General features: G+C 58.7%; 51 protein-coding genes. 41 read left to right on the top strand and 10 right to left on the bottom strand.

All coding sequences use genetic code 11. The features are described 5' to 3' along the window. Positions 1-431 precede the first annotated feature (431 nt). Positions 432-674, bottom strand: coding sequence for a DinI-like family protein (locus FCN80_RS20305; protein WP_136992164.1), 243 nt, complete (start codon positions 672-674; stop codon positions 432-434). A 4-nt stretch (positions 675-678) separates the two neighbouring features. Next, the gene (locus FCN80_RS20300; protein ID WP_136992162.1) at positions 679-948 is read right to left on the bottom strand and encodes a hypothetical protein; all 270 of its coding nucleotides are present in this window, start codon (positions 946-948) and stop codon (positions 679-681) included. Between the two features lie 404 nt (positions 949-1,352). Between FCN80_RS20300 and FCN80_RS20295 the strand changes: the two genes are divergently transcribed. Both FCN80_RS20295 and FCN80_RS20290 read left to right on the top strand, forming a co-directional pair. After that, a complete protein-coding gene (locus FCN80_RS20295; RefSeq protein ID WP_136992160.1) occupies positions 1,353-1,646 on the top strand; it encodes a type II toxin-antitoxin system TacA family antitoxin in 294 nt (97 codons plus the stop codon). Then, positions 1,628-2,131, top strand: coding sequence for a GNAT family N-acetyltransferase (locus FCN80_RS20290; RefSeq protein WP_230492813.1), 504 nt, complete (start codon positions 1,628-1,630; stop codon positions 2,129-2,131). Before FCN80_RS20295 ends, FCN80_RS20290 begins: the two co-directional genes overlap by 19 nt. Positions 2,132-2,289: 158 nt before the next feature. On the opposite strand, the gene FCN80_RS20285 is transcribed toward FCN80_RS20290, so the two are convergent. Together FCN80_RS20285 and FCN80_RS20275 are read right to left on the bottom strand one after the other, a co-directional pair. Continuing rightward, on the bottom strand, positions 2,290-3,552 hold the full coding sequence (locus FCN80_RS20285; protein WP_230492812.1) for a DUF3800 domain-containing protein: 1,263 nt from the start codon (positions 3,550-3,552) through the stop codon (positions 2,290-2,292). Positions 3,553-4,125: 573 nt separating this feature from the next. Beyond that, positions 4,126-5,028 (bottom strand): formate/nitrite transporter family protein, encoded by a 903-nt coding sequence (locus FCN80_RS20275; protein ID WP_136992159.1) that lies wholly within the window; start codon positions 5,026-5,028, stop codon positions 4,126-4,128. Between the two features lie 334 nt (positions 5,029-5,362). Between FCN80_RS20275 and ccmA the strand changes: the two genes are divergently transcribed. The 12 genes from ccmA to sixA all read left to right on the top strand — a co-directional run bounded on the left by ccmA (position 5,363) and on the right by sixA (position 15,015). Then, the gene (gene ccmA, locus FCN80_RS20270) at positions 5,363-6,004 is read left to right on the top strand and encodes a cytochrome c biogenesis heme-transporting ATPase CcmA (protein WP_136992157.1); all 642 of its coding nucleotides are present in this window, start codon (positions 5,363-5,365) and stop codon (positions 6,002-6,004) included. Then, entirely contained in the window at positions 5,992-6,651 is a 660-nt protein-coding gene (gene ccmB, locus FCN80_RS20265; protein ID WP_136992156.1) for a heme exporter protein CcmB, read from the top strand. The genes ccmA and ccmB overlap by 13 nt, the downstream gene beginning before the upstream one ends. A 40-nt stretch (positions 6,652-6,691) precedes the next feature. Further along, positions 6,692-7,429 carry a heme ABC transporter permease gene (locus tag FCN80_RS20260; protein ID WP_136992154.1) on the top strand — a complete coding sequence of 246 codons (738 nt, stop codon included), beginning with the start codon at positions 6,692-6,694 and terminating at the stop codon, positions 7,427-7,429. After that, a complete protein-coding gene (gene ccmD, locus FCN80_RS20255) occupies positions 7,426-7,671 on the top strand; it encodes a heme exporter protein CcmD (protein WP_136992152.1) in 246 nt (81 codons plus the stop codon). Before FCN80_RS20260 ends, ccmD begins: the two co-directional genes overlap by 4 nt. After that, positions 7,668-8,258, top strand: coding sequence for a cytochrome c maturation protein CcmE (gene ccmE, locus FCN80_RS20250; RefSeq protein WP_136992150.1), 591 nt, complete (start codon positions 7,668-7,670; stop codon positions 8,256-8,258). The genes ccmD and ccmE overlap by 4 nt, the downstream gene beginning before the upstream one ends. Beyond that, a complete protein-coding gene (locus FCN80_RS20245) occupies positions 8,255-10,219 on the top strand; it encodes a heme lyase CcmF/NrfE family subunit (protein ID WP_136992148.1) in 1,965 nt (654 codons plus the stop codon). Before ccmE ends, FCN80_RS20245 begins: the two co-directional genes overlap by 4 nt. Then, positions 10,216-10,791 carry a DsbE family thiol:disulfide interchange protein gene (locus tag FCN80_RS20240; protein ID WP_136992147.1) on the top strand — a complete coding sequence of 192 codons (576 nt, stop codon included), beginning with the start codon at positions 10,216-10,218 and terminating at the stop codon, positions 10,789-10,791. Before FCN80_RS20245 ends, FCN80_RS20240 begins: the two co-directional genes overlap by 4 nt. Next, entirely contained in the window at positions 10,788-11,258 is a 471-nt protein-coding gene (locus FCN80_RS20235) for a cytochrome c-type biogenesis protein (protein ID WP_230492811.1), read from the top strand. Before FCN80_RS20240 ends, FCN80_RS20235 begins: the two co-directional genes overlap by 4 nt. Continuing rightward, on the top strand, positions 11,255-12,469 hold the full coding sequence (gene ccmI / locus FCN80_RS20230) for a c-type cytochrome biogenesis protein CcmI (protein ID WP_136992145.1): 1,215 nt from the start codon (positions 11,255-11,257) through the stop codon (positions 12,467-12,469). Before FCN80_RS20235 ends, ccmI begins: the two co-directional genes overlap by 4 nt. 30 nt (positions 12,470-12,499) lie before the next feature. Next, entirely contained in the window at positions 12,500-13,264 is a 765-nt protein-coding gene (mlaA, locus tag FCN80_RS20225; protein ID WP_230492810.1) for a phospholipid-binding lipoprotein MlaA, read from the top strand. 399 nt (positions 13,265-13,663) lie between these two features. Beyond that, complete coding sequence (locus tag FCN80_RS20220; RefSeq protein ID WP_136992143.1) at positions 13,664-13,960, top strand: YfcZ/YiiS family protein; 297 nt, start codon at positions 13,664-13,666, stop codon at positions 13,958-13,960. A 578-nt stretch (positions 13,961-14,538) separates the two neighbouring features. Further along, entirely contained in the window at positions 14,539-15,015 is a 477-nt protein-coding gene (sixA, locus tag FCN80_RS20215) for a phosphohistidine phosphatase SixA (protein ID WP_136992141.1), read from the top strand. A 49-nt stretch (positions 15,016-15,064) separates the two neighbouring features. Here sixA and smrB read toward each other — a convergent pair whose 3' ends face one another. Continuing rightward, positions 15,065-15,595 carry an endonuclease SmrB gene (gene smrB / locus FCN80_RS20210; protein ID WP_136992139.1) on the bottom strand — a complete coding sequence of 177 codons (531 nt, stop codon included), beginning with the start codon at positions 15,593-15,595 and terminating at the stop codon, positions 15,065-15,067. 169 nt (positions 15,596-15,764) lie between these two features. Here smrB and prmB point away from each other — a divergent pair, with 169 nt between their 5' ends. The 7 genes from prmB to FCN80_RS20175 all read left to right on the top strand — a co-directional run bounded on the left by prmB (position 15,765) and on the right by FCN80_RS20175 (position 23,017). Continuing rightward, positions 15,765-16,697, top strand: a complete 933-nt coding sequence (gene prmB / locus FCN80_RS20205) for a 50S ribosomal protein L3 N(5)-glutamine methyltransferase (RefSeq protein ID WP_136992137.1) — start codon at positions 15,765-15,767, stop codon at positions 16,695-16,697. A 106-nt stretch (positions 16,698-16,803) separates the two neighbouring features. Next, complete coding sequence (gene aroC / locus FCN80_RS20200; protein WP_136992136.1) at positions 16,804-17,889, top strand: chorismate synthase; 1,086 nt, start codon at positions 16,804-16,806, stop codon at positions 17,887-17,889. 1 nt (position 17,890) lies between these two features. Continuing rightward, positions 17,891-18,721, top strand: a complete 831-nt coding sequence (gene mepA / locus FCN80_RS20195) for a penicillin-insensitive murein endopeptidase (RefSeq protein WP_136992134.1) — start codon at positions 17,891-17,893, stop codon at positions 18,719-18,721. 109 nt (positions 18,722-18,830) lie between these two features. After that, a complete protein-coding gene (locus FCN80_RS20190) occupies positions 18,831-19,631 on the top strand; it encodes a sulfite exporter TauE/SafE family protein (protein ID WP_136992132.1) in 801 nt (266 codons plus the stop codon). Between the two features lie 15 nt (positions 19,632-19,646). After that, positions 19,647-20,237: an elongation factor P hydroxylase gene (locus tag FCN80_RS20185; RefSeq protein WP_136992131.1), complete on the top strand. Its 591-nt coding sequence runs from the start codon at positions 19,647-19,649 to the stop codon at positions 20,235-20,237. After that, on the top strand, positions 20,237-20,536 hold the full coding sequence (locus tag FCN80_RS20180; RefSeq protein ID WP_136992167.1) for a YfcL family protein: 300 nt from the start codon (positions 20,237-20,239) through the stop codon (positions 20,534-20,536). Before FCN80_RS20185 ends, FCN80_RS20180 begins: the two co-directional genes overlap by 1 nt. Before the next feature lie 414 nt (positions 20,537-20,950). Next, positions 20,951-23,017, top strand: a complete 2,067-nt coding sequence (locus tag FCN80_RS20175; protein ID WP_136992129.1) for a TonB-dependent copper receptor — start codon at positions 20,951-20,953, stop codon at positions 23,015-23,017. 10 nt (positions 23,018-23,027) lie between these two features. On the opposite strand, the gene mnmC is transcribed toward FCN80_RS20175, so the two are convergent. Further along, complete coding sequence (gene mnmC, locus FCN80_RS20170; protein WP_136992127.1) at positions 23,028-25,052, bottom strand: bifunctional tRNA (5-methylaminomethyl-2-thiouridine)(34)-methyltransferase MnmC2/FAD-dependent 5-carboxymethylaminomethyl-2-thiouridine(34) oxidoreductase MnmC1; 2,025 nt, start codon at positions 25,050-25,052, stop codon at positions 23,028-23,030. 155 nt (positions 25,053-25,207) lie between these two features. Here mnmC and fabB point away from each other — a divergent pair, with 155 nt between their 5' ends. Next, the gene (fabB, locus tag FCN80_RS20165; RefSeq protein ID WP_136992125.1) at positions 25,208-26,419 is read left to right on the top strand and encodes a beta-ketoacyl-ACP synthase I; all 1,212 of its coding nucleotides are present in this window, start codon (positions 25,208-25,210) and stop codon (positions 26,417-26,419) included. 230 nt (positions 26,420-26,649) lie between these two features. Next, on the top strand, positions 26,650-27,843 hold the full coding sequence (locus FCN80_RS20160; RefSeq protein WP_136992123.1) for an MFS transporter: 1,194 nt from the start codon (positions 26,650-26,652) through the stop codon (positions 27,841-27,843). Between the two features lie 13 nt (positions 27,844-27,856). Here the strand turns inward: FCN80_RS20160 and flk are convergent, their stop codons facing one another. Further along, complete coding sequence (gene flk / locus FCN80_RS20155) at positions 27,857-28,891, bottom strand: flagella biosynthesis regulator Flk (protein ID WP_136992121.1); 1,035 nt, start codon at positions 28,889-28,891, stop codon at positions 27,857-27,859. A 304-nt stretch (positions 28,892-29,195) separates the two neighbouring features. On the opposite strand from flk, the gene pdxB reads away from it, so the two are divergent. The 14 genes from pdxB (at position 29,196) to hisP (ending at position 42,420) form a co-directional block, all read left to right on the top strand. Continuing rightward, positions 29,196-30,353, top strand: a complete 1,158-nt coding sequence (pdxB, locus tag FCN80_RS20150; protein ID WP_136992119.1) for a 4-phosphoerythronate dehydrogenase PdxB — start codon at positions 29,196-29,198, stop codon at positions 30,351-30,353. Beyond that, complete coding sequence (locus FCN80_RS20145) at positions 30,346-31,356, top strand: aspartate-semialdehyde dehydrogenase (RefSeq protein ID WP_136992117.1); 1,011 nt, start codon at positions 30,346-30,348, stop codon at positions 31,354-31,356. The genes pdxB and FCN80_RS20145 overlap by 8 nt, the downstream gene beginning before the upstream one ends. After that, positions 31,356-32,177 carry a tRNA pseudouridine(38-40) synthase TruA gene (truA, locus tag FCN80_RS20140; protein WP_170975468.1) on the top strand — a complete coding sequence of 274 codons (822 nt, stop codon included), beginning with the start codon at positions 31,356-31,358 and terminating at the stop codon, positions 32,175-32,177. The genes FCN80_RS20145 and truA overlap by 1 nt, the downstream gene beginning before the upstream one ends. 42 nt (positions 32,178-32,219) lie before the next feature. Further along, positions 32,220-32,873 (top strand): DedA family protein, encoded by a 654-nt coding sequence (locus FCN80_RS20135; RefSeq protein WP_136992116.1) that lies wholly within the window; start codon positions 32,220-32,222, stop codon positions 32,871-32,873. A gap of 208 nt (positions 32,874-33,081) precedes the next feature. Continuing rightward, positions 33,082-34,005 carry an acetyl-CoA carboxylase, carboxyltransferase subunit beta gene (gene accD, locus FCN80_RS20130; protein ID WP_136992114.1) on the top strand — a complete coding sequence of 308 codons (924 nt, stop codon included), beginning with the start codon at positions 33,082-33,084 and terminating at the stop codon, positions 34,003-34,005. 119 nt (positions 34,006-34,124) lie between these two features. After that, positions 34,125-35,393 carry a bifunctional tetrahydrofolate synthase/dihydrofolate synthase gene (gene folC / locus FCN80_RS20125; protein WP_136992112.1) on the top strand — a complete coding sequence of 423 codons (1,269 nt, stop codon included), beginning with the start codon at positions 34,125-34,127 and terminating at the stop codon, positions 35,391-35,393. Next, positions 35,383-36,147, top strand: a complete 765-nt coding sequence (dedD, locus tag FCN80_RS20120) for a cell division protein DedD (protein ID WP_136992110.1) — start codon at positions 35,383-35,385, stop codon at positions 36,145-36,147. The genes folC and dedD overlap by 11 nt, the downstream gene beginning before the upstream one ends. Positions 36,148-36,308: 161 nt before the next feature. Next, complete coding sequence (gene cvpA, locus FCN80_RS20115) at positions 36,309-36,797, top strand: colicin V production protein (RefSeq protein WP_136992108.1); 489 nt, start codon at positions 36,309-36,311, stop codon at positions 36,795-36,797. Between the two features lie 33 nt (positions 36,798-36,830). Then, positions 36,831-38,348: an amidophosphoribosyltransferase gene (gene purF, locus FCN80_RS20110; protein ID WP_136992107.1), complete on the top strand. Its 1,518-nt coding sequence runs from the start codon at positions 36,831-36,833 to the stop codon at positions 38,346-38,348. A 121-nt stretch (positions 38,349-38,469) separates the two neighbouring features. Further along, the gene (locus FCN80_RS20105; protein WP_373880356.1) at positions 38,470-39,069 is read left to right on the top strand and encodes a UbiX family flavin prenyltransferase; all 600 of its coding nucleotides are present in this window, start codon (positions 38,470-38,472) and stop codon (positions 39,067-39,069) included. A 298-nt stretch (positions 39,070-39,367) separates the two neighbouring features. Beyond that, positions 39,368-40,150: a histidine ABC transporter substrate-binding protein HisJ gene (gene hisJ / locus FCN80_RS20100; protein WP_136992104.1), complete on the top strand. Its 783-nt coding sequence runs from the start codon at positions 39,368-39,370 to the stop codon at positions 40,148-40,150. Between the two features lie 74 nt (positions 40,151-40,224). Beyond that, on the top strand, positions 40,225-40,911 hold the full coding sequence (locus tag FCN80_RS20095) for a histidine ABC transporter permease HisQ (protein WP_136992102.1): 687 nt from the start codon (positions 40,225-40,227) through the stop codon (positions 40,909-40,911). Further along, positions 40,908-41,615: an ABC transporter permease gene (locus tag FCN80_RS20090; protein ID WP_136992100.1), complete on the top strand. Its 708-nt coding sequence runs from the start codon at positions 40,908-40,910 to the stop codon at positions 41,613-41,615. The genes FCN80_RS20095 and FCN80_RS20090 overlap by 4 nt, the downstream gene beginning before the upstream one ends. Positions 41,616-41,646: 31 nt before the next feature. Next, positions 41,647-42,420, top strand: a complete 774-nt coding sequence (gene hisP / locus FCN80_RS20085; protein ID WP_136992098.1) for a histidine ABC transporter ATP-binding protein HisP — start codon at positions 41,647-41,649, stop codon at positions 42,418-42,420. A 6-nt stretch (positions 42,421-42,426) separates the two neighbouring features. On the opposite strand, the gene FCN80_RS20080 is transcribed toward hisP, so the two are convergent. Both FCN80_RS20080 and FCN80_RS20075 read right to left on the bottom strand, forming a co-directional pair. Further along, positions 42,427-43,329 (bottom strand): TIGR01777 family oxidoreductase, encoded by a 903-nt coding sequence (locus FCN80_RS20080; protein ID WP_136992096.1) that lies wholly within the window; start codon positions 43,327-43,329, stop codon positions 42,427-42,429. 175 nt (positions 43,330-43,504) lie between these two features. Next, positions 43,505-44,131, bottom strand: coding sequence for a glutathione S-transferase N-terminal domain-containing protein (locus tag FCN80_RS20075; RefSeq protein WP_136992095.1), 627 nt, complete (start codon positions 44,129-44,131; stop codon positions 43,505-43,507). 184 nt (positions 44,132-44,315) lie between these two features. Here FCN80_RS20075 and yfcE point away from each other — a divergent pair, with 184 nt between their 5' ends. Next, positions 44,316-44,867: a phosphodiesterase gene (gene yfcE, locus FCN80_RS20070; RefSeq protein WP_136992093.1), complete on the top strand. Its 552-nt coding sequence runs from the start codon at positions 44,316-44,318 to the stop codon at positions 44,865-44,867. Between the two features lie 86 nt (positions 44,868-44,953). Next, complete coding sequence (gene yfcD, locus FCN80_RS20065; RefSeq protein WP_136992091.1) at positions 44,954-45,517, top strand: NUDIX hydrolase YfcD; 564 nt, start codon at positions 44,954-44,956, stop codon at positions 45,515-45,517. Between the two features lie 145 nt (positions 45,518-45,662). On the opposite strand, the gene FCN80_RS20060 is transcribed toward yfcD, so the two are convergent. Beyond that, positions 45,663-46,682 carry a LacI family DNA-binding transcriptional regulator gene (locus FCN80_RS20060; protein WP_136992089.1) on the bottom strand — a complete coding sequence of 340 codons (1,020 nt, stop codon included), beginning with the start codon at positions 46,680-46,682 and terminating at the stop codon, positions 45,663-45,665. A 573-nt stretch (positions 46,683-47,255) separates the two neighbouring features. On the opposite strand from FCN80_RS20060, the gene FCN80_RS20055 reads away from it, so the two are divergent. Next, positions 47,256-47,723, top strand: coding sequence for a PTS sugar transporter subunit IIA (locus FCN80_RS20055; RefSeq protein ID WP_136992087.1), 468 nt, complete (start codon positions 47,256-47,258; stop codon positions 47,721-47,723). A gap of 217 nt (positions 47,724-47,940) precedes the next feature. Beyond that, positions 47,941-48,219 (top strand): PTS sugar transporter subunit IIB, encoded by a 279-nt coding sequence (locus FCN80_RS20050; protein ID WP_136992086.1) that lies wholly within the window; start codon positions 47,941-47,943, stop codon positions 48,217-48,219. Positions 48,220-48,325: the final 106 nt, after the last annotated feature.

Below are 48,325 nucleotides of genomic sequence, written 5' to 3'. Positions count from 1 at the left end.
ACGGTTCAGTGATAGAAGATTGCCTCGCTGTTGGCTATGGCGAAATAGCTGGATTACTGGTCGAGGCAATCAAGGCGTTGTCAGATAAAATTGACGCTCAGGAGCAGGAAATTGAAGCCCTAAAGGCCCAGTCTACAGCATCATAAAAACGGGCCACGGATGGCCCAACCGCCATACGCCGCCAAAAAAAGCCCGCTGTTGAGCGGGCAAACTACGAGTAGCCAGACGTGCGAGCCAGCACACCTTCAAAATAAGTATAGAAATCTTTAGGATAGTAACAAGCGAAGCGATGGGCAAAAAAAACACCCGCTCATGGCGGGCTGAAATTCGATCAAATAGAGAAATGCGTTATTGCCTAGTATGGTGATCTAGATAATTCATGCTAATGCTGAACTATGTCGTTGTCGATGGATAAAACTGCCGTTTAATAATTACGCATAGAACCAATCGTCAGCAGATTCCCAGGTTTGTTGCAAGATGGCGTCAATATCCTCTCGCTCGATGGTAGTCGCGCCACGGACGTATAGGGCGTCAGCACCCTTAACTTTAACCTCAACGATAATACCGCTGTACTTCTTTCGCAGCCTCCTTGTCAGTTCATCTTGCAAGGCTGTAATGGAGCCTTTCGGCATGGCCTTGGCTTTCTCTTTCTCGATATTCACTTCGACATGCATGACTTTATCCTCGGTCGTGAAATGTACAGGACGGATGCTCGATGCCAGCCTCTATGTAGTCGATGGATTTCTTCAGTTCGGCCAATAGCTCTTTGGCGTCAGCAAGTTTGATGGTAATCGTCTGGTCGGGATAGATTTGAGGGGTAAGCCACTTGGTGCCCGCCAGGCTATCTATGTAAGCTGTCTTGAGAACGATGAACTCACCGGCGGCGCTGTGAACCATAGCAAACTTACTGAGCTGGGGCATGTGGCCAATATTGGATTCTTCTTTCATCGCACTTGCCTTTTAACTGGGTTTATATACAGTATTTATCTTTCATGCACAATAAACCCACGTGGATAATCATGCAAGAGGCGCGAAGGGGTTTTCTGAAATAGTATTCTGAAAGGAAAGAGGCTGCATACGCAACCCTTTGAAATTATTGATGCCCGGACTCGGGTACATTCAGTTCTCTATTAAGTTGAATTCCATCATAAATTTTATCCCCGCCGGTTGTCAAGACCCGCAGATTGACCCGTATTTTTGTTTGTAGATCATAAGCGTGGGTAGGCAGCACGGAAATAGGTCCGGTTCGTTCCTTTGGTTCGATTACGAATGCTTTCTGTAAATCGTAATGACATTAGCGTTACGCATGCTGTATAATTTATCTCCAGAGAATGACACAGGAGGATGACATCATGCCGGCGACGAATAGCGTTTCAGTCAAGCGAGATACATTGAATCTACGCATTAAACCCGCCGAGCGCGATCTTATTGATCGTGCGGCGAAGGCGAAAGGTAAAAACCGTACTGATTTTGTACTGGAAGCCGCGCATGCCGCCGCAGAGGAAGCGTTGATCGAGCAGCGCATCATTATGGCCGATCCGGAGGCCTATCAGGAATTTCTTGCTCGTCTGGATCAGGCTCCTGCGCCGAACGCCGCGCTGCGTAAAACCATGCAAACGCCTGCGCCGTGGGAACAGAAAAAGTGATCTCTGCTCCTGAGCCTCTTCACGCCGGGCATATTCTCTCCTCATTTTGTTGCGGCGTGAATTCAATGGACAACTGGCTAAAACAGCGGGCGATAAAAAATCAACTAACCGGCGCATCCCGAACGTTCGTCTGCTGCGACGATTCGAAAGTGATGGCGTATTACTCGTTGGCGTCCAGCGCGGTGATGACCAATGCCGCACCTGGGCGCTTTCGCCGCAATATGCCTGATCCGATCCCGGTGGTGGTGCTAGGTCGTTTGGCAGTAGATAAATCATTGCACGGTCAGGGCGTCGGGCGGGCACTAGTGCGAGATGCCGGGCTACGGGTGATTCAAGTGGCGGAAACTATCGGTATTCGTGGAATGTTGGTTCATGCGCTGTCTGATGAGGCGCGGGAATTTTACCTGCGGGTTGGGTTTGAGCCTTCGCCGATTGATTCGATGATGCTTATGGTGACGTTGGGAGATTTGATCGAGAGCGTTTGATTTCTCCCGGATAAGGCGTTTTGTTCCATGGTATAACGGGTTTGTTTCATGGCTGGATTGCCTCTTTTATTAAGAAAAAAAAGCAAAAAACTCCAGTTTGCCCTGGTACTGTTTACTGGGATGGCTACATGTGTTCATATCGTGCAGCAGGCATCCTGTTATGACTGACTTAACCTCACCATTCGATGCTGCAGGCGGCGCGCCTCCTCAGCATCATGAATCTCGCGCCCTTTTCTCATCATTTCCGGCGTGGGCTCCGGTAGATTTTCAAAAAACTCCCGGAACTGCCGGCCAACTGATCTCAGCGACAAGCTTGAGGTGTTGGCCGTATTGCGGTTGGTATATATAAGGCGGGAAAGCGGTTTTGTCAGCTCCTTGTTCTCCATGTATCGTTTGAACGTCCAGAGGTAGACGTCAACCAGCTCCAGCCCCGGACTTCGGGTGCCTGACTGGAAGACAAGCGGCTCCGCCGGCATGTTTTTCATGTCCATGACGGGCAGACCCGGCCCCAGCTCCCACGGCTGCTCCCGTATCAGGTGGTAGAACTCGCTCAACTCGCGCTGTGTCGTGTTGAACTGGGACTGCTGGTCAACGATGATTTTGGCCCTTCTATTTGGCGACCCCAGGCGGGCACAGATACCATGCAGTACAGATTGAAATCCGATCATATTCGGCATGATCTGCAGCTTTTCTTTGTTGGTTTTGCAGTTATATCCCAGTTGATCAAAGTTACTCGACGCCCAGTTCAGGGCATCCGTGATCAACTCAGTCGAACGGGGGTCACCTAGGGTGATAACGCGCCGAAGCAGCACGTCACAAACCTCACGGAAAAGCGCGCCCGATCGCCCATCGTGCGCCTCAAGGCGGGCATGCCATGCCTTTTCAGCCAGCTCGTCATCGAACAGGTTCGCCAGGTTAAGCAAGAGCGGGTAACGCAGGGGAGTCCAGTAGGACGTCCACGTTACTGCCGGATTCATGCCCTGATCAAACACCTGATCGAAGAATGAAATGATGGCGTGATCGCGTTTGACTACTTGCCAGATATCAAAACGAATCCGGTATTTTTTCTGCAGCACGAGCAGGGTATCAATAACATCCGCGAGCCGGTGCATTCCCAGTTCTGCGGCGTGAAGACGCTGCACACCCAATTTCTTATGGAGAGCAGCGAGCTCAGTTTCAGCAACCTTATCCAGATCCTCTGGGGAAGACAGAACACCGTAGGAAAGCACGGGCTGAGTTCGGTCAAACAGTTTCGGACCGGTGTGACCAGTTTCATCAACATAAAAGTGCATATAAATATCCCATGTCAGAGTGCCCGAATTCACTGGACATACTAAAATTAAGGTTATTTTTTGTACATCACCAATTTCGTCAAGATGGTTTACAAATAGATCAAAAGCTTCTGATGCTATTTGTGTCAATTGCTGTGGCCTATCACCTGTTACATAACATATAACTTTAGAATCACGCTTTTGCTCTAATTGACGATATAATTCTTTTCTATCTTTAAATATTATTCGCCTCGTCGTATAGTGTTTTTATATAAGAATTTGATTTTAAACGTTTTTAAGACATGGATTGATTTTTGATCCCTTATACCGCAGAAAAGAAGGGCAGAGACATAAGTGAACTGCACGCATGCTTAGATGAGGTATAGAGCAAAAGTTATTCTTATTTATGTAATATTAATACACAATTTACTAAAATAAGAAAAACCGGAGGGCAGATTGAGGATAGTGGCTATCCTGGGAGTTTGATGATTGTCCGGGAATGTGAAATTAATTTGTGTACATATTTGAGTACCAATATGGATAATTTTCACATTTAATTTTGTTAAATAACATAAAGTTAAATCAATTAGTCAGGTTATCCGTTTAACTACGAGGACCGTGCGGCGCTGAGGATTATACCCGATTCGTCCTCGAATATAAGCACTTAACGGTTCAATCGCTCAATCCGTCGTCAACCACGGGCCGGAAAGCGGTCACGGCCATTCATTCCCGCCCGGTTCGCCGCCGTTTCCGTTGTCCGCTGAGATCGTTGCGGATCTGCGCATGGCTTAAGAGGGCGAAGATAAATGTGCCGCCGACGATATTGCCGGCCAGGGTTGGTAAGGCGAACGGATAAAAAAACCGGTACCAGGAAATATCCCCGTGGAATACCAGATAAAGCATTTCCACTGAGCCCACGACGATATGCGACAAATCGCCGATCCCCATCAGCCAGGTCATCAACAGAATCAGGGGAAGTTTGGCCGGTCCCGCTGAAGGTAGCATCCACACCAGTGTGGCGATGATCCAACCGGAAAAGACGCTCTTGGCGAACAGCGTCGTCGGCGTTTGCGCCATTACCGCATTCCCCAACGCGATAAACGCCTGGCGGGTGGCGTCGTCGAGGACCGGCATACGGAGAAATCCGTAAGCGGCGAGCGCCGTACCGGTCAGATTGCCCGCCAGAACCACGCCCCACAGGCGTAACAGCATCAGTATATTGTTGACCGACGGCTTTTGCATGATAGGCAGGACCGCGGTGAGCGTATTCTCGGTAAAGAGTTGTTGTCGGGCCATAATCACGATGATAAATCCGAAGGTATAACCCAGATTCTCCAAAAGAAAACTCGCTCCGCCGCCGGCAAGTTCAGCGTGCAAGATACCTTTGGCCATAAGCGAGGCACTCATGGACAACCCGGCGGCCACCGCCGACCACAATAGCGCCTGACCGTCGCGCTCCAGTTCTTTCTCGCCTTCCTGGCGGATTTGTTCATGAATGGCGGCCGCCCGGGAGGGCAACTTCTCCTCAGCCACTTCGATTTGGCCGCCGGCGTCGTGCTCGCCGCTCTCCACCTTGAGTCCGGATGATGGTTGTGCTTCATTAGGGCGCTTGGCGCGCTGGTCCATGGCGGTCTCTCCGCGTTGCTAGACGTCGTTAAACATCGTTGAATGCATTTCCCCCTGTTCGTCAGGGCTATCACCGGCACCGGTAAAACCCTGCCGGGGCACAGCCTAAGCGTAGTCGCATTTTCCCTGGCGCGGGGCGGCCAACGGGCCCGGTCAGCAATATCGGGCTCCTCAACAGCGCGACGGTGAATGGGCGAATCGCGTCGGTAAGGGCTATTTATTTGATCTTGGACAGAACAGGCGCACGGAGATATGTCGCAAGGCAACGGCCGCGTTTTCGTTCAGCGCGCCTATGCTATGATGGCCGGGAAAACTATCAAGGGTAGACATGCCGATGCTGGAAGTAAAAAATCTGGCTTGCCTTCGCGAAGATGGCCTGCTGTTTTCCGGTTTGGATTTGCGGATAGCCCCGGGGGAAATCCTCCTTATCGCAGGTCCCAACGGTGCGGGGAAAACATCCCTATTGCGCATTCTGGCCGGATTGGCGCGGCCCGAACAGGGTGCGGTCTTCTGGCGGCGGCGGGACATTCGCCGACAACGGCCGGACTACCATCGCGATTTGCTGTATATCGGGCACCAGACCGGCATCAAGCGGGCGTTGACACCCCTTGAGAATCTGGCGTTCTACCAAACGGCCGTCGGGCAAAAACGTGACGACGACGCGATTTTCCACGCCTTGCAACAGGCGGGTCTGGCGGGGTATGAGGATGTGCCTGCCGGGGGGCTGTCCGCCGGCCAGCAACGGCGGGTGGCGCTGGCGCGCCTTTGGCTGGGGAAATTTCGTCTTTGGATTCTGGACGAGCCCTTCACCGCCATCGATAGCGCCGGCGTCTCCCGGCTAATGGCCCGCTTCGCCGAACACAGCGCCGCGCGCGGCATCATTCTCTTGACAACCCATCAGGCGATGCCGCCCTGCCCGGTGCGGATACGCGAGCTGACGTTGCCGCCGGCGGAGGAAACCGCATGTTCTGGCTGATTGTCCGCCGGGATATGCGGCTGGCCTGGCGACAACGGATTGATATCCTGCATCCACTGTGGTTTTTTTTGTTGGTGATGGCCCTATTCGCCCTGGGCGTGGGGCCGGATCCGGAATTGCTGCGGCGCATCGCGCCCGGTATTGTCTGGGTAGCGGCGCTATTGGCGGCCTTGCTGTCTCTGGAGAGCTTGTTCGGCGAGGATTTCCGCGACGGATCGCTTGAGCAGATCTTGCTGATGCCGTTACCCCTGCCGGCCGCGGTGTTGGCTAAAATCTGCGCGCACTGGTTGGCCGCCGGCGTGCCGTTGATAGTGCTGTCGCCGCTGGCGGCGGTGTTGTTTTCACTGGATTTCGCCACCTGGCGGGCCGTGGCGTTGACGTTGTTGCTGGGCACGCCGACCTTAAGCCTCCTCGGCGCCATCGGCGCCGGTTTGACCGTCGGGTTGCACAAAGGCGGCGCGTTATTGAGTTTATTGCTGCTGCCGTTGTTCATTCCGGTGTTGATTTTTGCCGCCGCGGCCATCGACGATGCGGCGCAAGGCCTGGATATCAGCGGCAATCTGGCGATGTTGGGCGCGCTGCTGGTGTTGAGCCTGATGACGGCGCCATTCGCCGCCGCCGCCGCGTTGCGCGTGACGTTACAGTAGGGCGGGCGGCGATACGTCGCCCGACAGGTAGGAAGCGACTATGTGGAAGGGTTTTCATTATTGGGCCGCGCCTGAACCCCTATATGGGTTGTGCGGTCGGTGCATTCCGTGGATGGCGGGCGCCGCCGCGGGTTGTCTGGCATTGGGCTGGGGTTGGGGATTCGGTTTCGTTCCGCCGGATTACCGGCAGGGCGACGCCTTTCGCATCATTTACCTGCACGTACCGGCCGCCATCGGGTCGATGGGCATCTATGTGTCAATGGCGCTGGCCGCGTTTATCGGCCTGGTCTGGCAGATAAAAACCGCCGACCTGGCCGCCGCCGCGATGGCGCCGGTGGGCGCGGTTTATACCTTCATCGCGCTGACGACCGGCTCCGCCTGGGGCAAGCCCATGTGGGGCGCCTGGTGGGTGTGGGATGCGCGTCTGACCTCGGAACTGGTACTGCTCTTTCTTTATCTGGGCGCGATAGCCTTGCACAATGCGTTTGCCGATCGACGTATGGGAGGGCGGGCCGCCGGTATCTTGATTCTGGTGGGGGTAGTGAATATTCCCATCATCCATTATTCAGTGGCATGGTGGAATACCCTGCATCAGGGGGACACTGATTTTCAACGCAACCTTGATCCCAGTATGCGCGCGCCGCTGCTCTGGTCCCTGTTGGGTTATCTGTGGCTGTTTGCGGCGCTGACGCTGATGCGGTTGCGCAACCAGATTCTCTGCCAGGAACGTCATCGCCCCTGGGTTTTGGCGCTGGCAAACCGGGAACCGTCGCCATGAGGCCGGCTTTTAACTCCTGGGCGGCCTTTTTCGCCATGGGCGGTTATGCCGTTTATGTTTGGCTGGCGGTGGCCGCGACGATTGGGGCGCTGGCCGTGCTGCTTGGCCATACTCTTTGGCGCCGCCGGGCGTTGCTGGCGGAAATTCGCCGTTTGCCGGCGCGCCGACGCCGAATAACGGCGCACCGGTCCCCTGTCCCCGCGCGCCGGCCTGCCGACCCGCGCGCGGAGCGCCGCCAATGAACCGGCGCCGCCGAAACCGTCTTTATCTGTGTTCGCTGCTTTTGGCCGGCGCCGCCCTGACCGTTACGCTGGCGCTCTATGCCCTGGGCGGCAATATTGATCTGTTTTATACCCCCCGGGAAATCTTGTATGGCAAAGGGCGGCAACATGAATTGCCCCATGTCGGTCAGCGTTTGCGCGTCGGCGGTTGGGTGATGCCCGGCAGCGTGAAGCGCGATCCGGCGACGCTGGACGTGTCTTTCAAACTCTACGACGCCGCCGGCGCCATATCGGTAAGCTATCATGGCGTATTGCCGGATCTGTTCCGGGAAGGACAGGGCGCGGTGGCGCAGGGGATATTAACGGCCGGCGATCGCGTGCGCGCGCGGCAGGTGCTGGCCAAACACGATGAAAATTATCTGCCGCCCGAGGTGGCGGACGACAAGCGCGGCAACGCGTCGTCGAGCGGCGGCCAGTCCAGGCCGGAGGCGTTGTCCGCGAACCCGGCGTTACCGTTGCGTGGCGCGGAGGCGATGACGTTGCCGCCCAAGGCGCGTTCTTATGCCATTTCGTCCGGACAACGGGCGGCGGAGCAGGGTGCCCAATGATACCGGAAGCGGGCGATTTCCTTTTGTGCCTGGCGGCGGGCCTGGCGCTGCTGCTCAGTTTTTATCCGCTGTGGGGCGCCGTGCGCCAGGATGCCCGGCTGATGGCGACCACGCGCCCGCTGGCGTGCGGACTGTTTCTCGCCGTGGCCGGCGCATTTGGTTGCCTGGTCTATGCCTTTGCCGTCAATGATTTTTCCGTGGTTTATGTGGCGGACAATTCCAGCGGTCAACTGCCGCTGTATTACCGCATCGCCGCCACCTGGGGCGCTCATGAGGGGTCGCTGTTGCTGTGGGTACTGTTGCTGGGGGGCTGGACGCTGGCGGCGGCGGTTTTGAGCCGCCGCCAGCCCATTGACGCCACGGCGCGGGTGCTGGCGGTTATGGGTATGATCAATGCCGGTTTCCTGCTATTTATTCTGCTCACCTCCAACCCCTTCCGTCGGACCTTGCCGGATTTGCCCATTGCGGGGCATGATCTCAACCCCCTATTGCAGGATATCGGTTTGATCCTGCATCCGCCCTTGCTCTATATGGGGTATGTCGGCTTTTCGGTGGCGTTCGCCTTCGCCATCGCATCGTTGACGGCCGGCCGTATGGACGCCGCCTGGGCGCGATGGGCGCGGCCCTGGACCATGGCCGCCTGGGTTTGCCTGACCCTGGGTATCGTCTTTGGCTCATACTGGGCGTATTACGAATTGGGCTGGGGCGGTTGGTGGTTCTGGGACCCGGTGGAAAACGCCTCTCTGATGCCCTGGCTGGCGGGCACGGCATTGCTGCATTCGCTGGCGGTCGCCGAAAAACGCGGCGCATTGAAATCATGGACGATATTGCTTTCCATCGCCGTATTCTCTCTGTGCCTGCTGGGAACCTTCCTGGTCAGGTCCGGCGTCCTGATTTCGGTACACGCCTTCGCCGCCGCGCCGGCGCGAGGATTGTTTATTCTCGTGCTGTTGCTGATACTGATTGGGGGTTCGCTGTTGCTTTATGCGTTACGGGGCGGCGGCATACGCGGTCGAACGTCCCATGCCCTTTTTTCCCGTGAAAGCTTCCTGCTCGGCAATAATGTTTTGCTCATGGCGGCGACATTTACGGTATTGCTCGGTACGTTGTTACCGCTGTTGTACCGCCAGTTGGGCTGGGGGGATATTTCTGTCGGCGAGCCGTTCTTCAATAGCATGTTCACCTGGCTGGCCGCGCCCATCGCCCTGTTAATGGGGGTGGGCCCGCTGATTCGCTGGCGCCGGGATAACACGGGAAAATGGTCGAGAAGGCTATTGCCGGCACTTGTCGCGAGTCTGGCGCTCTCGCTGTTATTGCCCAGACTGCTGGGGGATGAAATCCGGGCCATGACGGTTATCGGTCTGCTCATGGCGTTGTGGATAACGAGTCTGACCCTAAGGGAACTGCATGAGCGCGCCTGCCACAGTCATTCGCGCAAGGGCGGATTGAACCGCCTTTCAGCGAGTCATTGGGGAATGACGCTCGGCCATCTGGGCGTGGCGGTGACGATTATCGGCATTACATTCAGCCATAACTACAGCCTGGAGCGGGATGTGCGCATGAACATCGGCGATAGCGTCATGCTGCGCGATTATCGTTTCGTTTTAAGCCAACTGCGTGAGGTCACCGGGCCGAATTACACTGGCGCGGCGGCGATCATCGACGTTTCGAGGCGCAACCGGCCGCAAGCCCGTCTGCGGGCCGAAAAACGGTTTTACGCGACCCGTCGCGTCGTGGCCAGCGAGGCGGCGATAAACGGCGGTCTCAGCCGGGATCTTTATGCCGTGCTGGGCGAAAAAATGAGCGATGGCGCGTGGACGATCAAACTCTACTATAAACCTTTCGTCCGCTGGATTTGGCTGGGCGGGCTTTTGATGGCGGCGGGGGGGCTGTGTTGCCTGTTCGACCCCCGCTATCGCGCGCTCGGCCGGGCGGCGCGATCCGCTAAGGAGGCGGGATGAAAAAGGCCTTGCTGGCGGCGCCGTTGCTGTTATTTTTGGCGATGGCGGCCGTGTTCGCCGTGCAACTGGTCCGTGACCAACGCGGCGCCGACCCAAAGGCGCTGCAATCGGCGCTGATCGGTAAACCGGTACCGGCCTTCGCCTTGCCATCGTTGGACAATCCCGCCGGCCGTTACAGCGCGGCGTCGCTCAGGGACGGCCGGCCATTTTTACTCAATGTCTGGGCCACCTGGTGCCCGGCGTGCCGGGGGGAACACCCCTTTCTGAATAGGCTGGCCGCCGAGGGCGTTCACATCGTGGGGGTGAATTATCGGGACGATCGAACCAACGCCTTAAATTGGCTAAATCAGTTGGGCAACCCTTACACTTTGACGCTGTATGACGCCAGCGGCACGCTGGGGTTGGATTTGGGCGTCTATGGCGCGCCGGAGACTTTTCTGGTCGACAATCGGGGCATAATCCGTTACCGGCACGCCGGGCAAATAGACGCCGGAATCTGGCGGCGTGAAATACAGCCCTTATATTTGCGCTATGGCCGTGGAAACGGTGGGCAGGTCGCCGGGAGAAAATGATGATGAGGCTGCGCTATCTCGTCCTGTTATGGGTTATGTTCGGTTCTTCCGTTTACGCTGCGGCGGAGGCCCGGCAATTCCATAGTCAGACCCAAGAGCAGCAATACTACCGGATTATCCGTCATCTGCGCTGCCCCCAATGCCAAAATAGCAGTATTGCCGATTCCGATGCGCGGGTTGCCGCCGCCATGCGCGACAAAACTTATCAACTGCTGCAACAAGGCTGGACCGAGCGGCGTATTACTGATTATATGGTGGCCCGCTATGGGTATTTCGTCACTTATACGCCGCCGGTCAATTGGCTGACAATTTGGTTGTGGGCCGGTCCGTTCGTCATCATGGCGGCGGGTGGATTGGTGATTTATTGTCGCGGCAAAAGGCGCGGACGCGCCAATTCGCCGCTGAGCGCCGATGAGCGGCGGCGTCTGGCGCACTTGTTGCATAATTCGGGCAAGAGACATTTATGATAGCATGGGGGGCGGTCGCGCTGGTTTTACTGATCCTGGCCGCGGGCCTGCTGGTGCTGCCGGCGGTCGGGAACGCCGGGCAGGCCGACCTTTCCCGTCGCGACGCGTTGAATGCCGATTTGTATCTGCGCCGGTTGGATGAATTAAAGCGTGATGAGGCGCAAGGGCTTATCGGCGAGCGCGCGGCGCATATCGCGGAGTGGCAGCGCAACTTGCTGGCGGATGCGTCTTCCTGCCCGCCGCCGGTACGGCGCGGGGGGAGTCTCGGCATATTGTTGCCCGGCGCAATCGGTCTGGTGGTGGTAACCTTGATGCTGTACGGGTGGACCGGCGGCCTTCGGCAAGTGTGGTTATGGCAACGGATTGTCGCCGAACAACCCGCGCTGCGCGCCCGGCTGGCCGACCCCAGCGCCCGGCCGCTGTCGCCGGAAGCGTTGTCTCATTTTGCCATCGGTTTGCGCGCGGAATTGGCGCGGCGGCCGGACAACCTGCCGGACTGGCTGATTCTCAGCCGCGTCGGGCTGGCCATGCATAACCCCGCCATGGCCGCGCAGGCTCTTGCGCAGGCTCGCCGCTTGGCGCCCAATGATGAATCCATCGCCTTGGATTATGCCGATGCGCTATCCCGGTCGGATAATCCTGGGGATAATCAGCAAGGGATCCGTGTGCTGCAATCGTTGCTCGCGCGCCGGCCGGATAATCCCCGGGCAGTGGGATTGCTGGCGCTGAGCCGGTACCAGCAAGGCGATTTCGTTAAAGCCATCGCGCTTTGGCAGCGGTTGCTGACGCTGCTGCCGGCGGCGGATCCCCATGTGTCCGCCATAGAGCGGGGAATAGCGCAGGCTCGGGAGCAGGCGGGGTTGGAAAAGGCCGGACTGATCGTGACGGTTGGCGCTGCAATGCCGGTGAGGGCGAAATTGCCGCGGCAAGGTTGGGTGGTTGTTACGGTAACCGATGGTCAAAGTTCGTCGCCGGTGGCGGTAAAAACTTTGCCATTGAGCCGCTTTCCGTTATCGTTATCCCTCGACGATAGCAATGCCGTGACGCCGGAGCATTTACTTTCCGCCTTGCGCCGATTGACGGTGCGCGTTCGGATATCGCCGGACGACGCCGCTGAAAGGCAAACTGGCGAGTGGTTTGGCGAAAGTGCTTTGGCGCATTTCGCTGGTGCCGGCCGGATTGCCGTGCAAATCGATCAACAAGTGCCCTAGGGGCGGGCATAACAATAAAAATGGAGTCGCATGATGAATTACCGCCTGGCAGGTGTGATATTGGCCGCTGTTCTGATGCTGGGATGCGCGGGTAAGACCGGACAGCAGGCATCGCAGCAGCATCCGGATCCTCTGGAAGGGTTCAACCGGACTATGTTCAATTTCAACTACAACTACCTCGATCCTTATGTGGTGCGTCCGGTGGCGGTGGCCTGGCGTGATTATGTCCCCATGCCGGCGCGCAACGGTCTGAGCAACTTCCTGAGCAACCTGGGCGAACCTGCGTCCATGGTCAACTACCTGGCCATCGGCAAGCCCTACGAGGCCATGATCCATTTTAACCGCTTTTTCCTGAATACCTTGCTGGGAATGGGGGGGCTTATCGATGTGGCGTCAATGGCCAATCCGAAACTGGCTAAGGAACAGCCCCGCCGTTTCGGCACCACGCTTGGCACCTATGGCGTTGGTTACGGTCCCTATATGGTCTTGCCCGGTTATGGCAGCTTCACGCCCCGTCAGGATTTGGGCGATGTCGCCGATAACTTCTATCCGGTGCTCAGCTACCTGACGTGGTGGATGAGCGTCAGCAAATGGGTCTTCCAGGGTATCGAAACCCGCGCCGAACTGCTGGACTCGGACAGTTTGCTGCGTAATTCCGCCGATCCTTATGCGTTTGTGCGCGCCGCGTATTTCCAACGGCATGATTTCCTGGCCAGCGGGGGGAGGCTGGTGCCGCAGGAAAACCCCAACGCCCAGGCGATCCAGGGGGATTTGAAGGATATCGATACCCCTTAGGCGCGCCGCCGGGGCTATCCTCGCCAATCCAATCCCGCTGGGCTGAAAACCACCCAATGCCCGGCGTTGAGGGGGCGGCAGCCTGGCATGACGGGAGGAATGACGGGCTCCTCCCGCGGCGGTTTTAACCGGACAATAAGGCGTGCCCGCTTGGACGCGCCTCTGCCGTCTTGACTGAATAACCCGTGCTATCCGTGCATAAATCCCTACTCGGCGCAGGGACGAAGGGGTATAATCATGTCAGATAATTTGAAATGTTCAACTAAGATGATATCCAGCGCCCATCGAGTAGCGGCCGCGGCGTCTGTTGCCGCGGCGGGCCGGGCGGCCGGCAATGACCGGCTGTCTGGCGGCCCGAAGGATGAGGGATATTCAGCCCTTTCCTGTGGAGAAAACATCATGACTCGTTCATTGAATAAATGCAGCGCGGAGGAAACCGCGGCGTGTTGTTGTGTCGATGTGGGCACCATCATTGATAACGAGGATTGCAAAGCGTCGTTCCGCCAGGTCTTCGACGATCGTCAGCAGGCGGAATCTATGCTGGCGTCGCTGACGGAAAAAGCCCGCGCCGTGGAATCCGATCCCTGCCGGATTGAAAGCCGCATCGAACCGGCCGAAGGCGGTATCGTACTGTATGCCGATTTCAATTTCAGTTGCCAGGCTGAAAGTCTGATTTTCCAATTGGGATTGCGGTAAGTGTTGCGAATGCGGGTCCAATCGGGCCCGCATCGTCCTCTGAGTGCTTTAAACCGCCGCGGTGCCGGCGGTTTCTTCTCGTTTTTTTTTCGCCAGCCGGCGAACGCCTACTTATACTCTACAGTATGCCGATTGCGGCCTTGACGCGCAGGCTTGCGTTGCCATCGCTTTCGCCGCCTATGGCCGGCGCAAGGGGATGTTATTCGCCCTTACGGCAAATTTCGCCAACCGGGGTTGTCAATGGTAAAACTGTTACTTGACACGCACCTTTACGCGAAAATGTTGTCATATGCTAATAGCCATTACATACATTAAGCGGAGTTGTTATGACATTTTGCGCTCGGAAGGGTTGTCAGGTGTTCGATGTGTTGACTACCTAGTGGGTATTGATGTAAAAAGCAGCGTTTTATTAAGTAATTTCGCAATACACGCCCGGTCGCTGCAGGGGAGTGGTTTGCTATGCCTTAAAAGGCGATCGCTGAAAACAGTGGCTGCAATTTAAGCAACGGCATGGCATGAATCGGCTAGAACAACATCTGTTCCCGATGGCGTTTTTTGTCAAACAACAACGGTGCATTATGCAAGTTTTGATTATGCGGCACGGCGATGCTGCGCTGGAAGCCGCCTGTGATGCTGAAAGACCCTTGACTGTCCGTGGTCGCGATGAATCACGCCTGATGGCAAACTGGTTGAATAGAAATATCGTCGATACCGATCGTATCCTGATCAGTCCTTATCTACGCGCCCGCCAGACGTTGGACGTCATGCGCGAGGTCATGGTCCTGCCCGACAGCGAGGAAGTTCTGCCCGAATTGGTGCCGGGGGGCGATGCCTCCATGGTGTGCTGTTACCTGCAAACCCTGGCCAATGAGGGGCTGGAATCCATCCTGGTGATCTCCCATCTGCCTTTGGTGGGATATCTGGTGGCGGATCTTTGTCCGGCGGAACAGGCCCCCATGTTCGCTACCTCGGCGGTGGCCTGCGTGACGGTAGACGCCGGCGCCAGCAGTCTGAACTGGCAGGTGAATCCGGCGCAATTGCTGGCGAAAGTGTAATGATGTCCCCCCAATGGCGCGGCGCGGCTGGGCAACCCAACGGGAGCGCTCAGTCGTCCAGTTCGATAAGCACCAGCAAGGCGGCGTCTCCGCCGAAAATTTTCGGCGCCTGGTGAAAGCCCATGACATCGGGGTGCTGCGCCAGCCACAGCGGGGTTTGCTGTTTAAGTATATGTTTACCGTGTCCATGCATGACGCAGGCGCAACGGACATGTTCCCGGCGGCAGGCCGCCAGTAGCGCGCCCAGTTCCTGTTTCGCCTCGGCCTGGGTCAATCCATGCAAATCCAGAAATAACTCGGGAGAATAATCCCCCCGCCGCAGCTTTTTCACTTCATACGGACTTGTCCCTGGACGCACGTAACGTGTCGGACCCTCTCCTTCCAGCAAAGGCTGAAATTCATCGGAAAAGTAAAAGCTTGCGTCCACCTGGTCTTGCAGCAACCGCCGGGGCGCAGGTTCGGCCGTTTTGCGGCGGGGTTTGGCCGGCTTGAGGGTATCTTGCCGCAGCGGCTTAATACCGGCGACGGATTCGCGGAACAAATGGCGATCCTCATCGGCCAGGGAAAATCTTTTTTTCATTCCTCACTCGGCATCGATTGTTTTTGGCCAGTTTACCTTGTCTTGAGGCCGCACGGCGAAAAAAAAATGACCGGACGGGCCGCGGCGCGGCGGTGTTTGCTGCTTTGTCGGGCGCTTCATGGCAAACTAGCCGATAATCTATCGCATACAACCCTCGCGGAGAGTCGCCTTGGACAAGATTTTTGTGGAAGAAGCGGTCGCCGAACTGCATAGCATACAGGACCTGCTGCGCTGGGCGGTCAGCCGGTTCAACGCCGCGCAGCTTTACTATGGTCACGGTACCGATAATCCCTGGGATGAGGCGTTGCAACTGGTGATGGCCAGTTTGTTTCTGCCGCCGGACCTGCCGAAGGACATGTACGGCGCCAGGTTGACCACCGGCGAGCGTCATCGTGTCGTCGAACGGGTGGTGCGCCGGGTGAACGAACGGATTCCGGTGCCTTATCTCACCAACAAGGCCTGGTTTTGCGGATTGGAGTTTTATGTCGATGAACGGGTACTGGTGCCCCGATCGCCCATCGGCGAGCTGATAGGCGATCGTTTCCGCGATCTTCTGCCCGGTCCGCCGTCGCATATTCTGGATATGTGTACCGGCAGCGGTTGTATCGCCATCGCCAGCGCGTTCGCCTTTCCGGAGGCCGAAGTGGACGCGGTGGATATCTCCGACGACGCCCTGGCGGTCGCCGAGTTGAATATTCAAAACTATGGCCTCGAACAACGGGTTATCCCCATGCGTTCCGATTTATTTCGCGAACTGCCGCCGTTGTCCTATGACCTTATCGTGACCAATCCGCCGTATGTGGATGACGAGGACATGGGCGATCTGCCCGAGGAATTCCGGGCTGAGCCGGTGCTGGGGCTGGCCGCCGGCAGCGACGGCCTGAATCTGGTGCGCCGTATTCTTTCCTGCGCTGGCGATTACCTCAGCGAAGACGGCATACTGATTTGCGAAGTGGGCAACAGCATGGTGCATCTGATCGAACAGTATCCGGAGATTCCGTTCCGCTGGCTGACATTCGAGCGCGGCGGAGACGGCGTATTCATGTTAAACCGTCAACAGTTGCTGGCGTGCCGGGAAGCCTTTAGGCTATACCGGGATTAAATTGGCGCGGACCGGCGCGGCTCACACCCGTCGCCGGCGTTTTTTTACCCCACGGCGCCCCATTGCGCGGGGCGGCGGTATTTTCTGGCAGGACAGAGGAGTTCCGATGGCAGGGAACAGTATTGGCGAGTTATTTCGTGTCACGACTTTTGGCGAATCCCATGGCGCGGCGCTGGGCGGCATCGTCGATGGCGTACCTCCCGGCATGCCTTTGACGGAGGCCGATCTGCAACAGGATCTCGACCGGCGCCGGCCGGGCAGTTCGCGTTACACCACACAGCGCCGTGAACCCGATCAGGTACGGATTCTGTCCGGCGTGTTCGAGGGTGTGACGACAGGCACGCCGATAGGGCTGCTTATTGAAAACACGGATCAGCGCTCGCAAGATTACAGCGCCATCAAAGATCTGTTTCGTCCCGGCCACGCCGATTATACCTACGAAATGAAATACGGCTTGCGCGACTACCGGGGCGGCGGCCGTTCCTCGGCCAGGGAAACCGCCATGCGGGTGGCGGCGGGCGCCATCGCCAAAAAGTATCTGGCGCGGCGGCATCATATCCAGGTTCGCGGTTATTTGGCGCAAATGGGCAATATCGTTTGCCAACTCAAGGATTGGCGGCAAGTCGGCGAGAATCCGTTTTTTTGTCCCGATCCGGATCGCCTGGACGATCTTGACGAACTGATGCGCGCCCTGAAAAAAGACGGCGACTCCATCGGCGCCAAAGTGACCGTGGTCGCCGACGGCGTGCCGGCCGGCCTGGGTGAACCGGTGTTTGACCGTCTGGATGCCGACCTGGCCCACGCCCTGATGAGCATCAACGCCGTCAAGGGCGTGGAAATCGGCGACGGCTTTTCGGTGATCGGCCGGCGCGGCAGCGAGAACCGGGATGAGATCACGCCCGAGGGGTTTGCCAGCAACCATGCCGGCGGCGTGCTCGGCGGGATCAGCAGCGGGCAGACGGTTATCGCCCACTTGGCGCTCAAACCCACTTCCAGCATTATGGTGCCCGGCCGGACCATCAATCGCCAGGGAGAACCGGTGGAAATGGTGACCCGCGGACGCCACGACCCTTGCGTGGGCATACGCGCGGTGCCCATCGCCGAGGCCATGATGGCCATTGTGCTGATGGACCATCTCTTGCGGCAGCGCGCGCAATGCGCCGATGTCGCGCCGGCTTTGCCGCGGTGGTGATATGCGTTATTGCATAGCGGCTTTGTTGTGGCTGTCGGCCTGTCATGCGCTGGCGGCGCCCACCCCCTGGCAGAGGGTCACCCATCCGGTGGCGGGCGCCCCCCAGTCCATCGGCGCGTTCGCCAACGGTTGTCTTATCGGCGCCCGCCCGTTGCCCCTTGGGGCGGCGAATTACCAGGTTTTGCGACCGGATCAGCGGCGTTTTTACGGCCATCCGGATCTGTTGCTGTTTATAGAGCGCCTCGGCAATCAGGTGAAAAATTTGGGACTGGGGGAATTACTGGTGGGAGATATGGCCATGCCGGCCGGCGGCCGGTTTGGCAGCGGGCATGCCAGCCACCAGACCGGACTGGATGTGGACATCTGGCTGCAATTGCCCCGGACGCGCTGGACGACGCAGCAATTGTTGAGGCCGCAGCCGCTGGATCTGGTCGCCGCCGACGGACGGGATATTAATCCCGCGGTCTGGCGGCCGGACATCGCGACGCTTATCAAACTGGCCGCCGAAGACCGCGAAGTCACGAGAATTTTCGTGAATCCGGCCATCAAAAAGCAGCTTTGCCGCGTTGCCGGCACCGATCGCGGCTGGCTGACCAAAGTCCGGCCCTGGTTCGGCCACCGCGCGCATATGCATGTGCGGCTGCGTTGTCCGTCGGACAGCACTGAATGTCAGGAGCAGGCGCCGCCGCCGGTCGGCGATGGTTGCGGCGCGGAACTGGAAAGCTGGTTCCTGCCGCCCAGGCCCGGCACCCAGCCGCCGGTGAAGAAAGCGCCGCCGCCGCTGCCTCCTTCCTGTCAGGCTCTGCTGGATAGCCACCGGCTGTCGCAATAGCCGGCGAACACGCGGTCGGTGACAGTACAAGATCTGGCGCGGCGGGTATGGCAAGGTTCACACGCGCCGCGCCCTATGGCGCCGGGCGGTTATTTTTCATGGATGCGACATGGACTGGTTAACGGTTTCCCCTTTGATTCTGATGATGCTGTTTGCGGTGGCGCTGTTCGCCGGGTTTATTGATTCCATTGCCGGCGGAGGCGGGCTGATTACCCTGCCGGCCTTGCTGGCCGCGGGATTGCCGCCGGCGCAAACGCTGGGGACCAATAAACTGCAATCGGTGGGCGGTTCTTTTTCGGCCAGTCTCTATTTTATCCGCAGAAGGGCGGTGGACCTCGGCCGGCAAAAACTGACCATCGCCATGACTTTTCTGGGGTCGATGACCGGCGCCGTGCTGATCCAGCATCTGCGGGCCGATGTTTTACGGCAAGTCCTGCCATTGCTGGTGATAAGCATTGGCCTGTATTTTCTTTTGATGCCGCGAATAGGCGAGCAAGACCGGCAACAGCGCCTGTCTTCCTGGCCCTTCGCCTTGGTCGCCGGGTGCGGCGTCGGGTTCTACGATGGTTTTTTCGGCCCCGGCGCCGGATCGTTTTATGCGCTGGCCTATGTTACCCTCGCCGGTTTTAACCTGGCCAAATCCACCGCGCACGCCAAAGTATTGAATTTCACGTCCAATCTGGGGGGATTGCTGCTGTTTCTCCTTGCCGGCAAAGTTGTCTGGAGCGTGGGCGTGGTCATGCTGGCCGGTCAGATGCTGGGCGCCAGACTGGGGGCCCGCATGGTGCTGACCAAGGGACAAAAGCTGATTCGGCCGATGATCGTCGTGGTATCGGTGCTGATGAGCGTGAAACTGTTGTATGACAGCCATGGCGCCCAGATAGCCGGTTGGCTGTCGGCCCATCTGTGAATCCGAAGCGAGACTATGGATAACGAAACCCATCATTACCGGCAATTGATCGCGATTTTCGACCGGTGCTTCGCCGAGAGCCTGCATACCCGTCTTATCAAAGGGGATGAGGAGCCCGTTTACCTGCCGGCCGATCCGCACACGCCTTATCACCGCATTGTCTTCGCCCACGGATTTTACGCCAGCGCGCTGCATGAAATCGCGCACTGGTGTATCGCCGGGCCCCGACGTCACCTGCTGGTGGATTTCGGTTACTGGTATTGCCCCGATGGCCGCGACTCATCGACCCAACAACGGTTCGAGGCGGCGGAAATCAAGCCGCAGGCGCTGGAATGGCTATTTTGCGCGGCATCCGGCTTTCCCTTTAATGTCAGCTGCGATAATCTCGACGGGGAGGTCGAGCCGGATCATCTCGCCTTCCAGCAGCGGGTTCATCGGCAGGTTATGGCCTATCTCGCCGAGGGCATCCCGCAACGCGCGGCCCGTTTTATCGCGGCCTTGCGTGAATATTACCGTACCCGGCCGCTGTCGCCGGAGCAGTTTCGCCTGGCGACGGCCTTGGACGCGGCGGCGGAACAAAATAACCATCAAACTGAGGGCAGGTGATGATCGCAGATTTCGAGGCACGCATTCTGGCATTGATCGATGACATGGTGGCGCACGCCAGTGACGACGAGTTGTTCGCCAGCGGCTATTTGCGCGGACATCTGACCCTTGCGGTCGCCGAGGCCGAAGAAAACGGCGAGCATACCCTTGATGCCTTATATGACCGGGTGCGCAGCAGCCTGGCAAGGGCCATCGGCAACGGCGAATTGTCCCCGCCGGATCAAGCGCTGGTCTTGGGAATGTGGCAACAGTTATATGCTAAATATCTTGAGTTGCATCGCGACGGCAAGCGGGCCTAGCCCACGGAGGGGCCGCTTGCGACAGGACGCGTCTTTATGAAAAGGCGCGGCATTAACATCCTCCCCCGCGTCAAATGAACAGGGCCTTGCGGCGCATCGGGGAAAATCCCTTACCGCAGATAAACGAAACGGAAGTAACAGTCCCGCCGCCCTGGCTCTTCACGTAAAATTCCCGTCATGCGGTCGTAAGTTTCCAGGTCGGCGGCGAAAACGGATCCTCCATGCCCCGTCCGCGGCGAATTCGCCCGGACTGTGTCTTTCCCAGCCTTGCCATCGCCGGTAGCCCGGCGATGCTCTTTGCACCGACTTACCCTTGGCCCGCTTCCGGTTTTGCCGGCGGCGCCAGGGCCGTCGCCTGGTCGCGACAAATCGCCGTGAAAGGATCGTTAATGTAAGGACACACAAGGACAGAGAATGAATATAAGGGATTTCTACGCTCAGCCTGTTTTCGCTTCTCGCCGTTTCGTCCGCTTGTTGCCGCTATTGGCTTTGGCTGTCGTCGGCGGGGCCGGCGGCGAGTCGCTGCCAGCCGAATCAGCGGAAGATCCGCGCCGCGACGCCTTCGCAGCCGACGTCATTACCGTCAGCGCGCCGCGGGATTCTCCCCTAACGGTCGTGACGTCGCCCCGGCTTCCGCGCCAGCCGGTTCCCGCCAGCGATGGCGCCGATTATCTTAAAACCATTCCGGGTTTCTCCTTGCTGCGTAATGGCGGCACGAACGGCGATCCGGTCTTTCGCGGCATGTTCGGCTCACGACTGAAAATTCTGGCGGGCGGTGCGGAAATGCTGGGCGCCTGTCCCGGGCGCATGGATGCGCCCACCTCCTACATCTCGCCGGAAAGTTTCGATTTGCTGACGCTGGTCAAGGGGCCGCAAACGGTATTATGGGGGCCCGGCGCCTCGGCGGGCGTCCTGCGCTTTGAGCGGACCCGTCCGCGATTCGACGCGTCCGGCGTGGGCATTGACGCCAATATCCTGGCCGGCTCCAACCGGCGGTTCGACGAAAATTTCGACGGGTGGGTGGGGGGGGAACAGGGCTATCTGCAAGTGATCGGCACCCATTCGACAGCCGACGATTATCGGGACGGCAAGGGCCGCCGGGTGCCCTCGCGCTGGCGTAAATGGAGCGGCGACGTGGTGGCGGGCTGGACGCCGGATGAGGCCACGCTGCTGTCGCTAAGCGGTGGTAAAGGGGATGGGGAGGCCAGCTATGCCTCCCGGGGGATGGACGGTTCGCGGTTTCGGCGCGAGAGCCTGGGCGCGCGTCTGGAAAAGCAAAGAACGAACGGTGACGGGCCGGACTACGTCGAGGCGGAGTTCCATTATAACTATATCGACCATATCATGGATAATTCGTCGCCGCGCCGCGCCTGCTGCGGGCCGGTAGGCTCCGGCCGCGGCAAACCGCACCGCCCCGCCCGCGCCCAAAGCAAGAATCTGGATCGCCGCATTTTCGGCGGGCGGGCGCAGGCCGACTGGCTGGGGCGGTCGACCAAGCTGCAAACCGGCATCGACATGCAGACCGACAGTCATCGCGCCAAGCATCGCCAGCAGTGGCGAAAAGACGCCCGCTTCGATCGTTATGGCGTCTTCGGCGAGCTGACCTGGTTTGCCGGCGAACAACACCGTTGGATCAGTGGCGCGCGTTTTGATCATATCAAGGCGCAAAAGTTTGCCTCGTCGGGACGGGAGGACCGGGTGTCGGTGACGCCGGGAGGATTTGTCAGGTTGGAACACCGGTCGGCGCGGTGGCCGGTCATGCTTTATGCGGGACTGGGATATACCGAGCGCTTCCCGGATTACTGGGAGCTGTTTTCACCCGTTACGGGTCCCGGAGGAGAGGATCCTTTTGTCCGCCTGAAACCTGAAAAAACCCGCCAACTCGATATCGGCGCCCATTATAGCGGCGCGGTGGTTAATGGTTGGCTGTCCGGCTATCTGGCGAGCATCGACGATTTCATCCTGACCACCTATTATCCCCGCGACGGCTACCGGCGAGGGGTGGAAAATATCGCCGCGACCGCCCTGGGCGGGGAAATGGGGCTGGAATACCGTTTGAGCGAGCATTGGAAGACCGATGGCAGTTTAGCGTATGCCTGGGGCCGAAATCGCAGCGAACACCGGCCCTTGCCGCAGATCCCGCCGCTGGAAGCGCGATTGGGATTGACCTACGAGCGGGAGCGTTGGAGCCTTGCCGCGTTATGGCGGGTGGCGGCCGGCCAGCGCCGGGTGGCCCTGAATGAGGGCAACGCGGCGGGCAGGGACTATGGCGCCAGCGCCGGTTTCGGCGTGCTGTCGGCCAATGCCGCCTTCAAAGCCGGCAAGGATGTGAAGGTCAGTGGCGGCATCGACAACATTTTCAACAAAAACTACAGCGAACATCTCAATTTGTCAGGCCATCAGGGGTTCGGCTATACCGCCGGACAACCCATTTCCGAGCCGGGTCGAACGCTGTGGGCAAAGCTGAATGTCGCGTTTTGACGGCGTCGTTTCACAGTTCTTTTCCCTTAAGCAGCTTTCTGATCCAAAAACGGTTGGGGTTAAGCGCCGCCGCCAGTTCGCCCTCCATCGGCAAGGGTTCGCCGAAAATCTGCGCCGCCAGGATTTCCGCCGCCAGCGGCGCCGAGCACAAACCGCGCGAACCCAGCGCGCCCAGCATAAACAAATCGGCGAGGCAGGGCGCCGCCGTCGCTGTCGCGCCAACGGACAACAGGTCGGGCAAAACGCGATAGGCCGCCAGGGTCGCCGGGTAATCAGGCACATTGCCCACCATCGGTAGATGGTCACGCGCGCTGCAACGTATGGCGCAGCGCGCCTGGCCGGCACTGATATCAATATGGCTGATCCAATCCCGTCCCGGCAGGCAATTTTCCAGCCGCGCCAGGTTCTGCTGCTGCTCGGACTGGCGGTATTCGGTATGCTCGTCATCCCGTACCGCGCTGGCGCCCAGGCTATGCGTCCCATAGCCTGGGCTGGCCGGCGTCAAATAACCGTCATAGCATATCACCTGGCGCAGGCCGGCAAGTCCCGCTACCGCGGGGATGTGGCTGACCTGGCCGCGGATATTGGTTAGCGGTAATGGCCGGGTCATGGGCCATTGCCGCAGCCGATGACCGTTGGCCAGCACGACCAGGGGATGTAACGCCGTGCGTCCATCGGTAAAATGCAAAAGCCAGCCGTCCGCGGTCCTCTCAAGATGCGCCACGTCATGGCCGTAATGCAATTTCAGGCCGGCATTGGCTTCATGCCGCAGCAGCGCGGCGGTGAATTGCGCGGGGTTCAGCCAGCCGCCCAGGGGATAAATCGCACTATCGCAACCGGTTTCCACCCCGATGAGCCGCGCCGTTTCACCCCGACGCGTTTCGCGCACCAGGGTGGCGGGCCAGCCCAGCGCCAGCATGCGCCGGATCTTGCGGGCGCTACGGGCGTCATAAGCCAATTGCGCGACGCCGCACCATTGGTGTTCGAACGCCATGCCGCGGTCGGCGCAATGGCGATAATAACGGCTGGCGAACGGAAACGCGCAAGCGAAATACCGCGTCAGCGCCGGATCCTCGCAGTTAAGCAGGGGGTACAAGGCGCCTTGCCGATTGCCGGACGCGCCTTGCGCCGGCGCCGGATCGGCGCAATACAAAGAGACCTCGGCGCCCCGGCGCGTCAGGGCGGCCGCGCACAGCGCGCCGGCAATACCGCCGCCGATAACGGCCATCCCCCTCGGCAAGGTGGCGCGTTGACGCTGATACCAGGGCGCGACGACGGGAACGTCGGTCGTTTGCGTTAGCCGGCCGATGGCCATTTCCCGTTTTTTGCCGAAGCCCGGCAATTTTTTGACGGCGAACCCGGCTTGTTGCAAACCCCGGCGAACAAAACCGGCGGCGGTAAAGGTCGCGAACGTACCGCCCGGACGGGTGAAACGCGCCAAGTACTGAAAAAGCCCATCGGTCCACATGGCGGGATTGCGTGCCGGGGCGAAACCGTCCAAAAACCAGGCATCCACCTGCCGGTGCAAGCTGTCGTCCATGCCGGCCAATACCTCATTGGCTTCGCCGAACCACAAATCCAGCGTCACCTCGCCCTCGCCCAGCAATAACCGGTGGCAACCCGCTACGGCCGGCGGCCATGCGCGCCGCAACTGCTCGGCATAATCGGCTAATTCCGGCCATTGTCCATGGGCCAGCGCCAAATCCTCGGCCGAAAGCGGATATTGCTCAATGCTGATGAAATGCAGATGGCGAACCCCCTGCGGGTTCATCAGCCGTTCATGCCGGCAAAGCGCAAAAGCCCGCCACAGGGCGAGAAAATTCAGGCCGGTGCCAAAGCCGGTTTCCGCCACCCTGAAGTGGCGGCACGGATGGCGGATCAGCCGTTCCGGCAGATCGTTTCCCCGCAAAAAAACATAGCGGGTTTCCGCCAGTCCGTCCTGGCTGGAGAAATAGACGTCATCAAATTGTCGGGATACAGGCGTACCCTGTTCGTTCCAGTCCAATACGGCCTGGCGGATGGGAAGGCGACTCAAGGCGATAGACTCGTGCGTCAGGAAATGTAGCGATTCTAGCGAGGTGTGCTTTGCGGCGCAAATTTAGCAAAGAACGGCTGATCGGACTTGTTCAGCTTACATCTGTAAGCTAAAGTGCGTCACAGAAACTCATATATAAATACAAGAGGTATTAAATGAAACGTGCAGTGATTACCGGCCTGGGGATTATATCGAGTATCGGGAACGACCAGAAAGAGGTTCTGGCGTCCCTGCAACAAGGCCGCTCGGGAATCACTTTCTCTCAGGAACTGAAAGATTCCGGTATGCGCAGCCACGTCTGGGGCGATATCAAACTCGATACCAATGGGCTGATTGATCGTAAAATTGCGCGCTTTATGAGTGATGCTTCTATTTATGCCTATCTCTCCATGGAGCAGGCCATCAAGGATTCCGGCCTCACTCCCGAAATGGTATCCCATGATCGTACCGGGCTTATCGTCGGCTCCGGCGGCGGCTCGCCGCGCAACCAGGTCGCCGGGTCCGACGGCATGCGCGCCCGCGGTTTACGGGGCGTCGGTCCTTATATGGTCACCAAGGCCATGGGTTCCGGCGTTTCCGCCTGCCTTGCCACGCCCTTCAAGATCCGCGGCGTCAACTATTCCATCAGCTCGGCCTGTTCCACTTCCGCGCATTGTATCGGCAATGCGGTGGAAATGATCCAACTGGACAAGCAGGATGTCGTCTTCGCCGGCGGCGGCGAAGAGCTTTGCTGGGAGATGGCCTGCGAATTCGACGCCATGGGCGCTTTATCCACCCGATATAATGATACGCCCACCAAAGCTTCGCGTACCTACGATGTCAATCGCGACGGCTTTGTCATTGCCGGCGGCGGCGGGATCGTGGTTGTTGAGGAACTGGAACACGCCTTGGCCCGCGGCGCGCATATTTATGCGGAAATCATTGGCTATGGCGCCAATTCCGACGGCGCGGATATGGTGGCCCCGTCGGGGGAAGGCGCTATCCGTTGTATGAAAATGGCGTTGAAAAATGTCGATACGCCCATTGATTATCTCAATGTGCATGGTACGTCGACGCCCGTTGGCGATGTCAAGGAATTATGGGCCATCCGCGAAACGTTCGGCGCCGACCATCCGGCGTTTTCGTCCACCAAGGCCATGAGCGGGCACTCCTTGGGCGCGGCTGGCGTCCATGAGACCATTTACACCCTGCTTATGCTGGAGCATAATTTCATCGCGCCGAGCATTAACATCGAACAGTTGGATCCCCAGGCCGCGGGGATGAATCTTATTACCACGCCTACCGAACGCCGTCTGACCACCGTGATGACCAACAGCTTTGGTTTCGGCGGCACCAACGCCACTCTGGTCATGCGCAAACTAGTGTAATATCCTGACAAGCGCCTGGTATGCCGGCACGCATTATCCCCGACCAGGATGGCGGGCCGGGTCCGGGTGGTTTCGGCCCGCCGGCGCCGTTTTATCGCCATCGGATGCCGGATCTTAAGCGTAAGCGTTAACGTTAACCAACGCATCCGTCCTTACTTTGTGCGACATTGTAGGGAGAGCGGGTGCGGATTTTGGCCGGCTTTCCCTCGTTTGAACCGGGAGAGCCATTTATGACGTCATCTGTTGAACAGCCTTTAACGGCCCCAAAGGCCAACCGAACGCTACTGTCTTTAACCAGCGCGGTTTTTTTCTGTTATCTCACCATCGGCTTGCCGTTGCCGGTCATTCCCTTGTACGTTCATCATGTGCTCGGCCTGAACAACACACTGGTGGGCGTCGCCGTGGGGATCCAGTTTCTGGCCACGGTACTGACCCGCGGTTACGCCGGGCGGCTGGCCGATCAACGGGGCGCCCGGCGTTCGGCGTTGCAGGGCATGGCCGCCTGCGCCCTGGCCGGGTTGGCCTATTTGCTATCGGCATTGTCGCCCTGGCCGACGAGCGCGAAGTATCTTCTGCTTATTCTTGGACGGCTTATCCTCGGATTCGGCGAAAGCCAACTGCTGACCGGCACGCTGGCCTGGGGATTCGGTCTGTTGGGGGCGTCGCGTTCGGGAAAAGTGATGTCCTGGAACGGCGCGGCGATTTACGGATCGCTGGCGGTGGGCGCGCCGCTCGGGTTATTGCTGAATGCAAGATGGGGGTTCGCCGCCCTTGGCGCGAGCACGCTGCTGTTGCCGTTGCTGGCATGGGCCTGCAACGGACGGGTGGCGCCGGTGGCGCCGCAGTCGGGACGTCGTCTGTCCCTTTGGCGGGTCATGGGGCTGATCTGGCTACCGGGGCTGGCTTTAAGCCTGCAAGGGGTGGGCTTTGCCGCCATCGGCACTTTCGTGTCGCTGTATTTCTCCGTCCGGCAATGGGGCAATGCCGGCCTGGCATTAAGCGCTTTCGGCCTGGCGTTTGTTCTGATGAGGCTATTGTTTGGTCATTTACCCGATAGAATAGGCGGCATCCGGGTAACCTTGATTTCGTTGGCGCTGGAGGCGCTGGGGTTGCTGCTGCTCTGGCAGGCCGCCCAGCCCTTGGCGGCGTTGCTGGGCGCCGGGTTGACCGGAGCCGGCTGCTCGCTGATTTTTCCGGCCATGGGCGTGGAGGTGGTCCGTCGGGTGCCCCCCCAAGTGCGGGGTACCGCGGTCGGCGCCTATTCCGCCTTTCAGGATATCGCCTATGCCGTCACCGGTCCGCTGGCCGGTTTGCTCGCGACCTGGCTGGGATATGCCTCGGTATTCGCCGCCGCCATGGTAAGCGCCCTGGCGGGGATGGGCGTGGTGTGGCTGTTCGCCCGGCAGGGCGGGCGCGGGCAATGATAGGCCCGCCGTTTCATATCAACAGCCACAACAATACCAACACCGCCAGCGCGGCCAGCGCCACGGTCCAGCGGCTCTTGGCCAGACCGGGAAACTTCTCCACCGGTTCGGTGGCGATAAGCGGATTGAGCGCCGGTTGCAACAAACGGGGATCGGATGTCTGATGCTGGCTGTGCGTGCGCGCCAGGCGGGAAATAAAGAGAAATTGCAATACCGCGGTGACCTGTGCCGGCGTCAGCGCGCTTTGGCCGGCGATGTCGAAATGCTCAAGGACATAGGATTCCATGGCTTGCCGTTCGTCGCTGCTGACCGGGTGTTTTAACGCGGCCTGCAAGGTGGCCAGGGTGGGGGCGGGGTGTTGTGACAATGTCACATTACCCTGCAGATATTGCATAAGCAGGGGAAAATGCCGGGCCGGTATCGGATCGCCGGCTTTGAGCCCCATCATGGTCATGAGGTTTTGCCGGATATCCGCCGGCGATTCGCCGGTCGCCGCCGCCAGCCGGATAATCTGCTGGCTCAGACTGTTGTGTTCCGCCGGCAGCAACGTCCGATCGGAAATGGCCGCCTGCTGGGGGGACGGGATATCCAGTCGGCCATGCTGCAACAGCTCGACCACCTGGAGCAATTGTTCGGGTTCAAGTTGGCTTAAGACGGTATGGCCGAATTCGCGGCGGATATAATCGCTCACCGCCTGACGATTGTTGCCCTGCGGCAGCAGATCGGTCAATTGCTGCATTAATTGTCGACTGGCGTGGGTCTGCTGGGCTTGATCCAGCCGGCCTTGCAAAAAGGCCTCGGCCTGCGGGAAATGTTCGGCGGTCAGCTCGTCCTCGCCGGGAATATTCAATTGATGGCGCAGCGCGGCCCAGATTTCCGGCGCTTTACTGTTGCCGAGGGCCATGATTTTGACGATCAGCCGCTCAATGGCGGTTCGCTGCGAGGGGGTCAGCGGATTGCCGCGATTCGCCGGATGCCATGCGGCGTCCGCCCGATTACGGGGCGGATCCCCCGATACCCCATTGACGGGGCCTTGTACAGGTTGCATATGACGCTTCCTTCAATTCAAGGGTTGGTGTCGCGCAACCCGGTCATAGCGGCGATCGTCTGAAAATCGTTCGGCGGATCATATCAACTCGTCGGGTATTAGGGTAGCGGCAAGCAACAAGATGGCATTTTCTGCCGCGAGCCGCGGTTCGTGGGCAAATGGCGACGGGGCCGTGCTTTGCCGCCGGGCGGCCGCTCGCGTGAATTTTTACCGGATAACCTTGGGTTTTTTGAACCATCGGTGGCAGAATAATCTCCCTTTTTTATTTTCAATGACAGTCTGGTATCGGCTGACGGAGCCTGAAGTGGAAATACTGGTCGACGAAAACATGCCTTACGCCCAGGAATTATTTTGCCGGTTGGGGGAAGTGCGATCGGCGCCTGGACGGCATATCACCGCTGAAACATTGCGGGATGCCGGCGCGCTCATGGTCCGGTCGGTAACCCGGGTGGATGCCGCCTTGTTGCAGGGCGCCGGCGTAAAATTCGTGGGTACGGCCACCGCCGGGACCGATCATGTCGACACCGCCTGGCTGGCCGGCGCCGGCATCGGTTTTTCCGGCGCTCCCGGCTGCAATGCCGTGGCGGTGGTGGAGTACGTATTTTCCGCACTGCTGATGCTGGCCGAGCGTGACGGTTTTTCCCTGCGGGATAAAACCGTGGGCATCGTCGGTGCCGGCAATGTGGGCGGTCGGTTGCATCGCCGCTTGCAGGCCCTGGGCATCCGCACGCTTTTGTGCGATCCGCCGCTGGCCGATCAGGGCCGGACCGGGCCTTTTTACCCGCTGGAAAAACTGGTGTCCGAGGCGGATATCCTCACGTTCCATACCCCGCTGACCTCCAGCGGGCCCTACGCGACCTGGCATGCGGTGAACGATGATTTACTGGCCGCGTTGCCGTCCGGCCGAATCCTGATCAACGCCTGCCGGGGCGCGGTGGTGGATAACGCCGCGCTGCTTCAGGCATTGACGCGGGGCAAGGATCTGCGGGTCGTCCTGGATGTCTGGGAGCCGGAGCCGGCGTTGTCGCTGCCTTTGCTGGAAAGGGTGGCTGTCGGTACGCCCCATATCGCCGGTTATACCCTGGAGGGCAAGGCGCGCGGCACCACCCAGGTATTCGAAGCGTATAGTCGATTCCTCGGCCGGCCCATGTCGGCGGCGGTGGATGACGTGTTGCCGCCGCCGGCGGTGGAACGGATCCGGATACGGGGGGCCTTGGATGAGGCCATGCTGAAGCGGTTGACCCATCTGGTGTATGATGTGCGGCGCGATGATGCGGCATTGCGGCGGGTGGCTGCCGTGCCGGGGGGATTCGACCGGCTGCGCAAGCAATACCAGGAGCGCCGTGAATGGTCGTCCCTGCGGGTGGATGCCGATGATCCGGCCGTGGCGGAGTTGCTGGGCGAGCTGGGTTTCATCGTCGCCGGACAGTGTGGATTTAATGGGAGGGATAGGCATGTCTGAAGGCTGGAACATCGCCCTGTTGGGGGCGACGGGGGCCGTGGGCACGGCGTTGCTGGCGTTGTTGCAGGAACGGCGGTTCCCGGTGGGCGAGCTGTATCTGCTGTCCAGCGAGCGAAGCGCCGGCGAGACCCTGCGTTTTGACGGTAAAGGTTATCAGGTCGCCGACGCGGCCCAGTTTGACTGGGCGCGGGCGCAACTGGCGTTTTTTGTCGCGGGGGCCGAGGCCAGCGCCCATTATGCCGAACAGGCCGCCGGCGCCGGCTGCGTGGTCATCGACAGCAGCGGCTTGTTCGCACTGGAACCGGATGTGCCGCTGGTGGTGCCCGGCGTCAACGACTCGGTGCTCGCCGATTACCGCAACCGTAATCTGGTGGCCGTGGCGGACAGCCTGACCAGCCAATTGCTGCTGGCGGTCCAACCGCTGGCCGAGCAGGCTGGATTGCATCGTCTGCATGTCTCGAACCTGCTGTCGGTTTCCGGCCAGGGCAAGGCGGCGGTGGATGCGCTGGCGGGTCAAAGCGCGCGCCTGTTGAACGGCCTGCCGGCCGAGACGGATTTCTTCCACCGTCAACTGGCGTTCAATTTGTTGCCGTTGCTGCCGGATGGCGAAGGCAGCGTGCCCGTCGAGCGCCGGTTGGTGGATGAGGCGCGCAAGGTCTGGCAGGACGAAGGACTGCCCATTTCGGTCGGCAGTGTGCGCGCGCCGGTATTTTACGGTCACGCGCAAATCGTGCATCTCGAAACCCAACGGCCGCTGGGGGTGGAAGATGCCCGCGACCTGCTGAACGCGGGCGAATGGGTCAGCGTTAGCGATGAGCAGGATTTTCCCACCCAGGTGGAAGACGCCTCCGGTCAGATTCAGCTGGGCATCGGCTGTTTGCGCGCTGATTACGGCATGCCGGATCTGCTGCAATTCTGGTCGGTGGCGGACAATGTCCGTTTCGGCGGCGCGCTGATGGCGGTCATGACCGCGGAGTTGCTGGTGGCGGAGTATTTTTACTGATGTCTCAGGCAGTTTCGGGTTTCGCCCCGGCGCCGATGAGGATTGCGTTGGGTATCGAATACGACGGCAGCCGGTATTACGGCTGGCAGCGGCAGCAGGAAGTCGACAGCATTCAGGCGCGCCTCGAGGCGGCGCTGTCCAAGGTGGCCAATGAGCCGGTGACGGTGTTTTGCGCGGGGCGCACCGACGCCGGCGTGCATGCCACCGGCCAGGTGGCGCATTTCGAAACCCGCGCCCGGCGGGTGGATGCGGCCTGGACCCTCGGCGTCAACGCCAATCTGCCGGAGGATATCGCCGTGCGCTGGGTTGCCGGCGTGGCGGAAGATTTTCATGCGCGATTCAGTGCCACGGCCCGCCGTTACCGCTATATTATCTACAATCACGCCTATCGTCCGGCCGTGTTGTCCCGGGGCGTTACCCACTTTTATCATCCACTTGACGCGCAAAAGATGGAGCGGGCGGGACGCTGTCTGCTGGGCGAGCATGATTTTACCTCTTTTAGGGCCGTACAGTGCCAGTCGCGCTCGCCCTGGCGCAATGTACAGCACCTGACGGTTACCCGCCATGGCGCCTATGTGGTGGTGGATATCAAGGCTAATGCCTTTGTCCATCATATGGTGCGTAATATTGTCGGCAGCCTGCTGGAAGTGGGGTGCGGCCACCAGCCGGAAGCCTGGATAGCGCAAGTGCTGGCGGCCAGGGAGCGCGCTTTGGCCGCCGCGACCGCCAAAGCGGAGGGACTATATCTGGTGGCGGTGGAGTATCCGTCGCGTTACGCCTTACCTGTGCCGGCCATGGGGCCTTTGTTCCTGGCTGATTGATGTCATTTAACCGCTTTCTGGCGTTTCCGGGGAATGTGACTTATGGAATTTGTGCATTTTATCATCGATTTTATTCTGCATATTGATGTTCATCTGGCGCAACTGGTGGCGCAATACGGCATTTGGGTCTATGCCATTTTATTTGTGATTTTGTTTTGCGAGACCGGTCTTGTGGTCACGCCTTTTCTGCCGGGGGATTCGATGCTGTTTGTGGCCGGCGCGCTGGCGGCGCTCCCCGCCAACAGCCTGGATGTTCATGTCATGGCGCTCTTGATGGCCGTGGCGGCGGTGCTGGGCGATGCGGTCAATTACACCATCGGCCGCCTGTTCGGCGAAAAATTGTTCAGTAACCCCGACTCGCGGATTTTCCGCCGTAGCTATCTGGAGAAAACCCACCGATTTTATGACCGCCATGGCGGCAAAACCATTATCCTCGCCCGCTTTGTGCCTATCATTCGCACTTTCGCGCCGTTTGTGGCCGGCATGGGCAATATGTCCTACCGGCATTTTGCCTTGTTCAACGTAACGGGCGGCGTGGCCTGGGTGGGGCTGTTTACCTACGCCGGCTACTTATTCGGCGATTTGCCGGTAGTGCAAGAAAATCTGAAACTGTTGATTGTGGCTATTATTATTGTGTCGATTCTGCCGGCACTCATTGAAGTGTGGCGGCACCGGCGGGCTGCTGGCCGGGGGTAACGCCTTGTTTTGCCGGCAAGGGCGCCGAATTGTGAGGGGCGGGCGGAGTTTTCGATGCCAACTCGCCAGCGGTTATGGTTTAATGGGCAACATTTTCAACGGCCATTTCTTTCGCCGGCGAATGATCGCAGGGAATGTTGCGGTCGCGAAATGGTCAGAGTATGAATAGCGGACTGGCGCATGCCAGGTTCAAACAGAAAGGTTATCGATGAGCTGGATTGAACGAATTCTCAATAAAAGCACTATCACCCCGACCCGCAGGGCGAACATTCCCGAGGGCGTCTGGACGAAATGCGATAGTTGCGGCCAGGTATTGTACCGTGCGGAACTTGAGCGCAACCTGGAGGTTTGTCCCAAATGCGATCACCATATGCGCATGTCCGCCCGGTCCCGGTTGCTCGCCTTCCTGGACAAGGGCAGCGAAACTGAGCTGGGCAGCGAGCTGGAACCCCGGGATATCCTGAAATTTAGAGATTCGAAGAAATACAAGGATCGTCTGGCGGCGGCTCAGAAAGACACCAACGAAAAAGACGCTTTGGTGGTGATGAAAGGGTTGTTATATGACATGCCCGTCGTGGCGGCGTCGTTTGAATTCGCCTTTATCGGCGGTTCCATGTCCTCGGTGGTGGGCGCGCGGTTTGTTCGCGCGGTGGAGCAGGCGCTGGAGGACGATTGTCCGCTGGTGTGCTTTTCCGCCAGCGGCGGCGCGCGGATGCAGGAAGCGCTGTTGTCGCTGATGCAAATGGCCAAAACCAGCGCGGCGCTGGCCAAATTGCGCGAGCGCCGCTTGCCGTATATCTCGGTGCTGACCGACCCGACCATGGGCGGCGTATCCGCCAGCCTGGCCATGCTGGGAGACCTGAATATCGCCGAGCCCAAGGCGCTCATCGGCTTCGCCGGGCCCAGGGTTATCGAGCAGACGGTGCGGGAAAAACTGCCCACGGGCTTTCAGCGCAGCGAATTCCTGCTGGAAAAGGGCGCCATTGACATGATCATCCGCCGTCCGGAGCTGCGCCTGAAACTGGCCGGATTGCTGGCGAAACTGACCGGACGGCCGCAGCCGGCGGAAACCGTGCCTGTGCCGGAGCCCAGACCGGACTATGTTGCCGAGGAGCGTCAGGAAGAGTTATAAACCGCCGCCGGTCCGCGGCGGCAGCCGGTATTCAATGAGAAAAGATACCCGATGAATTCCCGGCTGTAGCCCGAAGCGTGACGGATACGAAGGGTATCACAGAGCCAATAACGGGACGTATGGAAAAGCTTCACATTCCCCAATCCACGTCGCCATTGGCGGCGTGGCTTTATTACCTTGAACGCCTGCATGGCAAAACCATCGACCTGGGCCTGGAACGGGTGGGCTCGGTGGCCGCCCGCCTGCAATTACTGCGACCCGCCCCGTGCGTATTCACCGTGGCGGGCACCAACGGGAAAGGCACGACCTGCCGTCTGCTGGAAACCATCCTGCTGGCCGCCGGCTTGCGGGTTGGCGTCTACAGTTCCCCCCATATCCTGCGTTACACCGAACGGGTGCGCATCCAAGGCGAGGAATTACCGCAAGAGCGTCACAGCGAAGCCATGGCGGTGATTGAAGGCGGCCGCGGCGCGACATCCCTCAGCTATTTCGAGTTCGGCACCCTGGCGGCGCTCTGGCTGTTCAAGCAGGCGGCGCTGGATGTGGTTATCCTTGAAGTGGGATTGGGCGGACGCCTGGACGCCACCAATATCGTGGATGCCGATGTGGCGGTGATCACCAGCATCGGTCTCGATCATACCGAGCTTCTGGGACCCGATCGGGAAAGTATCGGTCGCGAGAAGGCCGGCATTATGCGCGCCGGCCGGCCGGCCGTGGTGGGCGAGCCGGATCGCCCCGCCTCCATTGATGATTATGCGCGGCAAACCGGGGCCGCGTCCTATTGCCGGGGGCGGGACTGGTTCTTTGCCCGGGACGGCGAAAACTGGCATTGGCGCGATAATGGCCGTACGCTTGCCGACTTGCCCATGCCGTCCATCCCGCTGGCCAATGCCGCCACCGCCCTGGCGGCGCTCATGCGGTCGCCGCTGGAGGTCCCCGAATCGGCTATTCGGCGCGGGCTTGAGCAGGCTTCCCTGCCGGGCCGGTTCCAGATTGTTCGCCGGCGGCCCTTATGCATTCTCGACGTGGCGCATAATCCCCACGCCGCCGCCTACCTCAGCGCGCGGCTGGCCGAAATATCGGTGGGCGGCAAAATTCGCGCGGTAGTGGGCATGCTGGCGGATAAAGACATCGCCGGTACCCTGGAATGCCTGCGCCGTCAGGTGGCGGTGTGGTATTGCGCCGGCCTGGACGGACCACGCGGCGCCAGCGCGGCCGACGTGGCCGGCTATCTTGACGGCGCCCGGCAATTTAGCGACGTGGCGGCCGCCTGGCGACAGGCCCTGCTGGATGCCGGGCCGCAGGATTGCGTGCTGGTGTTCGGTTCGTTCCATACCGTGGCGCCGGTACTGGCGCTGCTAAACGCGGAGAACCAACGTGGCGAGTAAATTTCAGAACCGGCTGGTGGGGACGATCATTATCGTTGCTCTGGGGGTCATCGTGCTGCCCGGACTGCTGGACGGCAAGAAAAAACACTACCAGGATGAATTCGCCGCCATACCGCTGGTGCCCAAACCGGGCGATACCGATGAGACCGAAGCCTCGCCCCAGGCCAGCCAGTCCCTGCCGAGTCAACCGCCGGAAGGCGCCGGCGCGGCGGTACGGCAGGCCAGCAAGGCGTCGGAAAACGACAGCCGGTCGGCGGCCGCGGTGCCGGACACGCCTCTGCAACCCGAAATTTCGACGCCTCCGGCGGAAAAACCGGCGCCGGCAGCCAGTGGAACACGCGAAGCGCCAGCCCGTTCGACGGAATCGGCGCCCCGGACGCCGCCGTCCAAACCCGCTCAGCCGGAAAGCAGACCGACACCGCCGGTCAAACCGGAAAAGAAACCCGCCGCGCCGGAACCTAAACCCCAGACCCCGTCCGTCGCCGCGCAACCGGCCGAACAGCCGCCGCAGGGCCAGGCATGGGTCGTGCAGTTGGGCGCGCTGCGAAACGCCGGTAAAGTGGATGAAATTGTCGCCAAACTGCGTTTGTCCGGTTACCGGGTCTATACGGTGCCGTCCAAGCCGGTGGCCGGCCAGATCACCCGGATTTTCGTCGGGCCGGATGCCTCCCGGCAGAAAATGCAAGGCGCGTTGCCTGACTTGAATCAGCTAAGCGGGCTTAACGGGCAGCTCAAGCCCTATCAGGTGCGCTAGCGGAGTGGCCGGGGGACACGGCGGGCCCGCTGCTGGAGGGGTTTTATCATTAACGTTAATGTTTTAACGATAGGGTGGAATTCCGGTGCGCAAACGTTTTCTTTTTCTGATAGAATGCGCCGCGAACCCGTTGACGGGACCTATGGCCGAGGAATGCGGGTATGAACTGGATTGACTATGCCATTATCGGCATTATCGCTTTTTCGGCCTTGGTAAGTCTGATTCGCGGGTTTATCCGAGAGGCGTTATCCTTAATAACCTGGGGATGTGCTTTTTTTGTCGCCAGTCATTATTATGTCTATCTCGCCGTTTACTTCACCCGTTTTGAAGACGAGCTGGTTCGCAACGGTATCGCGATTGCCCTGTTGTTCGTGGCGACCCTGATTGTCGGGGCAATCGTCAATTACGTGCTTGGCTCTTTGGTGGAACGGACCGGTTTATCCGGCACCGACCGTGTGCTGGGGGTGTGCTTTGGTGCGCTCAGGGGCATATTGATCGTTGCGGCGATCTTATTCTTTCTGGATACCTTCACCGGTTTTTCCCAAAGCAACGACTGGCGGCAGTCCCAACTGATACCGCAGTTCAGCGGTATCATCAGATGGTTCTTCGACTATCTGTCCAGCACGTCGAGTTTTTTGCCGAGGCATTAACCGCCCCGGCTGCGCTGATGAGGAAATGACAACATGTGCGGTATTGTCGGTATCGCCGGTTTTATGCCGGTAAACCAGTCTATCTATGACGCATTAACGGTGCTTCAGCACCGTGGGCAGGACGCCGCGGGTATCGTGACTATCGATGCTTTAAACTGTTTTCGTTTGCGTAAAGCCAACGGTCTGGTGAAAGACGTGTTCGAGGCGCGGCACATGCAGCGTCTGCAAGGCAACATTGGGATAGGCCATGTCCGCTATCCCACCGCCGGCAGTTCGAGCGCGTCCGAGGCCCAGCCCTTTTATGTCAATTCTCCCTTCGGTATCACGCTGGCCCACAACGGCAATCTGACCAACGCCCATGAATTGCGCGAAAAGCTATTCGAAAAGGGACGGCGTCATATCAACACTACCTCCGATTCAGAAATCCTGTTGAATATCTTCGCCACCGAACTGGATCGTTTCCCCGATTACCCGCTGGAAGCGGACAATATTTTTGCCGCCGTCGCCGCGACGCATCAGCAGATTCGCGGCGCATACGCCGTGGTGGGCATGATCATCGGACACGGGCTGGTGGCGTTTCGCGACCCTAACGGCATCCGGCCGCTGGTGATTGGCAAACGCACGCTGCCGGACGGCCGCAACGAATATATGGTCGCCTCCGAAAGCGTGGCGCTGGATACGCTGGGCTTTGAATTCCTGCGCGATGTGGCGCCGGGGGAGGCGGTGTATATCACCGAGAAAGGCCAACTGTTCACGCGCCAATGCGCGGAAAATCCGCAAAACCATCCCTGTCTGTTCGAATACGTGTATTTCGCTCGTCCGGATTCGTTTATCGATAAGGTTTCCGTTTACAGCGCCCGGGTACGCATGGGACAGAAACTGGGCGAAAAAATCGCCCGGGAATGGGAAGACCTGGATATCGACGTGGTTATCCCCATTCCGGAAACCTCTTGCGATATCGCCTTGGAAATCGCGCGCATTCTCAACAGGCCCTATCGTCAGGGTTTCGTGAAAAACCGCTACGTCGGGCGCACTTTTATCATGCCCGGCCAGCAAGTTCGGCGCAAATCGGTGCGCCGCAAGCTCAACGCCAACCGCGCCGAGTTCCGCGACAAGAATGTCCTGCTGGTGGATGACTCCATCGTGCGCGGCACCACGTCCGAACAAATCGTCGAAATGGCGCGCGAGGCCGGAGCCCGCCATGTGTATCTGGCCTCCGCGGCGCCGGAGATACGTTTCCCCAATGTCTATGGCATAGACATGCCCAGCGCCACCGAACTTATCGCTCACGGGCGGGAAGTGGACGAAATCCGCCAACTGATAGGCGCCGATGCGCTTATTTTCCAAGATTTGCACGATCTCGAAGACGCGGTGCGCGAAGACAATCCGGATATCGCTCAGTTCGAATCGTCGGTTTTTAACGGCATTTATGTGACACGGGACGTGGATCAGCGTTACCTGGATTACCTCGAATCGTTGCGCAGCGATGACGCCAAAGCGATTCGAATGCAAAATGAAGTGGAAAATCTGGAAATGTACAACGAAGGTTGACTGCGGCCGCGGCGCGTGGATTTTGGGCGGACGCGCCGTCCAGCGGTATGATGCGGCGCGGTAATCTTTCGCACCCGGCGGCGGCCTTGCGCGCCGGGTGTTTTTGTATTCGGACCGCTTCTTGCGGGCCACTCGGAGCCCTCCTATGAAACGACTGATCGTGGGCATGACCGGCGCCAGCGGCGCCATTTACGGCGTGCGTCTGCTAGAGGTGCTGCGCCAGGTACCGGAGGTGGAAACGCATCTCGTCCTGAGCAATGCCGCCCGCCAGACGCTGGCGCTGGAAAGCGACTACAACGTGCGCGATTTGCAGGCGCTGGCCGATGTCACGCATGACTGCCGCGATATCGCCGCCAGTATCAGTTCCGGATCCTTTAAAACCGCCGGTATGGCCGTGGTGCCCTGTTCAATGAAAACCTTGTCGGCCATCGTCAACAGTTATACCGACGGCCTGCTGGCCAGAGCGGCGGACGTGGCGCTGAAAGAACGCCGCACCCTGGTGCTGTGCGTGCGAGAAACGCCGCTGCATTTGGGACACTTGCGTTTGATGACCGCCGCCGCGGAGATGGGCGCCATCATCATGCCGCCGGTGCCGGCTTTCTATCACCGGCCTTCCTCGTTGACGGAGGTTATTGATCAGACGGTCAACCGCGTACTGGATCAATTTGATATCGCGCTGCCCCAGGATTTGTTCCAGCGCTGGCAGGGCGGCCATCATTAACCGGACCCTCCATACCCTCCTAACGCTGCGTCATGGCGCGTTCTGGTAACATTGCACCAATTATGATCATGCTATGTGTTCTTTTGGTGCGGCCGTTGCGGGCTTTTTCGCCAACCGTCGCGGCCTGCTGGTCATCCCGCCGTCCGGGGGGATCGATACGGCTAACGCAGCATCAAGGAAAAGCCGCCCGGTGGTCGCAACGGTCGCCGGCCGGTTAAAATGGCATGAAATGTGCAATTCTTCACGCTGAAAACATCACACAGTTTTACCTAACATAAAAATATTCTGAGGGTAATGTATGAAAAAGCTGGTCAAAGTTCTTCCCATTCTGTTTGCGCTGGCCTCCGCAGGAAGCGTTTTTGCGGCGGTGCCGAAAAACATCAAAATCGGCACCGATCCCACCTATGCGCCGTTCGAATCCAAAGATTCCAGCGGAAAGCTGGTCGGTTTCGACATCGATTTGGCAAAGGATCTGTGCAAACGGATCAAGGCGAAATGCACTTTTGTGGAAAGCGATTTTGACGCCCTTATTCCGTCCCTGAAAGCCAAGAAAATCGACGCCATTATCTCCTCCATGTCGATTACTGAAAAACGCCAGCAGGAAATCGACTTTACCGACAAGCTGTATGCCGCCGACGCGCGTCTGATTGCCAAAGCCGGCAGCAATATCACCCCAACGGTGGAAAGCCTGAAAGGCAAACATGTGGGCGTTTTGCAGGGCTCGACCCAGGAAGCCTACGCCAATGCCAATTGGCAGCCCAAAGGAATTGACGTGGTGGCCTATCAGAATCAGGATCAAATCTATTCCGACCTGACCGCCGGTCGTCTCGATGCGGCATTCCAGGATGAAGTGGCCGGCAGCGAGGGCTTCCTCAAGCAACCCGCCGGTAAAGGTTATGCGTTCGCCGGTCCGTCGGTCAAAGACGATAAATTCTTCGGCGTCGGCACCGGTATGGGGCTGCGTAAAGACGAAACCGATCTGAAAAACGCGCTGAACAAGGCCTTCGCCGATATGCGGAAAGACGGCACTTACAATAAATTGGCCAAGAAATACTTTGATTTCGACGTTTACGGCGGTTAATCCTGTCATTCTTGTGTCCGTCCGCGTTGCGGGCGGACAGGTTCCAATATCCTCCGCCAGGACAGGATAGGCTGATGTTCTACGGTTACGCACAACTGATTTTCAATGGCGCCCTGGTCACACTGGAGTTGGCAGTGGGGTCGGTATTGCTCTCGGTGGCGATAGGCCTGATAGGCGCCGGTGCGAAGCTTTCCCGCAACCGCCCCTTGGCGGCCGCTTTCAATGGCTACACCACGCTTATTCGCGGCGTGCCCGATCTGGTGCTGATGCTGCTGATATTCTATGGCTTGCAAATCGCGCTCAATAATGTCACTGAAGCCTTGGGCATGGATCAAATCGACATCGACCCGATGGGCGCCGGCATGATCACGCTGGGATTTATCTACGGCGCCTATTTCACCGAAACTTTTCGCGGTGCTTTTCTGGCGGTGCCGAAAGGGCAAATCGAAGCGGCGGTCGCTTTCGGATTGTCCGGCGGCCAGGTTTTCCGCCGGATCCTGTTCCCCGCCATGATGCGTTTCGCCTTGCCCGGTATCGGCAACAATTGGCAGGTCATCCTCAAGGCCACCGCGCTGGTCTCGCTGCTGGGTCTTGAAGATGTGGTCAAAGCCACGCAATTGGCCGGGAAGGGCACTTACCATCCATTCTATTTCGCCATTGTGGCCGGCGTGGTGTATCTGATTTTCACCACGGTGTCCAACGGCGTGCTGTTATGGCTGACACGGCGTTACTCGTTGGGTGTTAAAAAGGCCGAGTTATGATTGAACTTCTTCAGCAGTACGGCCATGCATTACTATGGAGCGATGGTTATCGTTTCACCGGACTGGCCATTACCTTGTGGCTGCTGGTCTCGTCGGTGGCGATGGGCGGCGTTCTGGCGGTCCTCCTCGCGGTGGCGCGGGTATCGTCCTTGCCTTGGGTCAGCTATCCGGTCTGGCTGTTCACCTACATTTTTCGCGGCACGCCGCTGTACGTGCAGTTGCTGGTATTTTATTCCGGCGTCTACAGCCTGGAAATTATCCGGGGCAACGATTTGCTAAACGCTTTTTTCCGCAGCGGCATGAATTGCACCGTATTGGCGCTCACACTGAACACCTGCGCCTACACCACGGAAATTTTCGCCGGCGCCATCCGTTCGGTGCCCCATGGCGAAATCGAGGCCGCGCGCGCGTATGGCTTCAACCGGTTCAAGCTCTATCGCTGCATTATTCTGCCGTCGGCCTTGCGCATTGCGCTGCCGGCCTACAGTAACGAAGTGATTCTGATGCTGCATTCCACGGCGCTGGCCTTTACCGCCACCGTGCCGGACGTGCTGAAAATCGCCCGCGATATCAATGCGGCCACCTATCAGCCGTTTTATGCCTTCGGCATCGCCGCAATCATCTATCTGGTGGTCTCTTTTGTGCTGATAAGCTTGTTCAGGCAAGCTGAGAAACGCTGGTTGCGGCATGTCAAACCGCAGTGATCCCGCCAGGCGCATACAACAGGTTAACGCTATGCAAGAGACAAAATTATTGATTCAGGAATTGCACAAACGTTACGGAGACCTCGAAGTGCTAAAAGGGGTTTCTCTGGAAGCGCGGGCAGGGGATGTCATCAGTATTATCGGGTCATCGGGGTCCGGCAAAAGCACCTTTCTGCGTTGCATCAATTTTCTGGAAAAACCCAGCGAAGGCTCCATTAGCGTCAACAATGTGGAAATTCACATGGTGCGCGATCGCGATGGGCAATTAAAAGTGTTTGATAAAAAGCAGCTACAGTTGCTGCGTACCCGGCTGACCATGGTATTCCAGCATTTCAACCTGTGGAGCCACATGACGGTGTTGGAAAACGTCATGGAAGCGCCGGTGCAGGTACTGGGCCTCAGCAAAACCGAAGCCCGCGAGCGGGCGGTATATTATCTGGACAAGGTCGGCATCGACGAACGCGCCCGGGCCAAGTACCCCGTCAATCTCTCCGGCGGCCAGCAACAGCGGGTATCCATTGCCCGCGCGCTGGCGATGGAACCGGAAGTGCTGCTGTTCGACGAACCCACCTCGGCGCTGGATCCGGAATTGGTGGGCGAAGTCCTGCGGATCATGCAAAAACTGGCGGAAGAAGGGAAAACCATGGTGGTGGTCACGCACGAAATGGAATTCGCCCGCCACGTCTCCAGCCATGTGATCTTCCTTCATCAGGGTGTCATCGAGGAGGAAGGCACGCCGGCCGAAGTCTTCGGCAACCCCAAGAGTCCCCGCTTGCAGCAGTTTTTGTCCGGCGCGTTGAAATAACCCCGGTCAGGCAGAGGCGACAATATCGGTCAAGGCATCTTTAAGATCGCTATAGCGGAAGGTAAAACCGGCCTCTTCCAGGCGTTTGGGCACCGCGCGCTGGCCGCCCAGCAGCAGGTCAGCGCCTTCGCCGAGCATAATTTTCACCGCTCTGGCCGGTACCCGCATCATCGCCGGGCGGAACAACACTTCACCGAGAAGTGCCGCGAATTGCTCATTATGTACCGGATAAGGGGCCGTCATATTGAACGGCCCGCGTAAATTGTCGGTGGTCAACAGGTATAGCAGGGCATTCACCATATCGTCCACATGAATCCAGGGCAGGAATTGCCGCCCGTCGCCAATGGGACCGCCCAAACCGAGCTTATACAGCGGCAAAACCTTTTGCAGCATTCCGCCGTCGGCCGCCATGACGATTCCGGTACGCGATAGGCATACCCGGGTGTGATCGCTGGCGGCCGCCAATGCCAAATCTTCCCAGCGCTGACATAACTGATGGGCGAAATCGTCCACCGGGGTTTCATCCTCGGTAACCAGATGCTGCCCCTGATCACCGTAATATCCGGTGGCGGAACCGGAGATAAAGACCGCTGGCGGCCGATTGCTTTGCCGGATGAGGCGACTAAGCTGTTCGGTGATATTCCAGCGACTCTGGCACAGCAGTTCCTTGTGCTCCGGCGTCCAGCGCCTATCCGCGATGGGTTCGCCGGCCAGATTGATGACCGCGTCAATACCATCCAGGGCGGCGCACGAGGAAAGCGAGCTCAACGTCGTAATCGTGCCGCCCAGTTTCTGATGCGCGCGTTGGGGATCGCGGGTCAACACCGTGATTTCATGAGACAGCGCCAATAGCCGGGCAATCAGATGCCGACCTATCAGTCCGGTACCGCCGGTAACCAAAATCTTCATAGTTTTCCCTCGCTTTCCACCCGCCGCGGCTATGGGCCGTTCATTGTTCAATGATAGGTCATAACGCGGCGGAAATAAGTGAGGCGGCTGTATTCATTGAGAATCTCTTGTTGCCCATCAGGAAAAAAATGCCGCCCGAAAAAAGGCCTCCCTCATACCGGCGACAAACAAGTCGTTATTCTGCCGCCGGAGGGTAGACGCGTCGCACCGCCGGACGATCCCCGATCAGGGCCAGCCAACGTCCCACCGCCGGATAATCGGTCAAATCGACCCGTTGCCGTTCATGCGCCGCGGCCCATGGGTAAGTGGCGATGTCGGCAATGCTGTACTGGTCGCCGCCCAGGTATTCATGCTGTTGCAATTCCCGATCCAGTACGCCGTACAGCCGCACGGTTTCCCGCTGGAAGCGTTCCATGGCATAAGGTACCGGCTTAGGCGCAAAATGGTTAAAATGGTGGTTCTGCCCCAGCATAGGGCCAAATCCGGCCACCTGCCAAAACAGCCATTGCAATGTGGCCTGGCGTTCGCGCCAGTCGCGGGAAAGCAATTTACCGGTTTTTTCCGCCAAATAAAGCAAGATGGCGCCCGATTCAAACAAACTCAGCGGCGCACCGCCATCCGCCGGCGAATGATCAACGATAGCCGGAATCTTGTTGTTGGGCGAGATGGCCAGAAAGGCCGGGGCAAACTGTTCATTGGCCGAAATATTCACGGGACAGAGCCGGTAGGGCAGGCCGGTTTCTTCCAAAAAGAGCATAATTTTGCGCCCGTTAGGGGTTGGCGCGTAATAGAGATCGATCATGTTTCTTCCTATAGCTGGCAATGTTTCTATCACTGTATACCCGTCGTCTTTCAAGCGATAGCATTGTTGGCCGCGCGCGCCGCCAACAAAGAGGCAACGTGAAGTATGACGAGTATAGACGGGTTACCCGCGCGGGGAAGTTTGTTAAGCTTAAGACATTGACGTGCTTTACGAGGAAAAAGCGATGAAGTTGCTGATGGCTTCCGATATTCACGGTTCCCTGACGGCCGCCAGGCAAATCCTGTCCCTGTTCGACCGCTGCGGGGCCGACTGGCTTATCCTGCTCGGTGATTTGCTTTATCATGGCCCGCGCAATCCCTTGCCGGCGGAATATCGGCCGGCGGAAGTGGCGGCGGCGTTGAACGCCTGTGCCGATCGCATTATCGCGGTACGCGGCAACTGCGACAGCGAAGTCGATCAGATGATGCTGTCCTTTCCCATAACGGCGCCCTGGCAACAGGTGCTGCTGGAACGGTCCCGTCTGTTTTTGACCCACGGACACCTCTATTCTCCCACGGCGCGACCGCCTCTGCGCCCCGGCGATATCCTGGCCTATGGCCATACCCATATTCCTCAGGCCGAGCGGCTGGATGATATTATTTGTTTCAATCCCGGCTCGGTCAGTATGCCTAAAGGGGGCTTCGCCCCCAGCTATGGCATCCTTGAACAGAATACCTTGCGGGTCGTTTCACTGGTGTCATCTGAAACTATTGCAGAAGTCACGATTAACCACTAATTTATGTCAAACCTTGGCTAAAATTTTTCATTTTTTACATTAATAGGTTCGAGACGCTCAGCGTCTTCTAACAAGGGATTCGACAGATGGTGCAAGAGATTCAGACCGCGGTGACGGAATGGGTGGATATTGTCAGCGAGAATAACGATGTCATCGCCCAGGCCACCCGTCAGCAGATGCGTGCCGAGCGGCTAAGGCATCGCGCCAGCTATATCGTGGTCCATGATGGTATGGGGAATATTCTGGTACAGCGCCGTACCGCCAACAAAGATTTCTACCCCGGCTATCTGGACGCCACCGCCGGCGGCGTGGTGCAAAGCGGCGAAAACATGCTGGAATCGGCCCGTCGCGAAGCGGAGGAAGAACTCGGCATCGCCGGCGTGCCGTTTGCCGATCACGGTATGTTTTATTTCGAAAACGAGCATTGCCGGGTGTGGGGCGCCTTGTTCAGTTGCGTCAGCCATGGCCCGTTCGCCTTGCAGGCTGAAGAGGTCGAAGAGGTCACCTGGCTGCGGCCCGAGGACATCACCGCCCGTTGCGACGAATTCACCCCGGATTCGCTGAAAGCGCTGTCCTTGTGGATGAGCCGCAACGCTTCGCTTTCCTATGGCAAACCGGCCGTCGCCGGGGATGACCGCGCCGCCGAATAACGGCGAGGTATGACGATACGCGCCATAAGGGCCGGCTTGGCTTGGGCCAAGCATAAACGCGCTTCCCGCGCTAACGGTCATGGACGCGCTCCCCGTCGGGTTTACCGGCGCGGGTCCGTTTGTTCAATGGACTGGCAAGGGGGCATCAAATACTGGCCCTTTTGCACAAGGTGGCCGCAACGGCGGCTACCGGTCGCCATGGTTCGTCGTTGAGCCGGGCCAGTAAGGCTTCGCCGGCTAGAATGCCGATTTCCCGGTGGGGTACCGTTATGGTGGTTAAAGGCGGCTGACAGACCGTGCTCACATCGCTGTTGCCAAAGCCGGCCACCGCCAGTTGTTCCGGCACCTTGATATGTCGGCGCTGGCATTCGTACAGGACGCCGCAGGCCAGTTCGTCGGACAGGCAAATCAACGCATCCATCTCCGGCCAGGCCAGCAGCAGCTCGGGCAATTGCTGCGCGCCGGTGCTAAACGTCGCCGGAAGCGCGGCATTCAGTACCCGCTGGGGCGACATATGGTTGCGCAGCATTGTCTTGTTCCAGCCCTGCAAGAACTGCTGAAACAGCCACTGTTCCTGGTTGGCGCACAGCAGTCCGATGTTCTGGTAGCCTTTATCCAGGACGGTCTGGGTGAGCTTACCCATGGCCTGCGCAATATCGATGCCGATATTCATATCCAGCGGATCCTGGCGAACCGCGCCGATTTCAATGACCGGAATATGGGCGCCGGCAAGCCAGCCGCGCGTATCGTCGCTGTGCTCTACACTCAGCAGTACCGCCGCCGCCAGATTATAGGCCAGCAGGGTCTCCAGCAGTTTTCCCTCCCGCTCGGGACTGTGCCGGGTCTCGGCCAGCATGATCTGATAGCCGGCCGGTTGCAATACCTTTTGCAGGCCGGCGAACATCTCCGCGCAGCCCGGCTCCAGCAGACTGGGCACCAGCATGGCGATGGTATAAGACGACGCCGAGGCCAGCGAGCTGGCCGCCAGATTGGGTAAATAGCCTAATTCCTGGATAGCGGCGTCGATTTTATCGCGCAGCTTATCCGAAACTTGCTCCGGTTTGCGCAGCGCCCGGGAAACCGTCATGGTTCCCACGCCGGCGAGCTGCGCCACATCCGCGATAGTGACCCTGCCGGTGCCGCGTCTTTTTTTTATGATGGACATGCACAATCCTACCCATGGGCGCCCGCCGGGACGCCGGCGGGCGCAAGCACAACATAAACCGTTCGTCGAACGATAACGCCAAATGATGCAATGCTGCCTGAATTCCGCCCCCGTAGGCATGATCCAGGCGGCCGGCCTGAACCCGGTTGGCGCGGAGAAACCACAGCGCGCACGCGGTACGCGAAGAAGTCGGGCGCGGACCGGGTTTAAACAGCCAGTGAAACAACCCTAATGGGAACGGTCCCTAGTGTAACCCGCGTCAAACTTTAGGCATATACCCCTTCTAACCTCGACAGAGTGGGGGGCATTTGTTTTTGATAGCGCTATCACAAAACGGTCATTGCTCTCTTTGATAGCGCTATCTTTGGGAGATAAATCACAGTTAGCGGGCGTGGGCTTCATTAAAGTCCCTGTCAATGGATGGATTCTCACCGAATATCCTGGGTTTTGGGGAAGGTATGCCATCCGCGGTAATGCCCGGGCGGCGCTTGGGCGTCGCCGGTATGCCGGCAACGCGGGGCGTGTCGATAATGCGGATACCCCGATTCGCCGGCAAACAATCCCGGAGGCGCCATGCTAAACGACTGGTTAACCGAAAAGACTATTCAACTGGCAGATCGGGTGGCGGACTGGCAGGCGGCGGTGGCGCGGGTTGCGCAACCGCTCCTGACCGGGGGAATCATCAGCGCCGGTTATGTGGCGGCCATCTACCGCCGGCACGGGGAACTGGGGCCATATTACGTTTTGGCGCCAGGTATCGCCATGCCGCATGCCCGTCCGGAGGACGGCGCGCTGGCGCTGGGCTTATCGCTGTTATGCGTCAAACAGGGCGTCGTGTTTCATTCCGTCGAGAATGACCCGGTCTATCTGCTGGTCATGCTGGCCGCGCCGGATAAACACAGCCACGTTAAACTGATTGCCGAACTGGCGGCATTGTTTGCTGATGAACAGGCGGTGAACGCGATACGGCAAGCGGATACGATTGCGGCGATAGCGCAGACTATCGCCGGTTGCAGCGTCAAACCCCAGACGAGCAAATAATGTTAACGACACTTGCATCATTCAAGCGGCGTCGCGACGGCAAGTGAGCAAACGCCCAGACGCAGAGACGGCGTTGCGACCGGGGTGAGCAAACACGGTCAACCGAATTATCCAACACCTGAGGATGCCAAGCATTGTCCGGATCCAAATTGACAAGTAAAACAGTCCTAATAGGGTAGGCAGTTCAACGTGGAATAATTTATCAAGGGTGGTTGACATGAAAATCATGGCTATTTGCGGTTCGGGACTGGGCAGCAGTTTAATGATGGAAATGAATATAAAAAAAGTGTTGAAAAAAATGTCCATCGAAGCCGAGGTGGAACATTCCGATCTGTCGTCGGCCATTCCGGGCGCGGCCGATGTTTTCGTGATGGCCAAAGACATTGCTTATAGCGCCAGGGTGCCGGAAAAACAATTGGTGATATTAAGTAATATTGTGGATATTAATGAATTGGAAAGCAAACTACACATTTTTTTTCAAGAGCACGCTAAATAATGCACAGTGTTAACGCTAGATAAGCCGTTATTGAGTAGGCCCCCTGCGAAACCAGACAGTAGAAGTCTCTTAACTTAAGAGATAGGCTTGGATACATGTCTAACAC

The organism is Martelella alba (assembly GCF_005217455.1).
Taxonomy (GTDB): domain Bacteria; phylum Pseudomonadota; class Gammaproteobacteria; order Enterobacterales; family Enterobacteriaceae; genus Acerihabitans.
The sequence above is the reverse complement of the archived record's forward strand: the minus strand, read 5'-3'. Positions and strand labels throughout refer to the sequence as shown.

Excerpts from the sequence above, each read along its gene's own strand:
- FCN80_RS20305 (WP_136992164.1), bottom strand. The coding sequence starts at position 674 with ATGCATGTCGAAGTGAATATCGAGAAAGAGAAAGCCAAGGCCATGCCG.
- FCN80_RS20300 (WP_136992162.1), bottom strand. The coding sequence starts at position 948 with ATGAAAGAAGAATCCAATATTGGCCACATGCCCCAGCTCAGTAAGTTT.
- FCN80_RS20295 (WP_136992160.1), top strand. The coding sequence starts at position 1,353 with ATGCCGGCGACGAATAGCGTTTCAGTCAAGCGAGATACATTGAATCTA.
- FCN80_RS20275 (WP_136992159.1), bottom strand. The coding sequence starts at position 5,028 with ATGGACCAGCGCGCCAAGCGCCCTAATGAAGCACAACCATCATCCGGA.
- ccmA (WP_136992157.1), top strand. The coding sequence starts at position 5,363 with ATGCTGGAAGTAAAAAATCTGGCTTGCCTTCGCGAAGATGGCCTGCTG.
- ccmB (WP_136992156.1), top strand. The coding sequence starts at position 5,992 with ATGTTCTGGCTGATTGTCCGCCGGGATATGCGGCTGGCCTGGCGACAA.
- FCN80_RS20260 (WP_136992154.1), top strand. The coding sequence starts at position 6,692 with ATGTGGAAGGGTTTTCATTATTGGGCCGCGCCTGAACCCCTATATGGG.
- ccmD (WP_136992152.1), top strand. The coding sequence starts at position 7,426 with ATGAGGCCGGCTTTTAACTCCTGGGCGGCCTTTTTCGCCATGGGCGGT.
- ccmE (WP_136992150.1), top strand. The coding sequence starts at position 7,668 with ATGAACCGGCGCCGCCGAAACCGTCTTTATCTGTGTTCGCTGCTTTTG.
- FCN80_RS20245 (WP_136992148.1), top strand. The coding sequence starts at position 8,255 with ATGATACCGGAAGCGGGCGATTTCCTTTTGTGCCTGGCGGCGGGCCTG.
- FCN80_RS20240 (WP_136992147.1), top strand. The coding sequence starts at position 10,216 with ATGAAAAAGGCCTTGCTGGCGGCGCCGTTGCTGTTATTTTTGGCGATG.
- FCN80_RS20235 (WP_230492811.1), top strand. The coding sequence starts at position 10,788 with ATGATGATGAGGCTGCGCTATCTCGTCCTGTTATGGGTTATGTTCGGT.
- ccmI (WP_136992145.1), top strand. The coding sequence starts at position 11,255 with ATGATAGCATGGGGGGCGGTCGCGCTGGTTTTACTGATCCTGGCCGCG.
- mlaA (WP_230492810.1), top strand. The coding sequence starts at position 12,500 with ATGATGAATTACCGCCTGGCAGGTGTGATATTGGCCGCTGTTCTGATG.
- FCN80_RS20220 (WP_136992143.1), top strand. The coding sequence starts at position 13,664 with ATGACTCGTTCATTGAATAAATGCAGCGCGGAGGAAACCGCGGCGTGT.
- sixA (WP_136992141.1), top strand. The coding sequence starts at position 14,539 with ATGCAAGTTTTGATTATGCGGCACGGCGATGCTGCGCTGGAAGCCGCC.
- smrB (WP_136992139.1), bottom strand. The coding sequence starts at position 15,595 with ATGAAAAAAAGATTTTCCCTGGCCGATGAGGATCGCCATTTGTTCCGC.
- aroC (WP_136992136.1), top strand. The coding sequence starts at position 16,804 with ATGGCAGGGAACAGTATTGGCGAGTTATTTCGTGTCACGACTTTTGGC.
- mepA (WP_136992134.1), top strand. The coding sequence starts at position 17,891 with ATGCGTTATTGCATAGCGGCTTTGTTGTGGCTGTCGGCCTGTCATGCG.
- FCN80_RS20190 (WP_136992132.1), top strand. The coding sequence starts at position 18,831 with ATGGACTGGTTAACGGTTTCCCCTTTGATTCTGATGATGCTGTTTGCG.
- FCN80_RS20185 (WP_136992131.1), top strand. The coding sequence starts at position 19,647 with ATGGATAACGAAACCCATCATTACCGGCAATTGATCGCGATTTTCGAC.
- FCN80_RS20180 (WP_136992167.1), top strand. The coding sequence starts at position 20,237 with ATGATCGCAGATTTCGAGGCACGCATTCTGGCATTGATCGATGACATG.
- FCN80_RS20175 (WP_136992129.1), top strand. The coding sequence starts at position 20,951 with ATGAATATAAGGGATTTCTACGCTCAGCCTGTTTTCGCTTCTCGCCGT.
- fabB (WP_136992125.1), top strand. The coding sequence starts at position 25,208 with ATGAAACGTGCAGTGATTACCGGCCTGGGGATTATATCGAGTATCGGG.
- FCN80_RS20160 (WP_136992123.1), top strand. The coding sequence starts at position 26,650 with ATGACGTCATCTGTTGAACAGCCTTTAACGGCCCCAAAGGCCAACCGA.
- flk (WP_136992121.1), bottom strand. The coding sequence starts at position 28,891 with ATGCAACCTGTACAAGGCCCCGTCAATGGGGTATCGGGGGATCCGCCC.
- FCN80_RS20145 (WP_136992117.1), top strand. The coding sequence starts at position 30,346 with ATGTCTGAAGGCTGGAACATCGCCCTGTTGGGGGCGACGGGGGCCGTG.
- truA (WP_170975468.1), top strand. The coding sequence starts at position 31,356 with ATGTCTCAGGCAGTTTCGGGTTTCGCCCCGGCGCCGATGAGGATTGCG.
- FCN80_RS20135 (WP_136992116.1), top strand. The coding sequence starts at position 32,220 with ATGGAATTTGTGCATTTTATCATCGATTTTATTCTGCATATTGATGTT.
- accD (WP_136992114.1), top strand. The coding sequence starts at position 33,082 with ATGAGCTGGATTGAACGAATTCTCAATAAAAGCACTATCACCCCGACC.
- folC (WP_136992112.1), top strand. The coding sequence starts at position 34,125 with ATGGAAAAGCTTCACATTCCCCAATCCACGTCGCCATTGGCGGCGTGG.
- cvpA (WP_136992108.1), top strand. The coding sequence starts at position 36,309 with ATGAACTGGATTGACTATGCCATTATCGGCATTATCGCTTTTTCGGCC.
- purF (WP_136992107.1), top strand. The coding sequence starts at position 36,831 with ATGTGCGGTATTGTCGGTATCGCCGGTTTTATGCCGGTAAACCAGTCT.
- hisJ (WP_136992104.1), top strand. The coding sequence starts at position 39,368 with ATGAAAAAGCTGGTCAAAGTTCTTCCCATTCTGTTTGCGCTGGCCTCC.
- FCN80_RS20095 (WP_136992102.1), top strand. The coding sequence starts at position 40,225 with ATGTTCTACGGTTACGCACAACTGATTTTCAATGGCGCCCTGGTCACA.
- FCN80_RS20090 (WP_136992100.1), top strand. The coding sequence starts at position 40,908 with ATGATTGAACTTCTTCAGCAGTACGGCCATGCATTACTATGGAGCGAT.
- hisP (WP_136992098.1), top strand. The coding sequence starts at position 41,647 with ATGCAAGAGACAAAATTATTGATTCAGGAATTGCACAAACGTTACGGA.
- FCN80_RS20080 (WP_136992096.1), bottom strand. The coding sequence starts at position 43,329 with ATGAAGATTTTGGTTACCGGCGGTACCGGACTGATAGGTCGGCATCTG.
- FCN80_RS20075 (WP_136992095.1), bottom strand. The coding sequence starts at position 44,131 with ATGATCGATCTCTATTACGCGCCAACCCCTAACGGGCGCAAAATTATG.
- yfcE (WP_136992093.1), top strand. The coding sequence starts at position 44,316 with ATGAAGTTGCTGATGGCTTCCGATATTCACGGTTCCCTGACGGCCGCC.
- yfcD (WP_136992091.1), top strand. The coding sequence starts at position 44,954 with ATGGTGCAAGAGATTCAGACCGCGGTGACGGAATGGGTGGATATTGTC.
- FCN80_RS20060 (WP_136992089.1), bottom strand. The coding sequence starts at position 46,682 with ATGTCCATCATAAAAAAAAGACGCGGCACCGGCAGGGTCACTATCGCG.
- FCN80_RS20055 (WP_136992087.1), top strand. The coding sequence starts at position 47,256 with ATGCTAAACGACTGGTTAACCGAAAAGACTATTCAACTGGCAGATCGG.
- FCN80_RS20050 (WP_136992086.1), top strand. The coding sequence starts at position 47,941 with ATGAAAATCATGGCTATTTGCGGTTCGGGACTGGGCAGCAGTTTAATG.